This is a genomic window from Nostoc sp., from assembly GCF_036919675.1.
Classification (GTDB): domain Bacteria; phylum Cyanobacteriota; class Cyanobacteriia; order Cyanobacteriales; family Nostocaceae; genus Nostoc.
In genome coordinates, this window is sequence record NZ_JBALCP010000090.1 from 1 (window position 1) to 52596 (window position 52596).

At 41.8% G+C, this 52596-nt stretch carries 46 protein-coding genes and 3 pseudogenes; 25 read left to right on the forward strand and 24 right to left on the reverse strand.

All coding sequences use genetic code 11. From position 1 onward, the window contains the following. The first annotated feature begins 855 nt into the window (after positions 1-855). From V7K49_RS18925 to V7K49_RS18940, 4 genes are read left to right on the forward strand one after another with little or no spacing between them, the layout of a single operon-like run. Positions 856-1194, forward strand: a complete 339-nt coding sequence (locus tag V7K49_RS18925) for a hypothetical protein (protein WP_335206852.1) — start codon at positions 856-858, stop codon at positions 1192-1194. Positions 1195-1206: 12 nt separating this feature from the next. Then, entirely contained in the window at positions 1207-1680 is a 474-nt protein-coding gene (locus V7K49_RS18930) for a hypothetical protein (RefSeq protein WP_335206854.1), read from the forward strand. Continuing rightward, positions 1652-1963, forward strand: a complete 312-nt coding sequence (locus V7K49_RS18935; RefSeq protein WP_335206855.1) for a hypothetical protein — start codon at positions 1652-1654, stop codon at positions 1961-1963. Before V7K49_RS18930 ends, V7K49_RS18935 begins: the two co-directional genes overlap by 29 nt. Beyond that, positions 1914-3644: a tetratricopeptide repeat protein gene (locus V7K49_RS18940; protein WP_335206856.1), complete on the forward strand. Its 1731-nt coding sequence runs from the start codon at positions 1914-1916 to the stop codon at positions 3642-3644. The genes V7K49_RS18935 and V7K49_RS18940 overlap by 50 nt, the downstream gene beginning before the upstream one ends. On the opposite strand, the gene V7K49_RS18945 is transcribed toward V7K49_RS18940, so the two are convergent. Next, on the reverse strand, positions 3612-4124 hold the full coding sequence (locus tag V7K49_RS18945) for a type II toxin-antitoxin system HicB family antitoxin (RefSeq protein ID WP_335206899.1): 513 nt from the start codon (positions 4122-4124) through the stop codon (positions 3612-3614). The genes V7K49_RS18940 and V7K49_RS18945 overlap by 33 nt on opposite strands. A gap of 164 nt (positions 4125-4288) precedes the next feature. Here V7K49_RS18945 and V7K49_RS18950 point away from each other — a divergent pair, with 164 nt between their 5' ends. Together V7K49_RS18950 and V7K49_RS18955 are read left to right on the forward strand one after the other, a co-directional pair. Next, positions 4289-4648 carry a VOC family protein gene (locus tag V7K49_RS18950; RefSeq protein WP_334869453.1) on the forward strand — a complete coding sequence of 120 codons (360 nt, stop codon included), beginning with the start codon at positions 4289-4291 and terminating at the stop codon, positions 4646-4648. 51 nt (positions 4649-4699) lie between these two features. Further along, entirely contained in the window at positions 4700-6016 is a 1317-nt protein-coding gene (locus V7K49_RS18955; RefSeq protein ID WP_335206857.1) for a recombinase family protein, read from the forward strand. A gap of 615 nt (positions 6017-6631) precedes the next feature. Here the strand turns inward: V7K49_RS18955 and V7K49_RS18960 are convergent. Beyond that, positions 6632-7816: a hypothetical protein gene (locus V7K49_RS18960; RefSeq protein WP_335206858.1), complete on the reverse strand. Its 1185-nt coding sequence runs from the start codon at positions 7814-7816 to the stop codon at positions 6632-6634. Positions 7817-8505: 689 nt separating this feature from the next. On the opposite strand from V7K49_RS18960, the gene V7K49_RS18965 reads away from it, so the two are divergent. Further along, positions 8506-10125: an ArnT family glycosyltransferase gene (locus V7K49_RS18965; RefSeq protein ID WP_334869446.1), complete on the forward strand. Its 1620-nt coding sequence runs from the start codon at positions 8506-8508 to the stop codon at positions 10123-10125. A 324-nt stretch (positions 10126-10449) separates the two neighbouring features. Here V7K49_RS18965 and V7K49_RS18970 read toward each other — a convergent pair whose 3' ends face one another. The 4 genes from V7K49_RS18970 to V7K49_RS18985 form a co-directional block, all read right to left on the reverse strand. Further along, positions 10450-11316 (reverse strand): GNAT family N-acetyltransferase, encoded by an 867-nt coding sequence (locus V7K49_RS18970; protein ID WP_335206859.1) that lies wholly within the window; start codon positions 11314-11316, stop codon positions 10450-10452. Between the two features lie 204 nt (positions 11317-11520). Beyond that, on the reverse strand, positions 11521-12543 hold the full coding sequence (locus V7K49_RS18975; RefSeq protein WP_335206901.1) for a zinc-dependent alcohol dehydrogenase: 1023 nt from the start codon (positions 12541-12543) through the stop codon (positions 11521-11523). A 116-nt stretch (positions 12544-12659) separates the two neighbouring features. After that, positions 12660-12845 (reverse strand): hypothetical protein, encoded by a 186-nt coding sequence (locus tag V7K49_RS18980; protein ID WP_334869441.1) that lies wholly within the window; start codon positions 12843-12845, stop codon positions 12660-12662. 55 nt (positions 12846-12900) lie between these two features. Continuing rightward, entirely contained in the window at positions 12901-13971 is a 1071-nt protein-coding gene (locus V7K49_RS18985) for a glycosyltransferase family 4 protein (RefSeq protein ID WP_335068167.1), read from the reverse strand. Positions 13972-14430: 459 nt separating this feature from the next. Here V7K49_RS18985 and xth point away from each other — a divergent pair, with 459 nt between their 5' ends. Beyond that, positions 14431-15213: an exodeoxyribonuclease III gene (gene xth / locus V7K49_RS18990; protein ID WP_335206860.1), complete on the forward strand. Its 783-nt coding sequence runs from the start codon at positions 14431-14433 to the stop codon at positions 15211-15213. 180 nt (positions 15214-15393) lie between these two features. Here xth and V7K49_RS18995 read toward each other — a convergent pair whose 3' ends face one another. Next, the gene (locus tag V7K49_RS18995; RefSeq protein WP_335206862.1) at positions 15394-16482 is read right to left on the reverse strand and encodes a T3SS effector HopA1 family protein; all 1089 of its coding nucleotides are present in this window, start codon (positions 16480-16482) and stop codon (positions 15394-15396) included. 157 nt (positions 16483-16639) lie between these two features. After that, positions 16640-17899: a phosphotransferase gene (locus tag V7K49_RS19000; protein WP_335206863.1), complete on the reverse strand. Its 1260-nt coding sequence runs from the start codon at positions 17897-17899 to the stop codon at positions 16640-16642. A gap of 367 nt (positions 17900-18266) precedes the next feature. Between V7K49_RS19000 and V7K49_RS19005 the strand changes: the two genes are divergently transcribed. The 3 genes and pseudogenes from V7K49_RS19005 to cas5d form a co-directional block, all read left to right on the forward strand. Next, a complete protein-coding gene (locus tag V7K49_RS19005; protein ID WP_335206864.1) occupies positions 18267-18398 on the forward strand; it encodes a hypothetical protein in 132 nt (43 codons plus the stop codon). A gap of 497 nt (positions 18399-18895) precedes the next feature. Continuing rightward, a pseudogene (locus tag V7K49_RS19010) lies at positions 18896-19669 on the forward strand (COP23 domain-containing protein); the annotation flags it as partial. 139 nt (positions 19670-19808) lie between these two features. Next, positions 19809-20351, forward strand: a pseudogene (cas5d, locus tag V7K49_RS19015) (type I-D CRISPR-associated protein Cas5/Csc1); the annotation flags it as partial. A 39-nt stretch (positions 20352-20390) separates the two neighbouring features. Here cas5d and V7K49_RS19020 read toward each other — a convergent pair. Continuing rightward, positions 20391-20801: a hypothetical protein gene (locus V7K49_RS19020; RefSeq protein ID WP_335206865.1), complete on the reverse strand. Its 411-nt coding sequence runs from the start codon at positions 20799-20801 to the stop codon at positions 20391-20393. A 120-nt stretch (positions 20802-20921) separates the two neighbouring features. Here V7K49_RS19020 and V7K49_RS19025 point away from each other — a divergent pair, with 120 nt between their 5' ends. Both V7K49_RS19025 and V7K49_RS19030 read left to right on the forward strand, forming a co-directional pair. After that, positions 20922-21542: a 2OG-Fe(II) oxygenase gene (locus V7K49_RS19025; RefSeq protein WP_335206867.1), complete on the forward strand. Its 621-nt coding sequence runs from the start codon at positions 20922-20924 to the stop codon at positions 21540-21542. Next, positions 21532-21648: pseudogene (locus tag V7K49_RS19030) on the forward strand (CRISPR-associated endoribonuclease Cas6); the annotation flags it as partial. The gene V7K49_RS19025 and the pseudogene V7K49_RS19030, both read left to right, overlap by 11 nt. Here the strand turns inward: V7K49_RS19030 and V7K49_RS19035 are convergent. Both V7K49_RS19035 and V7K49_RS19040 read right to left on the reverse strand, forming a co-directional pair. Beyond that, entirely contained in the window at positions 21619-22182 is a 564-nt protein-coding gene (locus tag V7K49_RS19035; RefSeq protein WP_335206868.1) for a hypothetical protein, read from the reverse strand. The pseudogene V7K49_RS19030 and the gene V7K49_RS19035 sit on opposite strands and share 30 nt — an antisense overlap. After that, positions 22134-22655 (reverse strand): NB-ARC domain-containing protein, encoded by a 522-nt coding sequence (locus tag V7K49_RS19040; RefSeq protein WP_335206870.1) that lies wholly within the window; start codon positions 22653-22655, stop codon positions 22134-22136. The genes V7K49_RS19035 and V7K49_RS19040 overlap by 49 nt, the downstream gene beginning before the upstream one ends. Before the next feature lie 191 nt (positions 22656-22846). Between V7K49_RS19040 and V7K49_RS19045 the strand changes: the two genes are divergently transcribed. The 3 genes from V7K49_RS19045 (at position 22847) to V7K49_RS19055 (ending at position 24867) form a co-directional block, all read left to right on the forward strand. Next, positions 22847-23416, forward strand: a complete 570-nt coding sequence (locus tag V7K49_RS19045; protein WP_335206872.1) for a hypothetical protein — start codon at positions 22847-22849, stop codon at positions 23414-23416. A gap of 85 nt (positions 23417-23501) precedes the next feature. Next, entirely contained in the window at positions 23502-24428 is a 927-nt protein-coding gene (locus tag V7K49_RS19050) for a hypothetical protein (protein ID WP_335206874.1), read from the forward strand. 238 nt (positions 24429-24666) lie between these two features. Beyond that, positions 24667-24867, forward strand: coding sequence for a hypothetical protein (locus V7K49_RS19055; protein WP_335206876.1), 201 nt, complete (start codon positions 24667-24669; stop codon positions 24865-24867). 496 nt (positions 24868-25363) lie between these two features. Here V7K49_RS19055 and V7K49_RS19060 read toward each other — a convergent pair whose 3' ends face one another. Further along, positions 25364-26560: a site-2 protease family protein gene (locus V7K49_RS19060; RefSeq protein ID WP_335206878.1), complete on the reverse strand. Its 1197-nt coding sequence runs from the start codon at positions 26558-26560 to the stop codon at positions 25364-25366. A gap of 276 nt (positions 26561-26836) precedes the next feature. Further along, positions 26837-27091, reverse strand: coding sequence for a photosystem I reaction center subunit PsaK (gene psaK / locus V7K49_RS19065; protein ID WP_334869414.1), 255 nt, complete (start codon positions 27089-27091; stop codon positions 26837-26839). Between the two features lie 122 nt (positions 27092-27213). On the opposite strand from psaK, the gene V7K49_RS19070 reads away from it, so the two are divergent. Next, positions 27214-27846, forward strand: coding sequence for a phosphoribosylanthranilate isomerase (locus V7K49_RS19070; protein WP_335206879.1), 633 nt, complete (start codon positions 27214-27216; stop codon positions 27844-27846). 216 nt (positions 27847-28062) lie between these two features. Here V7K49_RS19070 and folE read toward each other — a convergent pair whose 3' ends face one another. From folE to V7K49_RS19095, 5 genes are all read right to left on the reverse strand, one after another. Further along, positions 28063-28770, reverse strand: coding sequence for a GTP cyclohydrolase I FolE (folE, locus tag V7K49_RS19075; RefSeq protein WP_334869410.1), 708 nt, complete (start codon positions 28768-28770; stop codon positions 28063-28065). A gap of 93 nt (positions 28771-28863) precedes the next feature. Next, positions 28864-29589: an SDR family oxidoreductase gene (locus V7K49_RS19080; RefSeq protein ID WP_335206902.1), complete on the reverse strand. Its 726-nt coding sequence runs from the start codon at positions 29587-29589 to the stop codon at positions 28864-28866. 354 nt (positions 29590-29943) lie between these two features. Further along, on the reverse strand, positions 29944-30924 hold the full coding sequence (locus tag V7K49_RS19085; protein ID WP_185586002.1) for an acetyl-CoA carboxylase carboxyltransferase subunit alpha: 981 nt from the start codon (positions 30922-30924) through the stop codon (positions 29944-29946). A gap of 162 nt (positions 30925-31086) precedes the next feature. Further along, positions 31087-32106 (reverse strand): long-chain acyl-[acyl-carrier-protein] reductase, encoded by a 1020-nt coding sequence (locus tag V7K49_RS19090; protein ID WP_334869405.1) that lies wholly within the window; start codon positions 32104-32106, stop codon positions 31087-31089. 232 nt (positions 32107-32338) lie between these two features. Then, the gene (locus V7K49_RS19095; protein WP_335206880.1) at positions 32339-33037 is read right to left on the reverse strand and encodes an aldehyde oxygenase (deformylating); all 699 of its coding nucleotides are present in this window, start codon (positions 33035-33037) and stop codon (positions 32339-32341) included. 184 nt (positions 33038-33221) lie between these two features. Between V7K49_RS19095 and V7K49_RS19100 the strand changes: the two genes are divergently transcribed. The 3 genes from V7K49_RS19100 (at position 33222) to V7K49_RS19110 (ending at position 37241) form a co-directional block, all read left to right on the forward strand. Beyond that, on the forward strand, positions 33222-34049 hold the full coding sequence (locus tag V7K49_RS19100; RefSeq protein WP_335206881.1) for a carbohydrate ABC transporter permease: 828 nt from the start codon (positions 33222-33224) through the stop codon (positions 34047-34049). A gap of 134 nt (positions 34050-34183) precedes the next feature. Continuing rightward, positions 34184-34492: a hypothetical protein gene (locus tag V7K49_RS19105; RefSeq protein WP_335206883.1), complete on the forward strand. Its 309-nt coding sequence runs from the start codon at positions 34184-34186 to the stop codon at positions 34490-34492. A 298-nt stretch (positions 34493-34790) separates the two neighbouring features. Next, positions 34791-37241 (forward strand): two-partner secretion domain-containing protein, encoded by a 2451-nt coding sequence (locus V7K49_RS19110; protein WP_335206884.1) that lies wholly within the window; start codon positions 34791-34793, stop codon positions 37239-37241. On the opposite strand, the gene V7K49_RS19115 is transcribed toward V7K49_RS19110, so the two are convergent. Beyond that, complete coding sequence (locus V7K49_RS19115; RefSeq protein WP_335206886.1) at positions 37238-37396, reverse strand: hypothetical protein; 159 nt, start codon at positions 37394-37396, stop codon at positions 37238-37240. The two genes, V7K49_RS19110 and V7K49_RS19115, sit on opposite strands and share 4 nt — an antisense overlap. 461 nt (positions 37397-37857) lie before the next feature. On the opposite strand from V7K49_RS19115, the gene V7K49_RS19120 reads away from it, so the two are divergent. The 3 genes from V7K49_RS19120 (at position 37858) to V7K49_RS19130 (ending at position 41227) form a co-directional block, all read left to right on the forward strand. After that, a complete protein-coding gene (locus V7K49_RS19120; RefSeq protein WP_335206888.1) occupies positions 37858-38151 on the forward strand; it encodes a hypothetical protein in 294 nt (97 codons plus the stop codon). Between the two features lie 392 nt (positions 38152-38543). After that, positions 38544-40880 (forward strand): filamentous hemagglutinin N-terminal domain-containing protein, encoded by a 2337-nt coding sequence (locus V7K49_RS19125; RefSeq protein ID WP_335206890.1) that lies wholly within the window; start codon positions 38544-38546, stop codon positions 40878-40880. A gap of 176 nt (positions 40881-41056) precedes the next feature. Next, positions 41057-41227, forward strand: a complete 171-nt coding sequence (locus V7K49_RS19130) for a hypothetical protein (protein WP_335206891.1) — start codon at positions 41057-41059, stop codon at positions 41225-41227. 168 nt (positions 41228-41395) lie between these two features. Here V7K49_RS19130 and V7K49_RS19135 read toward each other — a convergent pair whose 3' ends face one another. Both V7K49_RS19135 and V7K49_RS19140 read right to left on the reverse strand, forming a co-directional pair. Beyond that, on the reverse strand, positions 41396-42046 hold the full coding sequence (locus V7K49_RS19135) for a Uma2 family endonuclease (protein ID WP_335206893.1): 651 nt from the start codon (positions 42044-42046) through the stop codon (positions 41396-41398). Between the two features lie 244 nt (positions 42047-42290). After that, positions 42291-43322 (reverse strand): hypothetical protein, encoded by a 1032-nt coding sequence (locus V7K49_RS19140; protein ID WP_335206895.1) that lies wholly within the window; start codon positions 43320-43322, stop codon positions 42291-42293. A gap of 428 nt (positions 43323-43750) precedes the next feature. On the opposite strand from V7K49_RS19140, the gene moaA reads away from it, so the two are divergent. Continuing rightward, a complete protein-coding gene (gene moaA / locus V7K49_RS19145; protein WP_335206896.1) occupies positions 43751-44737 on the forward strand; it encodes a GTP 3',8-cyclase MoaA in 987 nt (328 codons plus the stop codon). Positions 44738-44866: 129 nt separating this feature from the next. Here moaA and rpsD read toward each other — a convergent pair whose 3' ends face one another. Further along, positions 44867-45475: a 30S ribosomal protein S4 gene (gene rpsD / locus V7K49_RS19150; protein WP_298911415.1), complete on the reverse strand. Its 609-nt coding sequence runs from the start codon at positions 45473-45475 to the stop codon at positions 44867-44869. Between the two features lie 455 nt (positions 45476-45930). Here rpsD and V7K49_RS19155 point away from each other — a divergent pair, with 455 nt between their 5' ends. Further along, positions 45931-46611 (forward strand): hypothetical protein, encoded by a 681-nt coding sequence (locus V7K49_RS19155; protein WP_442948678.1) that lies wholly within the window; start codon positions 45931-45933, stop codon positions 46609-46611. An 838-nt stretch (positions 46612-47449) separates the two neighbouring features. Here V7K49_RS19155 and hetR read toward each other — a convergent pair. Further along, positions 47450-48349, reverse strand: coding sequence for a heterocyst differentiation master regulator HetR (hetR, locus tag V7K49_RS19160; RefSeq protein ID WP_273765150.1), 900 nt, complete (start codon positions 48347-48349; stop codon positions 47450-47452). A 2706-nt stretch (positions 48350-51055) separates the two neighbouring features. Then, positions 51056-52596, reverse strand: a 1541-nt coding sequence (locus tag V7K49_RS19165; RefSeq protein WP_335206898.1) for a DMT family transporter, incomplete at its 5' end; no start/stop codon positions are given.

Consider the following 52596-nt stretch of genomic DNA (forward strand, 5'->3'; position numbering starts at 1 on the left):
TCAGGGTTCATAGTAGTTGTGCTTGCCGAGCGTGAAGGAGAGTGTAACTATTTTCTCCCAATTACACCTATATTTGCAAAAGTGAGATGCTCCCGTTCTGCAAACCGTTGTAATTGCTCAGATGTATCTATGATGCAGAAATTATCATCCAGTTTTAAGTGTTAAAATTTATGTAGAGAAGAAGGTTTGTTTAAAATAAATCAGTGTAGTTGAGCGAAAACGACAATGAGCAACCTTTTAATTTGGTTGATCAGAATTAAGTAAGCGTAAATAATATGTATTCTCTCTTTTGGAGGATTGACAATTGAATATAATTCTGAATTTTGTCAGCAGCTTATATTCAATAACGCGGTTCATAAACGATCACTAGTTTAACAAAACCACTCCCAATACAGTTTGGTTAACGTTTTAATATTTTGAACATCCTCCCAACCCCCCTTAAAAGCTTGTGATTACCAACATTAAAATAAATCTTGGGTTTGCTTGCCATCCCGCCTGGGAATGAATTCTGAGGCTAATAGCTTGCATTCTTCTTAAAAGGACTCAATACAAGTTTTTAAGCCATGTAGATGCCTATCTTCTGTAAAAAGAAAAATTTTAGTCCACTTGAGTGGACTTTAGCTATCAGCCCAGAACTTATGTTCTGGGCGGGATATCGGTTAGTACGACACTTTGACTGTTACAAATATTTGGGTAACAACAAGCCTTTTTTAGGGGATATTATCGCTTAATGTATAAAATATTACAAGTTTTTATGAATTCAAAAAGTAAATTTTTATCAGATGTAATGTTGCACAGCGATCGCCTAAAATTTAAGATTGAGAAAGTCATATTTATAAAGTTAGTCAAAACCTAATGAATCACCAGCGTGCTAATACTCTCAAAGCTGCATTTCAAGTTTGTAATGTTGAACCGCTAGAGGGTGCAGATATAGAGCGGTACTATGTTGATTTATCAGCAGTCCGCAAAACTTCAGCAATTGAAGAAGTTAGTAAAATTTTAGACTTTCAAGAACCCGCAGATTTCCGCACAATTTTGTTTACTGGACATCGCGGCTGTGGCAAAAGTACAGAGTTAAAACGCATTCAGAAGCAATGGGAAGAACAATATCACGTAATTTATTTAGAAGTTAATGAAGAAACAGATATTAATGATGCTCGTTATACAGATTTATATTTAATTGTTATCAAATAAGTATAATTTTAGTTGCGTAAATTAGGTTTAAAGTTTGATGATCAACTTATAGAAAACTTTGAATCTTGGTTTAAAGATATTACCAAAGAAACTGAAGAAAGCGTAGAAAAGTCTGTGAGTATTCAGGGAGAAGCGACTCTGAAACCAGAAGCTCCATTCATCGCTAAATTGATGGTCAAATTACTGGCACAAATTAAAGGTTCTGATAAGCAAAAAACTACTATTCGCCAAACTTTAGAAAAAGACCTATCACGTCTGAAAGCAGATATTAACCTTTTATTAGGAGATGCCTACGTTAAACTCCGAAAAAAATTCCCTCAATATAAGGGTTTATTAATTATTTTTGACAACATGGATCGTGTACCACCGATGGTTGCAGAACATTTATTTTTTGACTATGCGCCTCAGTTACAAGAACTAGATTGCACGATAATTTATACAGCGCCAATTAATGCAGATGATACAGACTGCTTGCCTAACTGCTAGTACTCGCAAACATCCCAAAGTTATTGCCGAAGATATTATCTATGCTGTAAAACAACAGCAATTTAATTTTGAAAGGTTTATTCCTGAAGAACATTATGCGTTTTTAGCCCAAGTGTGTATAACCAAAAATGTCAGTAAAGATGATATCGGTCAGTTAATGCTGTTTAACACTTCAGTTTTAGAATACAACGGCGATAAACGGTGGAATTACCCGAATCAAGTGGTGAAGCAAAATGAATTCTTTCAGAAAGCCCTCGAATCCGCACTTGCAGCGCAACCTTAGCTCAGAAATAGGGCCGTTTATCGCGCTTAATCAAGAGATATTTGCTGAATTACTCACCTTTATAGACTTTGCAGAAAAGTTTACCATTGGTTTTGTAGAAATGAATTTTCCCCCAGATGCAGAAATATTAGTTGAGGCGCTAAAGACAAATCCTGATTGTCAGGATATTCAGTTTGTGACTCTGAGTTTTTCTGATGCCAATTTGCGATTTCTCAGGGATGAAATTGTCCAAATATTACCAACTATTCAAATAGAATCTCACAAAAAATTAGTCTTGATTGTAGAAAGTTTAGAAAAGTCTATTGGCGTTTATGGAGACTATCCGCCAGTTTTACAAGACCTCAACTTTGTCCGAGATGCTTATAAAAGAACTGTTCCTCATCCGATTCTGTTTATTCTGCCAGATTATGCCCTGACTCGGTTAGCCAAATTTGCTCCTGATTTTTGGGCTTGGCAATCGGGAATGTTTCGGTTTCAAACTCCTCAAATTACTAAAGATCATGCGATTAATGAGGCTCAAAATCCTGAGAGGATCATAAACAGATTAGAACCTCCAGAAAAGCAAGAGCGGATCGATTTATTACACCGCCTGCTAATGGAATATAAACCTACTGGACATCAGGCGACAGGAGACAATATCCGCAGATGTAGTAATATTTTGCATCAGCTAGGAGTCGCGTATCTAAGTAAGAATGAACCTATCAAAGCTAGAGAATATTTAGAAGAAGCCGAAAAAATAGCTAATGATTTTTCAGATTCTACCTTCCATGCTGAAGTCCTCAACACATTAGGAGATTCTTATTCTCAGCAAAGACAATTTGATACAGCGATCGCTTATTATCAAAAATCTTTAAGTATTTCACAGCAACTTCAGAATCCTCGCGGCGAAATTTCTGCTTTGCTTAAACTGGGGAATGCTTATCGAGACTTGAGACAATTTACACAGGCGACAACTTTCTATCAACAGCGTTTAGAAATTGAACAACAAATAGGCGATCGCTATTCTTCTGCTAGCACCTACCACCACTTGGGATATGTTGCTCAAGAATTGCGGGAATTTGAGGAGGCGCGGCGCAATTACCAACAAGCTTTGGCTATCAAAATCGAATTTGGCGATCGCTATTCTCAAGCTAGTACTTACCACCATTTGGGAATGGTTGCCCAAAATTTGCGGGAATTTGACGAGGCGCGGCGCAACTACCAACAAGCTTTGACTATCAAAATCGAATTTGGCGCTCGTTATAACCAAGCTACCACCCACCACAATTTGGGATCTGTTGCCCAAGAATTGCGGGAATTTGAGGAGGCGCGGCGCAATTACCAACAAGCTTTGGCTATCAAAATCGAATTTGGCGATCGCTATTCTTCAGCCAGCACTTACCACCAGTTGGGAATGGTTGCCGAAGATTTGCGGGAATTTGAGGAAGCGCGGCGCAATTACCAACAAGCTTTGGCTATTGATATCGAATTTGGCGATCGCTATTCTTCAGCTAGCACCTACCACTGTTTAGGAACGCTTGCAGAAGCAGAAGAAAACTACGCAGAGGCGAGGGTTAATTTGCAGACAGCGTTGGAGATATATGTTGAGTATAAGGATGAATATTGGGGGGCGATCGCACGGGAGGCGTTAGAGAGATTAGCAGTACACCTAGACGGAAATAAGCAGAGAGATTCCGTCTAATTCCGGTAAATTATGCCTTAACTGTAGTCCTAAAACAATCCACTCTTCTAAAGACTGTTTTAACTCTTCTCTGCAATCTTCCAGTGTAGACGCATTCGCATATAACCCTTGGAATTCAGGTACTTCTGCATAAAAAGTACCATCTTCTAAAATTTCATAGTTTGCTCTGTGCAAAGCTGCTTGAATATACTCTGTCAGCAAGGGCGAACTCCCTGGATTCTTCGTGTAATCTTTAAGTTGACCGCGAAATCCATCATCGCCACAGAGTTCCTCACGGAATACCTTTAGTGTTACTTGCCAAAGTGATTTATTTTGCTGCATGAACGGTTGTCCATTTTTCTCATTCCACAAATCCTCAAAAGTGGTTTCAACTTTGCCATTATGTTTTTCCAAATGATTCAAAGCGTGTTGTGCAGGGTCGTAATCTTGTAAAATCTTCCGTGCAGCATTCATTTCCGTATGACTTAATTGAGCATCCATCATTTATCCTCATTTTTTAGTTTGTTATTGGATATTGGGCATGGGTTATTATTATTTTCCCCTGCTTCCCTGGTTACTGAGCGCAGTCGAAGTATGCTTCCCCACTCCCCGCAAGGGTTGAAACTACGTCAAAATTTAGATAAACGCGATCGCACTTACCGACAATGCAGATTATCCAAAGTCTCCATACAGCAATTCTTGTCACTGACTTAGAACGCTCCGAACACTTTTATGGCAAAGTATTGGGATTATCTAAAATAGATCGTTCCCTGAAATACGCTGGTGCATGGTATAAAGTCGGCGACTATCAAATTCACCTGATAGTCGCAAGCACTGTCCCCACCGAAAACCCAAACGAAAAATGGGGACGTAATCCCCACGTCGCCTTCTCAGTAACTGACTTAGACGCCGCCAAACAGCAATTCCTCAATCATAATTATCCCATTCAAGCCAGCGCTTCCGGTCGCGTTGCCCTATTCACTCAAGACCCTGATGGAAATATTATTGAGTTGAGTCAGCAGTGAGAGAAGCAGGGGAGCAGGAGAAGAATAATAATGCCCAATGATAAATGACAAATGAAAATCATTGCCTACTCTTATACTAATCCGCTATTAGAATCTGCTCCCGATCAAGCCGATTGGGGATGGGAGGTGGATCGGGTTTATGAAGATTTGGGTAAGGCAGAGTCCTTTGGACACGCTACACGAACGCAATTACAACAATTATTTACCGATTGCCAAACTGAAGCAGCAGATTATCTCTTGATTCGTCGGTTGGAAGAATTAGGGGATACTGTAGAGGAAATTAGCGATCACTTGAATCAACTCGAAGCAATGGGAGTAGCGATCATCGCCACTGAACAGCCCTACACTTCCGAAAATTACCCTCTGGGCGCTAACTTACTGAATTTGCTACACGCAATCCAACGTCAACAACGTAGTCGTCGCATCCGTGAAGGACACGCCCGTAATCGTCTCGATGTTGCACCGCCACCCGGCAAAGTTCCCTACGGTTATCGCAGAGGTAAGGGAAAATATACCATTGATCGCAGTACTTCACCAGTAGTCAAAGATTTTTTTGAACACTTTTTACTCTATGGTTCCTTGCGGGGTTCAGTTCGTTACTTGGCGAAAAAATACGCCAAAAAAATCTCTGTCACCACAGGAAGACGCTGGCTGACTAATCCAGTTTATCGCGGCAATACAGCTTACCAAAATGCTGAAATTATCTCTAATACCCATATTCCGATAATTTCTAAGGAAGAAGCAGCCCAAGTTGACCGACTTTTACGCCGTAACAGCCGTTTACCATCTCGAACTGCTAGTGCGCCGCGTTCTTTAGCTGGGTTGGTTGTCTGTGCTGAGTGTCAGTCACACATGACAGTTACTCGTGTCACCCAACGCAATCAAGATAAGGAGTATCTTTATTTACGTTCTACTAGCTGTCCTCAACGCCCCAAGTGTAAGGCTATTCTTTACCAAGAGGTTTTAGAACATACAATTGAAACGGTTTGCCGTGACTTACCTTTAGCTGTAGCGGGGATGAATTTTCCTCAATTGGATGTAATGAAGAATAGTTTAGGGCAAGCGATCGCTCGTCAGCAAGAAATACTTGCTCAGTTACCCGCTTTAATTGAAACTGGAATTTTAGATGTTGAAACAGCAAAATTAAGGGCTTACAAACTCCGCACAGAAATTTCTGCACTCGAAGCAAAGTTGGCGACTCTTCCCCCAGTTAACTTGCGTTCTGTTGCCCAAGCTGTTTCTATTCCACAATTTTGGTTAGATTTGTCGGAAACAGAGCGACGATTTTACTTTCGAGAATTCATCAAGCAAATTGAGATTACTCTTCAAAGTAAAGAATTAAAACTACAAGTTATTTTTATTTTTTAAGTTAAAGGGGCGGTTAGAAACCAATACACTTGGGTTAGTAGCCACAAAAAATATATTTCGTAGGTTAGGTTTTGTTCCTCAACCCAACCTAGACACGCATGATTTTCTCTTAGTCTGCAAAGGCGGACGAAAGTTTGTGTAGCCACGAATTTCATCAGACTGTTGGCGAATTGATCGGGGGTCTAACCCATCAGCCCCAATCCATCTGAAATTTCTAAAATTTTAATGCGTTTCAACGCATTTTAGCTATGAGCAATCAATTTATTGCAGGGCGGGAAAGCAACGCAAAACTAAAGTTTTAGGGATGGGAAGTTAAACCTTTTGTCAATTTACCAACAGTCTCATTCCATTGCCCTAGCTTAAGTTGACCGAGACAATTTTAGATTTACGATGTTTGGATTAAATTAAAATCGTTCGACTGAGCGACTTGTACCGAGCGTTCGCGTAGCGTCTCGTAGAGAAGTCGAGGTAAGCCGAAGTCTAGAATCTAAAAAAAGGTTTCAAGCCCCCGACTTCAGACGCGAGTGAAATTAAAAAATTTCATTATCCAAGCCCCTGTATTAATGCATGGGGTCAATTCCATTATCCAAAATCCAAACATCGTAAATCGAATGACTATTTCTGAGACGGTTGATCCTTAGTATACGCAGTAGGTTTTGGCCCTGCATTTCGCACATTGATAATTTTATTGAGGATATCAAACCAAAAAGGTGCACCCATAGCAATAGCTAAACCACTCAGTATCCAACCACAAATTAATTTAATACCCTCCCAAATTGTGATTAATGAAAAGTTACCATTCTTTGAGTCTTTATTATCTAATGACTCAAACTGTTGATTGATATTTTGCCATCCAATGGGTACAGAAGCATTTCCTAATAGTCTCTCGATTTCCTTTCTGGCTTCTGGGTCTGTGATATAATTGGTTTGTTCACTTGCACTTTGAGTAATGGTAGAGCGGATAACCGAATCCCGCGACAGTCTTTTTACAAGGTGAAACGTATCAGTATTGGTTAAGATCGCAACTGATATTCCAATTAAAATTGCAGTTCCTTTAGCATTGCGCTTATAAACACCACTGGCTCGATCCATAGAGCGATCAAACCATGTTTCGACTTCATTTTTAAACTGATTCGCTTCTTCTGTGAGGTCGTTAATCTTGATCCTGCTACGTTTAGCAATCACACTAAGACTCGTAATTAAATTATTAGGTACGTAATCAGGTAAATCATTATTAACAAAATCTATAAAATTTTGGTCAAAATCTCCATAAACTTGTTTAATTTTTTTGTAACTTTCACTACTGGGATCATTAATTCCTATTTTAAGTTCTTTGTAAGATGCTAATATCATGTGCAAGTTAGTTTGAGATTCGTCACTAGGATGTTTCACATAATTAATTAACTGGGGAATTTTTAAGGCATCTAATAAGCTAATTGCAAATGTTTCCGAAGGAAGATAGGAAGGACCACTTTGTTTTTCTCCTAGTGCTTTCTTTTTGCCAATATTTTTCCTACCTTCCCGTAACTGCTTTTCTACTTTATTTTTGGCTTCTTGATTCAATGTATTAATCAAAGGATCGCTATAAAGTTGCTGTACCAAGTTCTTTGCTTTTATAATATCTGAATCTTCACTTTCGCTACCACCTGCTAAAAGTAATTCAATTGAATTTTTTAAATGTTTAGCTCTCCATTGTAATAATGTGGCAATCAACTCCTGAATTTCAGAAGCTAGCAGGCTCAAAATCAAATAGATAAAAACTAAGCCAAGAGTAACATCCACAACGACAGGTAAATTCATTGATCGGCTCCAATAATTTTTTAGTGGCTTTTTTTTGGAAAAAATGCTACTAGCAAATTGTATAGCACACATATTTCAATGAAATCATCGCTTAATGAAATTTAAAATACTAAAACTTGCTAATTTGGAATAATTTTAATTAATAATCATCTCTATAAGAATCATAAATTGTTTTTGAAAGCTGAAAATCTTGTATTTAGTCCTCTTGAGAGGAATGCAAGCTATTAGCCTCAGAATTTATTCCCAGGCGAGATAGTAACGAAGCGGAAGATTTAAATATGTTATTAATTACTATCTAAGAAGATTACAACTAATTCCTTTAATTGTTCAGCACGCTATTGAAACCCTGTAGCAATTATTTCATATTTTTCTAAATTTAGCCAGAGAAAAACTAAGTAGATAAAAATTAAACTAAGCGTCACATTAAGAAGGAAATACAAGTTAATTTACGGACTACTTAAGAGGTAATAAATAATTTATTGGCTGTATTATTTTTATCATTTATCAGATGAAATGTTCTTTAAATAACCAAGATAAATTTTTCAAAAAATAGCGCTAATTAGAGAAAGTTGAGTTAATCTTGGAAACTAGCAATTGTTAATAACATACGTTGTTACTGGGTGCAACATTGGAGATTTGCTTTGGTCTCTATGTAATCAAACCAGCAAGTAAAATGATTAACATAGAATATGCAAGAAGGAAGCTTTATTTGGAGTCATCTAGAAAAACAGCATCGCACGGTTGGTAAATGGATTGATTGGGTATGGCTAATAGTATTGCTGTTGGCAGCAGTGTTACTGTTTAGCATCAATCTAGGAGGATTACCGCTGCGAGATTGGGATGAAGGGACTGTGGCACAGGTTGCTCGTGAAATTTGGCACGCTCCAGCAGGTTCAATGCGTTGGCTTTACCCAACGCTAGGAGGCGAACCATACTATAACAAGCCGCCTTTGATGCATTTGCTAATAGCTTGGGCTTATTCTCTAGGAGGCGAAAATGAGTTGACAACGCGCCTACCTGGAGCAATTTTAACAGCGACATCTGTACCTTTACTGTATTGCATTGCTCGAGAGATATTTCGCCAACGTTGGGCAGCAATTTATAGCGCCTTGATTTATCTAACAATGTTACCTGTGGTGCGTCATGGGCGGCTGGCAATGTTGGATGGGGCGATGGTAAGTTTTTTGATGGTGATGATGTTGTGCGTGTTGCGATCGCGCCGGGATTTACGTTATTGCCTTGGTGTTGGTATTAGTTTCGGGTTGATTTGCCTGACTCAAGGACTGCTAGGCATATTGCTAGGTGCGATCGCGATCGTATTTCTGTTTTGGGATACGCCACGACTGCTCACCTGTTACTATCTGTGGATAGCAATCTTAATTGGTATTCTGCCTGTAGCTGGTTGGTATAGTGCCCAACTAATTCACTATGGTTACACTTTTGCTCAAATTGGCCTTGCAAACCCATCACTAGACCGAATTAGCTCTGTTGTAGAGGGGGATTCTGAACCACCTTGGTACTATGTTATTGAACTTCTCAAGTACACATGGCCGTGGTTATTATTCTTACCGCAAACTGTCCGCTTAACCTGGGAAAATCGTAACCTTAGTTGGGCAAAACTAGTAATGGCGTGGAGTGGTGTTTATCTACTGGTAATTTCTTTCATGATTACCAAAGTTCCCTGGTATCTATTCCCGATTTACCCTAGTTTAGCCTTAGCTTTCGGTATCCAGTTATCAGAGACAGAAAATTCGCCTTTACTCTCATCGTATCCCCGTGCTTGGGTTGCTGGTTTGGCGATCCTTGCTGTAGTCGCTTCTGCTGGTAGCATTTATTTCAGTTGGGGTACAACCCCGAAAACAGACTTACAACTGATTTTTGCCGCAGTAGCTTTAACTATGACTTTAGCGGCTATTTTGGCAGAACGAGGCGACGGGCAATTTCTGAAGATTTTGTTTTGGGGAAGTTATATTTCCCTGCTGCTGTTAATGAAATCTAACTACTGGGTTTGGGAACTATCTGAAGCCTATCCAGTTAAACCAGTCGCCGCCATGATCGTGCGGGCAAATCCAGCTACGAGGAAGATTTACACATCTTTTCCCTACCATCGTCCCTCGTTGGATTATTATAGCGATCGCACCATCATTCCCGCTTCTGTTGGCGAACTGGAATATTATTGGCACTACAACGGCCAACCCTATTTCCTGCTTCATGCATCTGCTTTCAACAATCTCGAATTAGAGTCGATGAAGCTAATTGACCAAGCTGAAGGCTGGAAGTTAGTTACAAAAGATACAAATCGATTGTAAATGTCGGGCATGGGGCAGAAGAGGCAGAGGAGAAAGACTTACTACAATTTCTCCCCCGCCCCTCATCTTCCTCATCTTTCTCATCTCCCCCTGCCTCCCCTGCGTTTACGATTACCTACCCAAGCATGTATGGGAATATCAGTACAATTTCGCCATAATAGCTAGGTGCATTCTGTTGCTGATTGATTTCCGGCGTGAAATACTCCAAAAATCCCATAATAGGCAATTTCAGGACTTTACGCACGGGTCATGGAAGAATGAACCACAGAGACACAGAGTACACGGAGGAATGAGAGTTTGAGAGGTTTTTTGCGTAATACCAATTTAATAGATTATTGAAGGCAGAAATGCGCCTGCTGGCTCGTTGTACAGTCCCATACTCATCAATGTCATTGGTCGAACTACGTGCAATCCTTTCTCTAAGCACCAGCGCAATAACTCAGTATTGCGGGTTGGCAACAGAAATCCTGATTCGGAAATTGCTGTTGCAGCGCTCAGTAGGGCCTTGAGGTCTTGATTACTGTGTGCAACTGCGTGTCCATCAAAGCCAAGTACAGTTGTGTATCCTGTAATGTTACCGTTATGTTCAACTACTGTAAGCGTTTGTTGCTCAATCGCATCAAGTAATTCTAGGTGACGAACATGACCATGAACTTGAAAACAGAGTTTGTTGCAGATATCAATATCTGCTAAGGTTGCTGTACGAACCACATACCCTAAAACTTCAAGTTGAAGCGTCGTACCTTTTAGGACTGCAAGCGGTTCTCGCACATGAAATCCGAGCTTGGTATATAAGGATAATGAACTACTATTATAGGCAGCTTGCACTAATCTGACACCTGCAAACTCTTGCTGCCGTGCGTAATCTAAAACGTATTGCATGAGATGTTTACCGATTGAACGTCCTTGTGTCATCGGGCTAACTGAGAGTGGCCCAATTCCGGCAATTGCTCCATTACTCCAGAGGAAATTGCTGCCTACAATATGTCCATCTAGTTCAGCTACAACCGAGTAAATATTTTGACGCTTAAGTAGAGAGGAAAACCACTCAATTGTAGCTTCGACTGAACCCCAGTCTATAGTATAATTATGTTGGTCATTGAGTATCTTAAAGGCTTGGTAACAGATTGAACCGCAGTCATGGGCGTCTCCAATTCTTCCCTCTCGTAAAATGAAGTTTGTGCTTTTCATAATTGGTAGACTAGCCGTTTCAATTTTGTTGCTTACCAGATTTATCAAACTGCCCTTTCAGCTTATTTTGTCCCTTCCGATGAGTCGTTGTGGGCAATGTTTTCATCCCAAGTATTAGCAGACGGGAAATTATAGATCCTCTGGTATCCAGATTTTCTACATTGTTTGGCTAGACTTATAGGATTTGCTGTACCCCACAAAAAGCTAAGGGATCATCGCTACCTTAATAACCTGACGCGCCTTCATCTCACAAAACACCTGTTCTAAATCTTTTAATGGCCGCTGTTCACTAATAAGTAACTCAAAGGGAATTTTGCGACTAGCGATCAGTGCAAGCGCCTCCCGCACATACTTTGGTGTATTATGAAACACGCCTTTGATGGTCAGTTCGCTGTAGTGTAGCTGTTCTGTATTGACGGTAATGCTGGTATCCCGTGGACATCCACCGAATAAGTTGACTGTTGCACCAGGACGGGCGCAGGCGATCGCAGTTTCCCAAACACTTGGTACACCCGTTGCTTCAATCACCACATCTGCGCCCCATCCTTGGGTAAGTTCTTTCACCACACTGGGAATATCCGGGATTTGACGATAATTAAAGGTCTGGGTTGCACCCAATTTCTGACCAATTTCTAGCCTGTGGTTATTACCTCCCCACAGCAACACCTCAGCTTGACCACTCAACGCCGCCACAAACATCAGCCCGATCGCCCCATCTCCTAAGACGACTACTTGATCTTTGGCTTTGATGTTAGAACGGGCTACACCATGCAACACACAAGCTAGAGGTTCTGTCATTGCTGCCAATTCCCACGGCAACTCATCAGAAATCTGTAACAAATTATGCTGTACTATAGCTGCGGGAATTTTCATGTATTCGGCAAAAGTCCCATTATTCCAGGTCAGATTCGGACATAATGAATACTCTTGGCGTTGACAAAAAAAGCAACGGCAGCATGGGGCAGAATTATTAGCGACGATGCGATCGCTTACTTGCCAACCAGTGACACCTGCTCCCAAGGCAACAATTCGCCCAGCAGCTTCGTGACCAAACAGCGTCGGCGGTATCAGCATTTTGGCATGACCACCACGCCGCCAGACTTTCAAATCTGTACCACAAGTTGTTGCCGCCCCCACTTGAATCACAACTTCGCCAGTCGCCGGAGTGGGGTCAGCAACTTCCTCTAAGCGAAAATCTTCTTGACCATAAAGTAACGCTGCTAACAAAGCTTTAAACCTATCAACTAGCTCCACCTGATTTTACCAGTTGAAGCTAGTTGATCGGTTTAAACAAATCAGTCTTGATTTCTAGTAGGCTTTTATTAATCTAAAATGCCGTCAAACTAGGAATTCACCACTGGCTGAGGAACCACTCCGGTGTTCCGGGTTTCCACATTCGGCAAGCGAGTAACACTTAATAGCGGTACTTCTTGTCGGCACGACAGACAAAACCAATATAGTTCACCATGACGGGCATGACGCAGCAGGGAACCACCGCAGCATGGGCAGGTGTTGGCTCTCGTACTCATACTAATGTTCTCCTTAAAAAAAGTTATTGTTTAAACTGGATAAAAAAGCAATTGATTAAAACTGAATGTTAGCTGCATGAATGCGGCCATTCGATTCTATGCGGTCTTTAATAATTTGTCTGTAAACAGCTTCATATCCGTTAACCATTTGGCTAACAGTAAAGTTGTTTTCTACATATTCTCGACAGGTTTGACGATTGAGTTCCAAAGCTAATGGAATCATCGCCACTATTTCTGCATAGCTTTTGCAGACAAAACCTGTTTTCCCGTGAGCAATCACCTCAGGTACGGAGCCGAAATTCATGGCAATCACTGGTGTACCAGCTGCCATTGATTCAATCATTACTAACCCAAAAGGTTCTTGCCAGTTAATCGGGAAAAGAGTTATGGCTGCATTGCCCAGAAGTTCAGCCTTTTCGGCGTGGTTAATTTCGCCTAGATATTCGATTTGCTGACCATCTATATGGGGGACAATCTCTTGTTCAAAAAACTTAGAGTCTACTAGATCAACCTTTCCTGCCATCTTCAAGCGCCAACCACTCTGTTTAGCAATGGCGATCGCATGTTGTGGCCCTTTCTCTGGCGAAAAACGACCCAAAAATGCTAAATATGGAGGTTCTGACGGTTGGGCTACGAATGGGTAATCTGCTAGCTCAATTCCGTTATAAACCGTGCCAATATAATTGAGATCGATTTGACGCTGCGAGTTACTAATGCTGACGTATGGTTGCTTTTGGTGGTAGCTAAATGCGTGACGGTTGTCGTTTGTAAAATTACCGTGCAGGGTGTGCACTGTAGAAGTTGCTGTTATCAAACTCGCTAAAGGTAGTGCCGAAATCCCTACATGAGAATGGATAATATCGAATTGGGCAGCACTTTGGTAAACTTGGCTCAGTTCTAACATTTCGTACACTGCATACTCTTTGACACTTGGGTCTAAGCGCAATGCCTGCGGATAAACTGCTTGTAAATGAGCCAAAGTTTGAGAATCGCCAGAGGCAAATAAAGTTACCTCATGACCACGACGAACAAGTTCATCAGTCAAGCGACTCACTACCAGTTCGATTCCTCCATAATTTGGAGGTGGAACTCTTTCCCATAAGGGGGCAACTTGAGCGATTTTCATAAGTTTTTTTGGTTCAGTCTATGAAATTGTCCTCATCCAATAATGAGTTACATGATTATTGTATGAGGAAAGAGAATTTGTACTTACTCTTTTGACATTTAAATTAATCTAATAGGCTACCAAAAGCGCAATAACGGCTAACCATACCGCAAATTCTCTACCGACAAATCTAAGAACAATCGGCAAAAGTCAACTAAAATCTATAGTTCTAGACTATAGCAAATCAATTACTTGTTGCATCTGTCTTGGGTATCATAATGAGGTAGAATATTTGGTAGCATAACTGACAAAATTGAATATTTTGTAGCTGATAATACTAAAATCTTGAATGGGATCAAATTATTAAAGCTTCGTTTAAACGTAATTGGGGAATGGAACAGAAATTATAAATATTAAGTAATTGTACAAAAATTACATAATGTGTAATTAGTAATTTACAAAAATTTTGATAACTAACTAATGAAAATCGCTACTTGGAACGTCAACTCAATTCGCACTCGCCTCGAACAGGTTATCGATTGGTTAACTAACAATCCGGTTGATGTTCTCTGCTTGCAAGAAACCAAAGTTGTAGATGCCGAGTTTCCGCGATCGCCTTTTGAGCAGTTGGGCTATAACCTTTATATATCAGGACAAAAATCCTATAACGGCGTAGCCTTGATTAGCCACCAGCCACTTCTAGACGTAAGTAGCGGGTTTAGGGCGATTTTGACCGATTTACACCCTGAATGGGATGAGCAAAAGCGGGTAATTACAGGTGTAATTGATGGTGTTCAGATTGTTAACTTATATGTTCCCAATGGCGCAGCAGTCGGAACTGAAAAATATGAATACAAACTGCGCTGGTTGATTGCGCTACGCGAGTATTTGCGATTGTTGGTGCTGTCACAACCTGCGATTTGTGTGTGCGGTGACTTCAACATCGCATTGGAAGATAAGGATATTCACGAGCAAGTGAGTACAGAAAATCACATTATGGCAACAGAAACAGAGCGCCAAGCCTTACGGGATATTCTGGAACTGGGATTTGCCGATGCCTTTCGCAAATTCACCACAGAAGGTGGAAATTATAGCTGGTGGGATTATCGCGCCGCTGCCTTCCGTCAGAACTTAGGTTGGCGGATTGACCATCACTATCTCACACCTATGCTGTATGAGCGTGCTAAAAGTTGCATTATCGATGTTGCACCCAGAAAATTAACCCAACCCAGCGACCATACGCCAGTAATTGTGGAATTTTGAATGGGGGATTGGGGATTGGGCATGGTAAGAAGCAGGGGAGCAGGGTACAGAGGTGAGAATTTTCTCCCCTGCTCCCTTCCCCCTCCCCTTGTCTTGCTTGTCTCTAAACCTTTAATTATTTACGCCGACGTACTTACAGCTATTTACATGAAAACTGCTGTAATACCCAGCCCCTATCAATCAATCTAGCGGATGATATATATCCTCAGAACTGGGATTGAGATAAGGATGCTGTAAATCTATTAGATGTTGCGTAAAGTGTTGGTCAATCATCCTCATCCGCTCCTCCATCGCATTCTTACCTTTTTGCCAAGCTTCAAATAAAGCATTAGCGACAATTTGGCAACGGTTCATCCCAAAACTTTCCTGTGCTGCAAATTTTTGGGTTGGTTCTTCGGCTAAACCTAACCCTGGTGCTAAAAATTTTGTAAACAAGGGAATTTCGGGCTGGAAATGGGATTGATTTTCTGGATAAATAGCCTGAAGGATTGTGCGAATTGCTGGATAGTCGGGGAGTTCAAAGTAGAGTAGCCCCGAATCATAGCGTCCGTATGCACAGGGATTATGAAGAACCTGAAAGTTAAAAGGAATCGAGGCTGCATTCAATTGCAGTGTCAGGCTTTCCATGAGGGCGATCGCACCAGATGGCGTAAAGTTAAAGTAAATTCGCCCTGCTCCTAAATCAGCATCGGGGTTGCTCTGGCGTTGCTGTCCGACATTACTAACTGCCAAGTAAGAGCCATTTTGTAGTCGATTTTTGGGCATCCAGATTGCTACCATGTCACCCACTTTGGTAGATTTTTTACTGGATTCTAGATGGCAGTCTGGCTCAACATAAAGTGTTAAACCGCCTTTAGTCACTGCCATAGTACCATCAGGTTCTTTCCGCAATACCTGCCATCGAGGGTCAAAGTAACCGATACCGTGATTACTGGCGTGCAGATGTTCGTAAAAGTCCCAATCAATTTCCAAAATGGAATTATCTGCTAAATTATGCTTTGGCGGGTGATTATTACTATCAGTATTGATTGCCAAAGTACTTTGCAGGGAGCCATTGTAATAAATTCCATAAAGAAAGTTTCGCAGCAGGAGAGTGAGATATTTCTGTTGTAAATCTACAGAATTGTGCTGAAATCTGTCAGCTATTTTAGTTGGTAGAGCAAAGGGTTGATAATTGGGATGGTAAATACAAAAATTGGACTCAATCTGGATATTCTTAGCAATATCAAATAGAGAATTTAGCGGTTGATTGATAGAGTAATTTAGCATTAATCCATTCAGAACTCAAACTTTAAAATCAAAAATTATGAAACCACTCTGGGGCAAAATATTCTGAGATTTATGATAGGGAAAATAACACGCAGAACCATTCAAAATGTTTAATTTAATTTTAAACCTAGCTTTTAAATTGTTCTGCTCCCTGCCATTAACAACCGCGAAGCCGAGTCTTTTCGTAATAAATACGAAGTAGCTGTGGCTCCTTTACAGGCTGAGGAAGTTTATGGATTTTTGCCACAGAATTCAGGATTTCTGACTCTGATATCCCGAAAATAGTCAGTATAGCTTGCTGCGGCATAGTGAGTAAACTTTTAGCCACTTGCAGCATACAGATATCAGCATTATTAAAGGATTTGCGGCAGGTAATCATATCCTGAATTTGATGAATCAGTGCTAGCCCTGCAAACTGGATAACGCGCAAAATAAAGTCACTGCGGTATTCCAAAATCATCGGGAAAGCATTTATATAAGCTCTAATTAGGGCAACAATTGAAGGTTGTAAAATCTCTAAAGGCGTCAACGCCAGATGTAGAGATTCTTCTAACTCAATGGTAGGGTCTACTACGAGGCTGTTGAGCCAAATTCCTAAATAGCTTGCTAGTAAAGTTCCTAAATCAAAGGCTGGATCTCCCCAAGAACAAGCTTCCCAATCAATTAGTCGTACTAGGCAATTGTCTAGTTTCTCCCACCTGGAATGAACCAAAATGTTGTTCAATTTCAGGTCGTTGTGAGTCAAGCAGCAAGGATTCCAGTCATATGCCAAATCTGCGATCGCTGATTCCAAACTCTCCGACTGCTGGTAAAGTAGATAGAATTTCAGCGCATCCGTGGGAACAGTCCCAAAAATCTCTGGCCCAATTGACTCTACTCCTTGCGCCGGATTGTAAAAGCCATAGCGAAACTCTCCTTGGGGAGCAGTTGCCATAAAATCCCTATATTCTCGGCGGTTATAGGTTGCCCGATGGAGTCCCGCCAAAGTAGTGCCGATCGCAGAAGCAATTTGTTGTGGAAAAATATCATTGTTGTGGTAGAATATCGCAAGCTCCAGATATTCACTCAGGTAATTGCGGACGAGGATAGAATTTTCTTCGTCAAAATACACTACCAATGGTGCGTAGTTTACCGCCGTAGGCATCGCGGAAATATTGCCAAGAACTGGAAACTGCTGGAGCAGCTGGTGAAACAGCCACTCCTGAAACAAATCATGGGGCGCGGCGTCTTTGTTATTAACGTTACGTTCTTGTTTAATGAGCAGTTTGCGATTATCTGCTAGAGTCACTAGTAAATTGAAATTGTTCTTACTACTTCCTGGCAACTCAGATTTGTCTGATGCGCCATCTTCTGAGTTACACAGCCCCGCATCTTGCAGATACTGGATAACGTTATGAGAAGACAGTGATAATACCATGTATTATTTCCTACCTCATTAAATTACTTAAACTTATCTGTGTTGGTATTTGCTTGTACTTAGCAGTTCTCGGTAGATAGTAACTAGTACGCCACGGCGTAAATAGAGCAACCATTTAAAATCCCTAAAAAGCCCATTCCATAATACTTTTGACTTTTGACTTTTGAATGAATGACTTCCGCCTTGCGGTACTAGTGTGTGAATAACAATAAAGATTTGTACAATCTACTAATATCCCATCTTTGGGATAAAAACCTGCCAAAATGGCACCAAGTCCTTTACAATTGCTTTAAAATTTGCTCCCAGATAGCGTGACATCTTTACACTTTATCAGCATAGTTACTTAGATACATCTAGAGCAAGTTTTATGGTAGAGCCTTTTGATGTAGCTGCATCTCCAGGTTTGTGGCGCAGAAGCATCACCAGCAAAAAACTGATTGGCGGCAGATGTTGTTCGATGTTTAGTAGTCATCCTGAAAGCAGGAAAGAATTTCAGTAATCCTTCGCAGAAGGAAGCATGACATTCAACGCTATTATTTTTATTTATCATCACAAAGCCAAAAAAACCGGACTTTTTAGGCAATTAGTAATTATTTTTTTCTTTAATTTTCAAAATTTATGTCTGAAAACCTTGTAATCACGTCATTTGTGGCACCTACAAATTGTAGATGACTATAAGCGATCACAGATAACGGCTACATGAGTGCATTTTATGTAACTGTACTTTTGCAAGTATGTTAAGGGACTTGCAAATAAAAACCTCTAAGAAGGTTTTACTACAACTTTGGTAGTGGTAAATTCATTAACTTGTCAACTAACAAAACCTTTGATGTAGCTTTGCTTTAGAAAGGTTGATCTAACTTCTGAAGCAAGAATCGCCTGATATAGCGAAAACTTTAATAACAGCAAAGGAAAACGCCGCAATTTTATGTTGTAGCTTGCTTTATTGGTGTCAGGTTGAAAATAAAATGTTTTAGTTATTAGTACTTATATATTATGCAACTAAGGTTATCTGCTCAGATATTACTAGGGGCAGCAACAGCTTCTGTGATTTCAGTTTTAGCTTTGGCAATTGCCACTACCATTGATAACCAGCAAAGTTATGCTGGGGGAAACAAGTTCTTCTGTACACAGGAAGACAATACACCAGTCACGAAGGTACGCACCTCACGAGGCCCTGAGACATTCATTCGTTGGGTAGTTCAAGATTTTAAAAAGTTCCCACCCGCACAGCGCTGTAAGATTGTTTCAACTAGGTTTCAACGCTATTACGATAATGGTTCGCTTTTTATCACTACCAGAGATAACTTTAACAACTATCCAGTTTTGTGCATTGCCAGAACTTTAGCTAGTAGTAGCGAGGACAATACTATAAAAATCTGGAATGTCGCCACTGGGCAAGAAATTACTACACTTCAAGGACATTCTAATTGGGTTAAGTCAGTCACCTTTAGCGCAGATGGCAGAACTTTAGCTAGTGGTAGCGCGGACAAGACTATCAAAATCTGGAATGTCGCCACTGGGCAAGAAATTACCACACTTCAAGGACACTCTGGTGATATTTTGTCAGTCACCTTTAGCCCAGATGGCAAAACTTTAGCTAGTGGTAGCGAGGACAACACTATCAAAATCTGGAATGTCGCCACTGGGCAAGAAATTACTACACTTTGAGGACATTCTAGTTGGGTTCAGTCAGTCACCTTTAGCCCAGATGGCAAAACTTTAGCTAGTGGTAGCGAGGACAACACTATCAAAATCTGGCAGTTGTCTAAGTAGTTATTTTCTGGTGGAATATTAGACTAGTTCTCAAGGAACGACCTCAAACGGTTGATTGGCATTAATTCTATGTATTTGAAAATCTCTTATCAGGACTAAGAAATCGTCTTTTTCATGAATATGACGATATAGATTAGTTGATAGCCAAATATACTCTACTACCGTTGCTGAAGAACACTCATATCGCTACTTTTGTGCAGAACAAATGCAAAAACATGAGGAGCATTTAACGCCACTAAATCACCAGGAAATTTACGTAAATCCGGCGCGATAGCTCAATTATTCTTCCATCCTCAATACTTGAAAGTATGCTAACAATAACTACCACGTTGAAATGGAGAAGACACAGAAAAATATCCCTAGTTTTGGTAGAGCGAAGGAAATAGCAGCAGAAAGTAAATTTAAGTTTTTTGTCATCTCCCAAAAAGAACTCAAACTACCAAAGTGGATTCGCTTGGGTAAATGGATGAGTAAGGCTGAAGTAAGCGTTGAACAATTACGGAAACCTAAAATTGCAGAAGGAATATTCATGTGTACACATCCATTAAATCCTTTAGATGTGATGTTCTGTAATCAAGTGATTAGCTATGATGTTGTGAATATGCCTCCAGTTAGCTTAATTCAGAATATCCAAATGCGAGGTCAATACTATCAACTTGATGGCATTCAAAACTGAAAAATTCCCCTGACGATGGAATATCATTTTCGGAGTTAACTAATTCCCAAAACCTTTGCTACGCTTTTTGCTTTTCCGAGGCTCTATCGTCATTAACTCTGCTGTAAAACCTTTGGAATCTTGCAACATTAACTTACGAATGCGCTGGCGTTGGTAAGCCTGCACCTCAGCAGCTAGGGGATGAGTAGGGTCAATTTTTAGGTGAGTAATAGAAGAAACATATTTTTCTTTACTTTCGAGATTATTTGGCTCTTTTAGTCCGCACATAATCCCACCTTCATCTCCTGAATAGCCAACGAAATCAATTTCAAATTCTCTGTCTGGATCAGCGTTTTCTCCTTTTTGTTTTAATGTCTTCACAAACTCCTTTCCAGCCCGTGCTTTAATTGGTAAGCTCTCTTTTAATTTTTCAGTAAGTGCCTTTGCTGCATTGTAATCATCAATTCTCATCGCTCTAGCTCTTTATTTCAGTTTAAAAGGATTTTACTATAGTCTTTAACCTTTTCCCCAGTCACAAATTACGCTACAATCTTTAATCCCTGCTAGTTCTGTACGCTCTCCATATCCATCGTGAAACACTATCAACAACAATCCAACGCCTTGCCCAGCGATTACCTAAATAACTTGTGGGGAGAAATTCAAGCTTGTTCTTATTTTGCTATCAACAACCTCAACCGTGATTTTGTTGCCACCAAAGGATTTTCTGTAGTATTTCAGCGTTCTGGATTAGCAAAAGTAGAACAGCAGTTTCCCTACTTCAAGCCTTACCTAGATTTGGCTCTCCAGCCGAATTGTAATGCTTTTTACCTTAATCCTTTACAGCTAAAAGAAGGCTCTCGCGTCGATCCGCATATTGATCGCTCCTTGCGTTCCTACTCCAAAACCATTGAACCACCTGCGGTTGTGAGTGTCCTCTATGTGCGAGTACCTCCCGATATGGAAGGGGGAGAACTGGTATTGCGATCGCACAAACGCCAACTTGGGCAAATTAAGCCACAAATCAATACTTTACTTTACTTTCAAGGTGATTTAACCCATTCTGTTAATGCTGTGAAAACCCCAGGAAATCGCTTAAGTTTAGTTTGTGAACAGTATAGTTTGAGTGAAGCCGAACTCCAGGAAATTCCAGAGTTCACTGTAGAGTCAAGAAGCACTCAGTCTACAACCAAAAAGAGAAAGTATGCCTCATAGTTTAGTGTTGAATTTACTACCTCAATCGCCTATTTCACCACAGTTTATTACTGGTAGACATCTCCACGCCCTATTTTTAACTCTTGTTAGTTCTGTAGATACCACTGGTAAAAAAACGGGCGATGTTGCCTTCATGTAAGTCCCGAATGGAGGTGGCAGCAATTTTTAACGCTAGGGGATTACCACGGTAACACTCAACCAGTTGGCGGGTTTCGTGCTCAGAGCCTGATAGCCCTTTGAGTGTTAAGATTGTTTGTCCTGCTGTGACTTCTAATCCTGATAAAGCCATAGTCCGAACTGGCAAACCATCACCTTCTAAGGCAGCGATTTCGGCAGGTTTTTCCCGGCTAGTAAGCAGCACACAGCTTTGATGCTGTGTTTCTCCCAATCGCCACAAAAGTTCGCCGTAGGGTTCGTAGCCCTCACGGTAATAGCCTGTTTGCTCCCCATGCTGCAATAATGTGTCGAAATTATCCAAAATCAGCAAGCATCGAGATTTGCGAAGGTACTCGATTAAACAAGTAATTTGCTCATGAGGGTCAGCAGGCAATGTGGTAATTTGTTGATGAGAAAGGATTTTGATGCATTCCGTCACCTTGTCTTGCAAAAAAGGTGCGTGCCGTGCCGCAGCGATCGCCAAATAACATATTCAAATTCTTCTTGCAACTGTTCTGCTAACTTCACCGAAAGTGCGGTTTTGCCCATGCCACCCATACCTAGCAGTGTTATTACACGAGTGCGATCGCGCACAATCCATTGGCTCAGGGTTTCTAATTCAGTGGTACGTCCGTAGAATTGGGAAACGTCAATTGCTTCCCCCCAATTTGTGTAGTTCCTGGAGGAGGCGTTTGTATTCTTTTGTCGCTGTGCGGTTCGCTTCAGTACTCCGTGCAGGTTATTTTTAGTAACTTTTTCTCCTAAAGCTTGAGAGAGCGATCGCCATAGTTCGTAACCAACGTCTTTGATGTGACCATGATCGTAATCGGACTCTACAGCCATCTCTAAGTACGTCTGTCCTGCCCAAGATTGACGGAATACAATCTCTTGAACTTTTGTTAAGCGTCCCCGTTCTAATAATTGCTCGACTAGTGCGATCGCCTCTTCTACCGTCATTTAACGACTTAGCAATACTAAATTAACTACGATATTCGCACCATAAACCTTATTTCTTTAAAAAGCTTACGTAAATCTATCAAAAAGATCCGACTTTTCTCCGACCTTTTCCGACCATCAAACTTTATACCAGGCAGTAGAGTATTTGGATATGACGTAAAAGCAATCTATAAAGGAAAATTTAGGAGAGTATGCATCACCAAGAGTCATTATATACAGTTTCTCTAGGTGTTGAAGGTAATGAACCTAATTTTCCAGTTCACATCGGTGCTTATATTGCCCTTCTAGAAAACAATCTTATTCCCACAGTGGTTATTGGTGGTTCATCTGCTTCAGTAACAGGTTCATTACTAATGGGACTTTTAGAAAATCCATCACTTATAAATAAAAGTTTAAAATCAGAATATTGCCATCTTACTAAGGCCCAAAAAGCTGCATTAATCCTAGCTGCTTCTGTGTGTGTATTTGACAGCTTTGTGTTTTTTCCTAAATTTACAAATTTCTACAAAACTCTATTCAATTGGGTCAAAAACTTTTTGTCTCATAATTACAGAGATAGCTTAGTAGCTGATGCAAATGTAGAAATTATTCAAGTCGAAAACATGATTGGTCAAATAGTATTAGCTTTTGATTTTTTTCGTCATGCTGACTTTACTTTGGTGATTGAAGAACCAAATTATCCTAAACGAAGCCAGTTATTAAAACAACTCTGGATTGAATATAGTAATATTATCGAAACCAGTATTCTTGAACTGAATTAAGGCTTATTATAAAAATTCATCTTCTGAGTTTAATGAATTAAATTCAGATAAATTATACAGATTTTTACAGCTTGTGAATAAAGATATGACTATTAACCCTAGTCAGTCTTTGAATCAATTTAAAAACATACTAAAACGTCTAGATATTAAACTTATACTTCATCTCACTAAAAAGTTTTATTACCTGATTCAAAGCAAATCTAGCATTCCTGGGCGAAAAATATTCACAAAAATCCTCAACAAGAAAATTTGTTTATTCAATCCCCAATATGTTTGGTCAGCATCTCAAGGATTTTCTAAATCGGGAAAATTTCTAGCAATTCCTGAAGGTATGGTTATTCATTCTACATTTCGATGTGGTTGCCAAAGTCGTTTAGCTTTAAGAGAAAAACCAGGTTTAGACAACCTCTATCAATGCTATTTTCCTGCTAATAATTTAGTCAGTCATTTTGTCAAACATCGCGAACATTCACTCAACGGTAGGGTAGGATTTCTCAGTTTCATTCAGGATGATAAACATTGTTTTGTTATCCCTCCGGAAAGAATTATCATTTTATCTCAACAACTGCAAACAAAAACACGGGGTTACAATTACGCACTACAAGCGAGTATTTCAGAATCAGGCTACTTCAGACGTTATCCACTCCCAATTATACCTATAGATAACTCTTTAAATCCTCATCTTCCCAATTATTTGTTTTCATTTGGAGGATGGTTAGAAAAAATGCCAATTGCTGAGATCGCTCATCTCCCAATCTGCAAAAATACTGATTATTTTATTACTCTTTCTCGAAAAGATAATGTTCCCTGGTTCAGCCGCAAAGCTTGGCATACAGTATTAGGTAAACAAAATAAAAAATTAAACAAAAAAGTTTTTAGCCTTATGGATAATCATGTTAACTACGCAAAATCATTATCTGGACGCAAGGGAACAATTAATATCACTTTTGATAATGAATGGAACAATCCTGTTCTGAATGGCACTGAAAATTTCTTTTTAAGAGATTTTTGAACTGGTTTATTACCTAATTACAAAGCCCATATGTTGATTGGTTATTTGGAAACTTCACGTGTTTTGCACTCTCAATTTAGTTCCTTCAATCCTAATTTAAGTTCTATGTTATTGACGTGGGGAAAGCCAGTTCCAGCGCAACTATATGTAGTAGGTAAACATGCGGCTCAAAAGATTCATCAAATCTTTTGGAACTTTCTATATGAAATTGAACAGGATGTATAGAAAAAATACAAAATTGCTTCAACCTACCGGAATAAGTTTTATTCTGGTGACTCTATTTCTAGATGGATTAAGTATTGGAATAAGTAATCCTATTTTACCCAAGCTAATTGAAGAACAGGTAAGAAACCTCTCTACTGCATCTTATTACTTCGGCGCAATTTCAGCTATTCACGCTTTAATGCTATTTATCTTCTCTCCAATTCAGGGAAGTTAGCTCCTTTGCTAGTTGGTATTTTGTTATTTGCTGTTGCTCTATGGCTGAATGGTACTAAGATAAGCTGAAACGCTGATCCATTCAAGCAGTTTGTAATTGCCTATGTAACTCATGTCTGGGTTGCTTCCTGGTTGACTGACAAAACTCAAGTAACATAATAGTATGTTTGAGGGTCAACACTGTTTGTTAACTATGATATTCGGACTATCAGCTTTATTTCTTCAATAAATTACGTATATTTACGTAATTTATTGAAATCAGACGCTAATTGGCTATGGGAGACTTGTTGATAACAAAGCAGGAGTGCGTTTTTCACCCGAAAGCTTCATGTCTAATGTTTTGGGACATTTTCTGACGGCGAACTCAGGTCAAAAAATAAAAAAGGTAGGATTTCCTACCTTTTACCCAAAAAAAGCATTTTGTAACCAAATACCAATTTAAATATCACACACGCTTTTGACGTGTCTATTGCAAAACTATGACGAGCGTATGACACTTAATTTGTAATGGACTTCGCTATTCCTCCCAGTTGCAACCCAGGCGGATAGCTACCTTCCTCTTTGACCCGCTTGATTTCAGCATCCGTTATTCGCAAATTTAATTTCTGTGCCAACGATCGCACAATATCTCCCCGGTCAATTACACCAGCTACGGCACCAGCGGGAGAAAGCACGGTAATTCGAGGTAACTGCTCATTTTCTAGCTTGTTAATTACCTCAGCTATGGTTGTTGCTTCAGCAACAGTGGGTATTTCTGTCAGGGGACGCGCAATGCTGTTTACAGTTTGGGTTTCCCATTGACTCCTTTCAATTAAACGCAAATCGTCAATGGAAACTAGACCCCGGTAACGTCCATCAGAAGCAGCAAAATAAACCTGTGAGGGAGCGGTTTCCAAAAGGTATAAATCGGCAAAGGAACGCAATGTCTGGTCAGCATCAACAACGCGAAAGTCACGGGTCATCGCATCAGCCGCCACCACCTTGAGCAAGCTTTCTTGCAATGTAGTCACATTGTCATAGCTGTTAGCGTTGCGGACAGCAAACCAACCTAACATCGCAATCCACAAACCAACTACTAACTCTCTGGTCAAAAAATCTACAACAAATCCTAGAGCGATCGCACCATAACCCAAGATTTGCCCAGCCTTTGCAGCCCAGTGTACGGCTTGAAAACGATTACCTGTTATTTGCCATAGTGCTGCTTTTAACACTTGCCCTCCATCTAAAGGTAAGCCTGGAATCAGGTTAAATAGAGCCACCACCAAGTTAATTCTCGCCAAATCTCCAACCATAACACTGAGTGGACTAGTATCAGATATCACGGTGACTACCAGCCGGAGCAGGAAAAATAGTATGATACTCACCAAAGGGCCAGCGATCGCCACTTGAAAGGCTTTGAAAGGAGTTTTAGATTCTTCTTCAATAGCAGCAATCCCGCCAAACAGAAATAGGGTAATTGAATTAACTTTAATGCCTTGCGATCGGGCTACCAAGCTGTGACCCAACTCATGTAGCAACACTGAACCAAATAGCAACAGTGCCATAACTATTCCAGCACTCCAAGCTATGACATTCCCCCATTCCTGATAAGCTACCCCAAAATTGAGAGTTGCCAACCCTAAAATCACAAACCATAACGGGTCTAAAAACAGGGGAATTCCAAATAAAGACCCAATTTTCCAATTTGTTTGCATTACATTGTCCTAAAACTAGATATCGCCAGTAGTTTTTATACCGAGATACTACACATAGTTGGATACACATTTATATTGAGCATCAATTCGGTAGTGCCGAGTGACGAAATGCTCTTATTTCTAGAATAGACAATTAATGCCTGTGAGCAAAACTCTGAAGTGGGGCATTGGGCATGGGGCATAAGTTATTTCTTCCCTACTCCCCCTGCCCAAAATCGTTTTTAGGAGTTTTGTATTGATCGTGGCGTTACAAGTAACGCCGCTGTGATCGCAAAACTATAGACGACCAATGTTAGTCAGTCCTAAAACTATGCCAATACCGATAACATGACCCAAAGCCATTGCACCAACAAATGTTGGAATACTGATCGGCAGGATCGGGAACTTGGGGCCAACTAGGGGTTTTTCAATCCTAGTACTTAGTAAAAGCACTACTAAGCTGCTGATGCTGATGATGATCCCGACTGTAGGATTCCACGCAGGTGTTGCGGGAACAGATGCAGCGGCTGCTAGTAAAATAGATGAAATCAAGCTTTTGTCTCCTAAATGGAAAAGTTTATGTAGACCTACAAGATTATAAAATTACCAAGGCCCAAAAGTTTTTTAGATAGTTTAGACTTTTCAAATGATTATTTTAAATTTGTCAGATTTTCATGCGTGTTAAGATTTGCGGCATCACTCAACCACAGCAGTCTATAGCGATCGCCTCTCTGGGTGCAACGGCACTAGGATTTATTTGTGTGCCAACCTCACCTCGCTACGTTACGGTATCCCAAATTCGGGCAGCAGTGGCAGAACTTCCGGCAAATATTGACACAATTGGTGTTTTTGCCAATGCTAGTATCCTCGAAATCAGTCAGATAGTTGTTGATTCTGGGTTGACTGGTGTCCAGTTACACGGAGATGAATCACCACATTTCTGCTACCAGTTACATCAATCTTTATCCAATATCGAAATCATTAAAGCGCTCAGAATTGCTAGTCTTGAGCATCTTGACACAGCAAATAATTACATAAAATACGTAGATACTTTACTACTGGACGCCTACCATCCGCAACAACTGGGTGGTACAGGCAAAACCTTAGATTGGACGATGCTAGAACAATTTAGCCCTAGTTGCCCTTGGTTTTTAGCTGGAGGACTAACAGCAGATAATATTGTGGAAGCCCTGAGTCAGGTTAATCCTAGCGGCGTTGATTTATCTAGTGGTGTGGAACGTTCACCTGGAAATAAAGATTTAGATAAAGTAGCCAAGTTGTTTGAGAAATTGGGGAGTAGGGAGTAAAGGGAGTAGGGGGAGTAGGGAAGAAGAGGCAGGGGAGCAGGGAGCAGGGAGTAGAGGGGAAAGAGGTAATTTTAATTCTCCCCCTTGCCCCCAGCAAGAACTGCTCCTCTGCCTCTTGTGCCCAATACAACTCTTCGAGAGGCTGCGCCAACGGCTTCTCTACGAGACGCTCTTGCGTTCGCTCAGTACAAGTGCTCCATGCCCACTCCCCATTGCTTAAAAGAACGCTGCTTGGTGGCGAATCAAGTTAAAAAATTCTTCGCGGGTTTTCTGCTCGTCTTGAAACACACCAACCATTGCGCTAGTGACAGTCCAAGAACCTGGTTTCTGGACACCCCGCATTACCATACACATATGGCTAGCTTCCATCACAACGGCGACGCCTTGAGGTTCTAGAATGGTTTGGATTGCTTCGGCAATTTGGCGGGTTAGCCTTTCCTGTACTTGCAAGCGGCGAGAATACATCTCAACAATGCGCGCCAGTTTACTCAGTCCCACAACTTTTTGGTTGGGGATATAAGCAACGTGTGCTCTACCCATAAATGGCAGCATATGATGTTCGCACAGACTAAAGAAATTAATATCTCTAATTAGTACCATCTCGTTATGCCCCTCATCAAAGATGGCATCGTTAACGAGTTCTTCAAGGGATTGGTTGTAGCCACTGGTAAGAAACCGCATTGCCTCGGCCACTCGCTTGGGTGTTTTGAGGAGTCCTTCGCGTTCGGGGTCTTCGCCAACTCCCAATATTAGTGTCCGCACGGCATCCTTCATTTCCTCCATCTGTTCCTCTTTGGGCGGGAATACATCTGCTTGTCGCCCGTTATTAGTATTGCGATCGGGTCTAGGAGTTATGGCTTCTGCCAAATCGGGAATCAGAGGTGATTGAGAGCAATTGGAACCGTTGGAACTAGCAATAGTCATGATTGAGTCTTGGTTATGGTTTGAATTTAGTTAGGAGTTATGAGTTATGAGTTAAAAATTCTAATTCCTAACTCCTAACTCCTAACTTCGCAATTAGAGTGCGCCAGCGCTGGGCATTAGGGTCAATTCATCAATAACTGCCTGTTGTGGCAATAGAACTGTGTAAAGAATTGACTGAGCCACAATTTCCGGGGTTAACATCTTGGAACGGTCTAAGTTGGCATGGACTGTTTCTGTGTCCCAAAGTTCGGTATTGACTGCCCCAGGACAAATAACCGTGACACGAATGCCGTTGGTGCGTTCTTCTTGTGCCAGGGTTTGAGAGAGAGCAATCAAACCAGCCTTGCTGACGCTATATGCTCCCCAACCGGGAAACGGTTGCTTGGCGGCAATTGAGGCAATGTTGATAATTGTGCCTGTACCCCGATCGCGCATTAAAGGCAAAATCCCCATAATGCACTGAAACACGCTGGTAAGATTCAAGTTAATTACCTGCTGCCAGTCCTCTAGGGGGGTTTCGCTCAAAGTAGCTGTATATGCTATGCCAGAACCGTTTACCAGAATGTCTATATCACCAAAGTCAAGGGCGATCGCTTGGATCTTTTCTTTGACTTCAAACAGCTGCGCTAAATCTACAGCGTAAGCTTTTGCTTCCACCCCAGTGTGCTGTACAGCTTCTCTTACTGCCTCCAACTTATCCAAAGAACGGCTGACTAGAGCCACATCTATTTCCGCCTTTGCAAAGGCTAAAGCCGTTGCTTTCCCAATTCCACTACTGGCCCCAGTAATCAGGGCGCGTCGTTTTTGCTCAACACTCATGGTGTCTCCCAATTTTTTGGCAGTTCCCAAAGCCTATTACCACCCCATTATTCACACTTCTCGGTTTGGATAGATTAAAGGAATCTAAAAATCTGATGATTTTCATTCAGCAACTGCTATAATGCAGTGCAATAGTCGGTATATTATGGGTTTTTCCAGTAAAGACAACAAATCATCGCCCGTAAAATCACGCCGTCCACTCAAATTAGATTACTTAATAATACAAAGGCTATCCAATCAACTTGAGTATATTTGCCAAACATGCAAATGCCTATGGCTAGATTGTTAAAAATCTTTAAGCACATAGGCAATTATAACATTGCTGCTTGGTTAATCAATGATTATGTAGTGCTGTTAGTGGGCAACTTCTGTAAAAACACCAATTTTGCGGAATTTTTCATACCGCAGTTGGCGGCGTTCTGGAGCGGTTAAACGATTGAGTTCGTCCAAATTTTCCAGCAGCACTTGCTTGAGAGTGGTAGCGGCTTTTAAAGGGTCAGAATGAGCGCCACCAGTGGGTTCAGGTAATATTTGGTCGATAATTCCCAACTTTTTCAGGTCGTGGGAAATAATTTTCAGAGCAACAGCGGCTTGGGGAGCCTTACCGGCATCTTTCCACAAAATGGCAGCACAGGCTTCGGGAGTGGCAACGGTATAAACGGAGTGTTCAAACATCAGGAGGCGATCGCCTACACCAATACCGAGTGCGCCGCCAGAACCGCCCTCACCGATGACTGTGCAGATAATTGGCACATCTAAGCAGAACATTTCCCGCAAGTTGTAGGCGATCGCCTCTCCTTGACCTTGATGTTCTGCTTCTACCCCAGACCAAGCTCCTGGCGTGTCGATAAAGGTTAGTATTGGCATACTAAACTTATTCGCGTGTTCCATCAACCGCATCGCCTTGCGGTAGCCGCCAGGGTAAGGCATTCCAAAGTTACGGGCAATATTGTCTTTGGTATCGCGACCTTTTTGATGACCCAACATCACCACAGGTTGCCCACTCAGACGACCGACACCACCAACTAAAGCCGGATCGTCACCACCACAGCGATCGCCATGCAATTCCATCCATTCATCACTAATAGCCTGAATGTAATCGAGAGTACTGGGGCGACGCGGATGACGAGCGACTTGCAATCGCTGGGACGGGGATAGACTAGTGAAAATTTCCTCACGCAGTTGCATGGCGCGTGCTTCTAGTTGACGAATTTGACCAGAAACATCGACGCCATTTTCTTCTGCAAGTTGCCGAATTTGATCAATTCGGGTTGCGAGTTCTGCTAGGGGTTTTTCAAAATCTAACAGTAGCGGTTTACGCTCGGTAGTTGCCATCGTAGGGGTTATGAATTACGAGTTATAAGTTTTTCAGAGTGAGGATTGAGCAGTGAGAAGTGAGGAGCCAGGAGTGAGGTTTTAGAAGGTGTGGACTTATGAAAGTTATTAACTCTTAACTCCTAACCGGAGGCGGAGCGTCTCCGGCTTTGCTCCTAACTCTTAAACCAGCAGTGGTCTAAATCCATGTTTTACTGATACCCGACCAATCTGCTCCATTTTGTCTACGGTAATCTGATTTCGTCCCCACGAAAAGTTCGTGTATAACTTCTCAAATTCCAGCAGCATTGATTCGGCAAAACAAGCAAACAACTGGCGGGCTGGCACGTCCATATTGACTATTTTCATAATTTTCCAGTCAATATCCAGGGAATGCTCTACAATTCCACCATTTAACACGTGTACACCAGGATACTGAATTTTCGTCGCTAAGTTTTTAGGATAGCCACCATCAATCAACAAACAGGGTTGTTTCAAAGTGGTAGCGTCAATTTCCACGCCTTTGGGCATACTGGCAACCCAAACTACAACATCAGCTAGGGGCAGTGCTTCTGTCAAACCGATGATTTTTCCCCGCCCCAGTTCGCCTTGCAACTCTTTGAGACGTTCTTGATCACGGGCGATTAGCAGCAGTTCTTTGACATCTGTTCTCGCATCTAGCCAGCGGGTAACTGCACTACCAATGTCACCAGTTGCTCCACATATAGCAACTGTCGCGTTTGATAGATCAATTCCCAGTTGTTTTGACGCTTCTTCCACCTGCTTACAAAGAATGTAGGCAGTGTGCGTGTTTCCTGTGGTGAACCGTTCAAACTCTAGTTTGATGTTACGGACTTGGCTAAACTGCTCTAACTTAAAATTTTCAAAAATAATCGAGGAAAATCCGCCTAAAGCTGTGATGTTAATACCATGCTTTTGTGCATGGGCCATAGCGTTGAGGATTTTGCGCGTTGCAGCTTTGATGCGGCGACTAGCTAGCATCTCCGGCAGAAAGCAAGATTCTACATACCGTCCTTCAATTTGTTGCCCAGTTACACTGGTGACAATAATGCTATCAACAATTTGCGGCGGAGCGCTGCACCAAAAGTCTAGCCCTTGATCGGCATATTCTGGGTATCCCAATTCTTGAGCTACCGCTTGAGCGTGTTCTAAACTAGCGAGATGTCCAATTAGACCAAACATGTAGTGATTATTAAGCTTATGCTGTCTTGAGCGCGTGGAATATTTAAGTGGTTGAGCAGTCCTGAGTCCTAAGTCCTGAGTTCTGATGTTCTGAATTTAAAGTTGAACTACTCAGCAACGCCAGTTGCTTCAAGTCGGCAGAGCCGACGCCAGTCTCTTATGGGGGAAACCCCCAAGACCGCGCTGGCTCCCCTAAGCACTGGCTCCTCAGCACTCGTTACTCAGCACTTTTTTAAGCGGCTATGAGTCCATAGGCTGACAACCGCATAATATCGCGAGTTGTGAAACCGATATTACTTAATGCTTCACCGTACTGAATCATAAAGGCTTCTACCAAAGCATCTTTTTCCATTGCCATTGTGTGGGCATCCCTCTCTACTTGGTTGAGCATTCTCCAAACGATGGGTAGGTTTTGGCGGTTTGCTTCTTCTAGTTCAGCTTTGGATTCTGTAAAATGTTCTTTCAACCAAACTTCTCCAAAGTTGAGGTGGCTATATTCTTCTTTTACTACTCCCTCAGTGATTTTGCGGGCGAAATCATCGGCGACGTTGATATAATTTTCGTATGCTGCGATCGCAAAACATTCAATAATCAAAGACTGAATCAACAGACAAGTAACGACATTACCGGATGCCGCCGCTGTTTGGAAATTTTGGTGTAGTCCAGAGAAAAACTCCTTGGCAAATTGCAAATCTGGGGTTACTTGCAAATTGCGCCCACAAGCTTCAAATCCTTTTTTATGGCGGCTTTCCATTTTAGATAGGCGAATCAATTCATCATGAGATTCCGGCAGCAGTTGGGCTAGTGTGATGTAATTCTCATGGGCTTCTTGTTCCCCTTCAATCACGATCGCATTAATCCGGCTATAAGCATCTTTGTATGTTTCGCTCTTGAAATCTAATTCTTTAAATTGGTCTGTAAGCTGCTGCATGGTATGTTTACTCCTGTAAATTTGAATTATTTGATACCAGGATTCAATTTACCCTATGAACTGAGGGTAACAATCACTGTGGTTTAATTTAACTTAACTTAACAAGTAGACTATGTTTATAGATTAATTGTTGCTGGGGGTGATGCTCTAGTACTAGCGGAACAAATGCTTTGCAGCTCAAGTAATGTCCAAACCAAACCCGAATCTGAAATCTGGCGATTTTTTGAGCCTAGTAGTCTTACTGCTAGGGGCATTTGTCGTTCTACTCCCTCTGTTTGTAGTCTTTCTCACCTCCTTTGCACCGCCGATTGCCAGCCCGGAAAATTTGTCCAAAAATAACTGGTCTTTAGCTAATTACCGCGTTGCATGGCAACAGGGAAAATTTTTGCTGGCGTTTGCTAATTCTACCTTGGTAGCGATCGCTGTGACGGCGTTTCAGATTGTCACTTCTGCTTTGGCTGGTTACGCCTTAGCACGGCTGAAGTTTCGGGGACGCCAAGCATTGCTATTGGTGGTTTTAGCAACATTGGTGATTCCCTTTCAGTTATTGGTGATTCCCATCTTTTTGGTTTTGAAGTGGGGACACCTGATAAATACCTATGGGGCGCTGATTTTACCCACTGCTGTCAACGGCTTTGGGATTTTCTTGTTACGTCAGTATTTCCAGACAATTCCGGTGGAGTTAGAGGAAGCCGCAGCCATAGATGGGGCGAACCGACTGCAAATTTTGTGGCGAGTGATGTTACCTTTAGCCCGTCCGGCCTTGGTAACGCTGTTTTTGTTCACCTTCATCGGCGAATGGAATGATTTGTTTAAGCCTCTGGTATTTACGACACGACCAGAATTAAGGACGGTGCAGCTGGCGTTGGCAGAGTTTCAAGAGCAATTTACGAATAATTGGCCTTTGATGATGGCAGCAGTGACGATCGCGACAGTTCCAGTGATGGTACTATTTCTCATCGGTCAGCGTCAGTTTATTCAGGGTATTGCCACCACAGGGATTAAGAATTAGTTGGGAGGCTGGCGGTGAGTCAAAGCCAGCCTGAGATTTCAATCTCAGCATTGAATTTTGTGAAACTATGCGAAATTCTTCCTAGCCAAGCTGAATCCATAATTGTACACATTCTGTAGGAAATGGAAACAGTTATGAACCCTGAAACATTACAACAGTTACAAGACGAGATTCAACAGAAACTGCTTGAAAGCGTTAATAATGCTGACTTATACACAGTGCTTGAGAAGTACGGAGTATTAGAAGATCGAGCTCTGATAGTTCAGTGGCAGTGCAATCTTGACCTAAATAAAATCAAATCTGGTGATGCAGTTAATGAACAGCAACCGAATGAATTATTGCCCGCAATCCCAAAAAACACAGAAGAGAGAATTGTGCTAATGCAAAGATCATGGTGTGTCCCTTGCCCTTCAAATCACAACCCTCTTGGCTGTAACTGCTAAATAATTTAGTCTTCGGACTGTAAGAAACCATTTATAAAGTAAATCTAAGGAAACCAACTTGGGTGCGCTGGTTCACCAGTTGCTACAACTCTTTTGACTACAGCAATGCATTGGCTCCCCAAGAGTAATTTTATTTTTACTTTATAAATGACCTCTAAAGAGTTTATTCTAGTGAGGATAAAAATGCTGAACTTTGCATTTACTAGTTAGGCTACAGAGATAATCTCAAGTATGACTCTACCTAATTAGCAAGGAGCAGTATTTAAATATACTCTTATTTTTTGGGTGCAAGTTTGTGATGTTTCGATACCGAAGCAGTTGGTGCTGGGAGTTAGGGATAGTCAGTACTTTAGCAATTGCTGGAGTGCTGACTTTCTTTGAGAGTTTTGCCTTAGCCCAAATACAAAAGGATGGCACACTTGGATCTGAAAGTTCAATCATTACACCAAAACTAATCGATGGTCAGCCTACAGACCAGATTGATGGTGGGGCAGTTCGTGGTACAAACTTATTCCACAGCTTTGAACAGTTTTCTGTCTCTGCGGGAAGGACAGCCTACTTTAACAATGCAAGAGATATTCAAAACATCATCAGTCGGGTAACAAGCAATTCTATTTCCAATATAGATGGCATTTTGAAAGCTAACGGCACAGCCAACCTGTTTCTGATTAATCCTAACGGCATTGTTTTTGGGTCAAATGCTTCTTTAAATATCGGCGGTTCATTTGTGGCCAGTACGGCGAGTAGCTTGAACTTTGCTGATGGGATAAAATTTAGTGCTACATCTCCTCAAACTACACCCCTGCTGACAGTAAGTGTTCCCATTGGTTTACAATTCGGAACAACTGCGGCTCCCATCCGCAATCAATCCCAAGCAGAACCAGATGGGGCAGTTAATATCTTTGGACAAGGCGTTGGTCTACAGGTGCAGCAAGGCAAAACCTTGGCACTCATCGGCGGTGATATCACGCTAGATGGGGGAAATATCACAGCAAACGACGGAAGCGTTGAGTTAGGAAGCGTCGCTGGTAATAGTCTGGTCAGTTTAAGTCCAACGAACCAAGCTTGGGCATTTGGATATGAAGGTGTTCCAAATTTCCAGAACATCGAATTAATCAAATCGAACCAAATTTCATCCACCATCGATACTCATGGAGAAAGTGGTGGCAATATCGAGATGCAAGGGAAGCTTGTGCGGATAGCTGGCAGTTTCGTCATTCTAGTTTATCCCTCGCAAGATCAGTCAGGGGGGAATGTGACACTGAACGCCTCAGACTCTGTAGTAGTTGAGCAAGATGCCCAACTGTTTACTCAGAGTTTCTCCACCGAAAACTCTGGAAGCATAAATGTCACTACTAAAAAGTTGGTCGTTAGAGATGGAGGACAATTGCAGGGGCAATTGACCATAAACGCCTCAGATTCCGTGGAACTAATCGGCGGCACCTCCATTCCTCTCTTCGCAGATGGTAGTGATTTAATATCCAGTGGATTATTTAGTGCAACTTATGGCGATAAAAACGCTGGCAACATCACAATTAACACTGGAAAGTTGCGTATCCAAGGAGGAGCAAAAATATCAACAACCTCTGAAAGTATATATAGTTATCTTTCTAACCGACTTACACCAGCTACAGGAAAAGCAGGAAATTTGACGGTGAACGCCTCTGAGTCCGTAGAACTAATAGGAACCTCACCAAATGGTTCTAGGCTCAGTGGCTTGTTTTCTGGAACTGAAGGGCCTGGAGATGGTGGAAACTTGACGCTAACGACAGGGCGATTGATTATCAAGAATGGGGCTGCAATCTCTGTGAGCAGCCAAGCTCGAAAAAATGTAATCTATGACGCAGATCCAAATAACTTAGGGAAAGCAGGCGATTTAAATATAACCGCTCGCTCCATACTTCTGGACAACAAAGGAAAACTTACATCTGAAACCGAATCAGGTCGAGGCGGGAATATTACGCTACAGGTGCGGGACTTATTACTGATGCGCCGCGAAAGTAAAATAACCACTAACGCAGGTACGACAGGGCTTGGTGGAGATGGCGGTAATATCACCATCAAAGCACCTAATGGCTTCCTCGTCGCTGCTCCCTTGGGAAATAGCGATATCACTGCCAATGCCTTCTCTGGCTCAGGTGGTAAAATCACAATCACCGCTAAGAACATCTTTGGGTTTGTGCCGCGCACAGGTGCAGACGTAGAGAAGCTTGATCCAACAGGCAAAAAAAACCCGAATAACCTGCCAACAAATGATATTACGGCGTTTTCTCAGCAAAACCCTTCATTAAATGGCACAGTCCAAATCAACTCACCAGATGCTGACCCCAGTAAAGGATTAGTGGAACTACCCGTAAATCTGGTTGATGCTTCAAAGCAAATTGTTGCTGATTGTAATTCTGGTGCAAAAATAGCCAGGAGTTCATTTATTAGGACTGGGCGTGGAGGACTAATAGCCGATCCCACGCAGCCATTGATAGCTGATGATGCGGTGCTAGCAGATTGGATCACACTCTCTCCAGAAAGTCAGAATCGTGCTGGCGGTATTCACAAAAGAGCGGTTGTTCAGGCGCAGCGAAACACAGAAGAAAAATCACAGAAAGTTAATTCTGTCAATGAACCTACTCAAATTGTGGAAGCCCAAGGGTGGGTTATAGATGCCAATGGGAACGTGGTTCTGGTTGCTCAAGTACCCACGGCGACGCCCCATAACTCTTGGCTCAACACTGCATCTTGCGCTGCTAATTAAAAATTGAGATTCTCGTAATTTTTGTTAGTGCGATCGCACCTTCTATTAAACTCAGCTATGGGTGCGTTGGCGTAGCCCGTCGTAGACATCGCTGATTCGCTATCACCTTCATACAAGCGATCGCCCTTTGTAATAAATTTAAGCTGTGGGTGCATTGGCGTAGTCCACCAAAGGTATCGCAGATTCCATCATCCTCAACACCTACACAAAAAACATATTTGATTTTGTGGCGGGATGAGAAAGATCAAACCGATAATGCTAAGGCTTTAGCTTGTGGGCTTATCCAAACGGTAAGCAGAGTGTGAGAGTTGAGGAGGTATCAATTACTCAATCCTTTTGAGTGATCAACGGTCAGTAGCCAAATTTATCAATGCTTTAAGGAAATCCAACAGAAATATATGAAGTTTTGTAACACAAGGCGTAATTATTACTAGCCAAGCTGAAGTCATAATTATGAGAGTTCGCAAGAGCTTAGAAACCTAATGCTTTCGTGCCACTCTAGACTCTGTATCTTTGATTTCTTCATCGCCAAACTGTACTAATGCGAAGTCACATTAATTTAGTACATCACAAGCTCAGTTTACACATTTACCAATCTGCAAGGAAAGTAAAATTTATGGAATCTCAAACAGTACAACCAACAGTTATAGATGCTCAAACATTATATCTGTTAAAAGACGAGATTAAACAAGAAATTAGTGAGAGACTGAAGAACTCTAACTTAAGCAAGGTACTTGAAAAGTACGGTATATCAGGAGATGATGTTTTACAAGTTAAGTGTAATATTGACCTAACTAAAATTCAAGTTAGAGATACGAATAGTTCACTATTAATTCCAGGTAAGCATGTCGAATTATGGGCTTGCTTATGTAAAGGTGAGATTACTGATTGCCCTTGCCCAAAGCCATAAAGAAAGTGTCAACTTAATAGTAATCATCTTAAATTAAGTAAGTCGGTGCATATATATCGTATTTTTATCGCCGACTTACTTATATGGTATGAGCGTAGCGATAGCAAAGTGGGAAAGATTGCAGATCCTTCACTAAACTCTGTATCTAGATCAGAGGATGTTTTAAAAGGGTCTTTTGCTCTCATAGTTAGTACAGCAAAGCATCTCAGTATATGGTGCAACCTTGATTTTGCGTTGTATTTAACCCAGTGCAGAACTGCAAAATTATACCTTTCGGGACTTTTAAAACATCCTCTCAGAATGACATAGCCCTCGTTGCATAAGTTTTAATTTTTGATAGAGTCAGTATTGTTCAGTAACTGGTACTACTTTTGAGGGGTGCAATATCAGACATGGTTAATTTTTGGGGCTGGTGTCAAGGACTAGGAGTTACAATATATAGTGCAATAGCTTTCTTTAGCAACTCTGCTATTGCTCAAATTATCCAAGACAGTACTCTACCTGATAATTCTCAAATTACAAAAACAGGTAATACTATAACTATTAATGGTGGAACCCTGATTGAAGATAAATTCCGAAATATAAGCAATCTGTTTCACAGCTTTGAACAATTTTCTGTCCCCACTGGAAGCACAGCCTACTTCAACAACGCAGCAAATGTTCAGAACATTATTAGCCGGATAACGGGTAGGTCTGTTTCTAATATTGAAGGCATTATTAAAGCTAATGGACAAGCCAACCTGTTTTTGATTAATCCTAACGGGATTATCTTTGGCCCCAATGCTTCTTTAAACATCGGTGGTTCATTTGTTGCTAGTACGGCGAATAGTCTGAACTTTGCTGATGGTACTAAGTTTAGTGCCGTAGATCCCCAAACCTCACCCTTATTGAAAGTAAGTATTCCCATTGGTTTACAATTCGGAGCAACCGCAAAACCCATATACAATCAATCCCAAGCTTCTAGTCCAAATGGTACAATAACTAATATTAATATCTTTGAGCAACCTGTTGGTTTGCAAGTGAAGCCGCTTAAAACCTTGGCACTTATAGGTGGTGATATAACCCTAGATGGGGGAAATTTAACAGCAGCATCGGGACGAATTGAGCTAGGAAGTGTCGCTAGTAATAGTCTAGTCAGTCTCAGTCTCGAACCAATAAACCAAAGTTGGAGTTTGGGATATGAAGGTGTCCAGAATTTCCAGAACATTAAATTAATCGAGCGAATTACTAATGGTGAAGTGTTTCCATCTCAAGTAGATGCTAGTGGTGAGGGTGGCGGTAGTATTCAGGTACAGGGAAAGTCTGTAGAACTAAGTGGTCGTCATGTGCGCCTAATAAGTCAAACTACAGGTGACCGAGATGGTAAAGAAATAAGCATTAATGCCAAAAAATTAATTGTTCAGGATGGGGCACAAGTAGCTACTTCTACTAAAGGTATGGGAGCGGGAGGAAGTTTGACGGTCAACGCTTCCGAGTCTGTGGAGTTGATTCGTAGTAGAACTTTATCAATTCCTCTGAGCGGACTGTTTAGTACGACTTTTGGTGATGGAAATGCAGGTAACCTTACAATTAAAACTGGTAGGTTACGTATCCAAGATGGGGCAGAGGTATCAGCAGAGTCCACTATGAACGACGCTCAATTAGCTAGAGGAAACGGAGGAGATTTAACTGTTGAAGCCTCAGAGGCTATAGAACTAATAGGAGTCTCAGCAACAGGAATTGCCAGCAACTTGGCGGCTGGGACTCTAAGCTTTGGAGACGCTGGAAAAGTAACAATTGATACAGATAAATTGATTATCCGGGACGGGGCTGAAATAGTTGTAAGCAGTATGGGGAATGTAAGTAATACAGGCAAAGCAGGTGATCTCAATATAACTGCTGGCTCTATCTGGCTCGACAACAAAGGAAAACTCACATCTAATAGTAATCCAGGTCAGGGCGGTAATATTACACTCAACGTGCGGGACTTATTACTGATGCAGCGCAACAGTCAAATAACCACTAATACAGGGGGTAATGGAGATGGTGGTAATATCATCATTAATGCACCTAATGGCTTTGTTGTTGCCACTCCCTTAGGAAATAGCGATATCACCGCCAACGCCTTCTCTGGCTCAGGTGGTAAAATCAAAATCACTACTAAGAATATCTTTGGATTTGTTGCGCGCACAGGTGCAGATGTAGAGAAGCTTGATCCAACAGGCGAAAAAAACCCGAATAACCTGCTAACAAATGACATCACGGCATTTTCTCAGCAAAACCCTTCATTAAATGGCACAGTCCAAATCAACTCACCAGATGCTGACCCCAGTAGGGGATTAGTGGAACTACCCGTAAATCTAGTTGATGCTTCAAAGCAAATTGTTGCTGATTGTAATTCTGGTGCAAAAATAGCCAGGAGTTCATTTATTAGGACTGGGCGTGGAGGACTAATAGCCGATCCCACGCAGCCATTGATAGCTGATGATGCGGTGCTGGCAGATTGGATCACACTCTCTCCAGAAAGTCAGAATCGTGCTGACGGTATTCCCAAAAGAGCGGTTGTTCAGGCGCAGCGAAACATAGAAAAAAAATCACAGAAAGTTAATTCTGTCAATGAACCTACTCAAATTGTGGAAGCCCAAGGGTGGGTTATAGATGCCAATGGGAACGTGGTTTTGGTTGCTCAAGTACCCACGGCGACGCCACATAACTCTTGGCTCAACACTGCATCTTGCGCTGCTAAGTAGACATGAGTTTGATAAACCTCTTTTTACCTTAAACTAAAGTTCAAGCCTGTCCCTCTTTGAGTTGGAGAGGGACAGGTTTTGGTAGTAAAACCTCTTAGAGGTCTTTGTCTGAAGTTGTTTTAGCATAGAACGCAATCAGCAATTGCGTAGGCGTAGCCAGCACTTCGACAAGCTCAGTGACCACTGTAGGGATCGCCCAAATCGCAAATGTAGTCGCCGAAATCGCAAATGCGATCGCCGAAATAACAAATGCGATCGCCGAAATAACAAATGCGATCGCCGAAATAACAAATGCGATCGCCGAAATAACAAATGTAGTCGCCCAAATCGCAAATGTAGTCGCTTAAATCGCAAATGCGATCCCCGAAATAGCAAATGCGATCACCGAAATCGCAAATCAAGCCACAGGGTAGGGGATTGTGGTTCAAAAAGAGCAAAAAGGCTATAAATTAAACTGTCTCTGGATCAATGTTTAATTCTCGTAACTTCGCAGCCATGCGCGATCGCAATTGCTGCTATTGTTGTAATCGTTCTACTCCCCACAGCAGCAATTGCCCGGTTTCATCCCACCAGCGCAACCAATAGCCAGTACGATTTACTTTCACACCCTGCCAAATTCCTAAAAACAGCCCAATACTCGCAATCCAATACCGTCTATCCCCATTCGGTTGCTGGAGTTCGTATTGCCCTGAAGCACTTAGTTGATAGACTTCCACCCACCCCGCCTCTGGTTCAAAAATTACATAAGTGGGGACTTGGAGAATGCGCTCATAGTAGTACCACTTACCAGGTGGGTACTTAGCTTTAATTGAGTATTCACCACCTTCTGTCTCTGACAAAAATTCTATGACGATTGCCGGAACTTCTCCTTCTAAGTTCGGGGTATAACTATGACGGTTTTGGTTTGGTGGAACTGTCGGTAACACAGAAGGGACATAGAACCAATCCGGCGCTTTTATCACCAACTTGCCATTTACAGTTGCACAAATCCCAAAATTTGTACCGATGAGTATCTGAAGCGAAATTAACCCTGCCAGTTCCAAGCTTTCAGTGAGGGCAAATGCGAGCGCTGGCTGACTAATGTTGTCCACAGGCTCATCTGGTAAAGGAAAGTCATCAGGTAACTTTTCCCAAGTGACAATGGGTTCACTGATGGTGGTTGACATAGAAACCTGGAGTCAGGTGGCTATTGCTATTATGTCGCACAACTTTACTCAAAGATAAAATGCGATACCGAATAGCCCGCACTTCTCTACTAGACGCTCTTGCTAGCAAGATCCCCTACGGAGTACAAGTCGGGAAACCGCAAGGGCACAGTGGCTCCCCAACCTACTTCTAGATTTATCAAAACTAATGACAACAAAGGTTTCTGATTTTTCTCTGGTGAGAGTTATAGAAGAGCGCTATTCTCTAACTTGTCTCCTGAATTTGCAAACGAATAGTGTGTTCAGTCGCACCACTAAGTTGCAATTCCATGATTTCACCACCCAGAGGTTCCAAGCAATTGAGGAGCGATCGCAAGTTGGGTGTACTTGCGCCAGTATCTACATATAATCGATCTGCTAAATTACTGATCCGTTTCCAAGTCATGTAGAGTTTAGCGATCGTTTGTTCAATTTGGGATGCTTGATTGACTAGATCAGCAGCAATGCTCAAACAGCCGACTCTTTGCGCTTCTTCTAAGGCTGTTTCAATGTCAACATCTTCTTTCGTCAGCGCCTGAACTTGAGCCGCCCCTTTGAGATATTTTGCCAAGTTACGCGCTTCGGTGGTTACCTGTTTCAGAGTATCTACATCTGGGTTAGCAGCAATTTCCTTTTGAATAAATTTTTGGTGCGATTCTGGCAGTTTTTCCATTTCCTTCACCAGTGGGGCGATGTAGCGTGGGGGAAGGGTGTTATCTGCTGCTTTTTCCTTAACTGCTTCCGGTAGCAAATCTGAGGACATGGCTGTCCATTCATCGCTGAGTTGACGTACTTCCCGCCTGGTGATGCGATCGCCTTTTTGTGCAGCTTCACTCACCATCTGTTGCACTTGGGGCGATGCTTTGGAGGTTTCAACAAATGCCCGTTTACTGAAGTTGTTCACAGATGCGGGGTCAAGTTTACCGTCTTCGATCAGAGTATCGGCACTATTCGCCAATTGAATCCAGGCATAAGCTTGACTTTTGCTGATTTCCCGCTCTTTTAGCCATCGCAGAAAGCCAGTACCACGCCCGTCACCACCGACTTTCTCTCTGTCGCGGATAGCCCGTAAAATTCGCCCCCGCCAGATTTCAGTTTGCAAATCAAAGCGATCGCATACCTGCCAAGCTATTTCGAGCTGCTCTTGAAAATCTGACTCTAGAATCTGTTCATCTTTTGGATCGGGCAGTTCAAAGGTAATATCTGCTGGCTGCTGTAAAGCAGCAGCAAGGTCGTTGATGGAGTCGGTGTCTTGCACGATTGATGACTAACTAGTGGATGCGATCGGCTTATTATGCCACAATCTGTGAACTCTTACTTAAGGGGGAGTACGGTATTTTGAGTTACAACAACTATAGTAGAAAGGGGTAAACCACCTCTGGAACTCAATTTTGGATTTTGGGTCGCACCTTTGGTGCGCTGACAGCGCAACTTGGATTTTGGATTGAGCCACGTCGCATGAATGCAGGGGCTATCGAGCAAGAATTTTAGATTTGTTCTCGCATTTTAATTCGCTTGCTTTCAGACTTTTTTAAATTTTGGACTTTCCTGCGGAACGCTACGCGAACGGCGTAAGCGCTTAGTCGAACGCTTTTGAATTATTCAATTCCATTATCTAAAATTTAAAATCTAAAATCTAAAATTCGGTGAAGTCTTTAATTAATCAGAGACAATAAAAATAAAACGATGAACCAGGTAGACTACCTCCGCATTAGCTTAATCGATCGCTGCAATTTTCGTTGTCAATACTGTATGCCAGAGGGAGTAGAACTGGACTATATTCTCAAGCAACAGCTATTGACTGATGAGGAGCTGCTCACCTTAATTCAAGAGGTATTTATTCCAGTCGGCTTTAATCAGTTTCGTTTGACTGGGGGTGAACCCTTATTGCGTCCCGGTGTAGTGAATTTGGTTAGGGCGATCGCAACTCTTCCCCAAACTCAAGACCTCTCAATGACCACCAACGGGTTTTTGCTGGCTCCGATGGCACAAAACCTTTACAATGCAGGTCTGCGACGAATTAATATTAGTCTTGACTCTCTTGATCCCGACATTTTTGACCAAATTATCGGTAATCAGGGTCGTTCTCGTTGGCAACAAGTTTGGCATGGGATTCAAGCTGCCCATCACGTCGGATTCGACCCACTGAAGCTGAATGTAGTGGTAATTCCTGGCGTTAACGATCACGAAGTTCTAGATTTAGCCGCCCTGACAATTGACAAACAGTGGCACGTCCGATTTATTGAATTTATGCCTATTGGTAATATGCATTTGTTTGGCGATCGCGGTTGGGTATCTTCAGCCGATTTACGACAAAAAATCCGCGAGCATTGGGGCTTGACAGAATCTCAAGTTCGTGGTGCAGGCCCTGCTGATGTCTTTAAAATTCCCGGTGCGAAGGGGACACTGGGATTTATTAGTCAAATGTCAGAATGTTTTTGCGATCGTTGCAACCGGATGCGCCTGAGTGCCGATGGCTGGCTGCGTCCTTGTTTATTGAATGAAACTGGTCAAATAGATTTAAAAACTGCTCTGCGTTCTGGGATCAGCACCGCTCAATTACAAGAGCAGGTGAGGCATTTACTCGGAATCAAGCCAGAAATTAATTTTAAAGAGCGCGATTCTGGCATTGTAGGTACATATACCCGAACTATGTCGCAAATTGGCGGATAAAAATAGTTAGGAGTTAGAAGTGAGGAGTTAGGAATTATCGTCTTTCAACTCATAACTCATAACTCCTGTACAGACGCGATTAATCGCCTTTCCTGTACAGACGCGATTAATCGCGTCTCTCCTAACTGCTTACGCTTGTCGTGAGTAGTATTCCACCACAAGTAGTTCATTAACTTGTAATGCCACCCATTCCCTTTCAATAACACTGTTGACTTTACCAACCAACTTATTTTTGTCAAACTCCAAATGACTGGGGAGGTTGGCCAAACCGGGATATTGCAAGTTAGCTTCCACCAACTTCCGTGATTGTGCCCGATCCCTGACTGCAATTACTTCGCCAGGACGGCATTGGTAGCTGGCAATATTAACCACACGACCGTTAACAGTTACGTGACTGTGATTCACCAGTTGACGAGCTGCGGGGATAGTTGGGGCTATACCCAAGCGGAAAACCGTATTATCCAAGCGCATTTCTAGCAATTGCAGCAGCACTTGTCCGGTAGAACCAGTAACACGTCTGGCTTTCCGCACATAGCGCAGCAATTGCTTTTCAGTCAAACCGTAGTTGAAGCGGAGCTTTTGCTTTTCCTCTAGACGGATAGCATACTCAGAGCGCTTCTTGCGGTTCTGACCATGCTGACCTGGTGGGTAAGCGCGTCTGGCGCTTTTACGAGTCAATCCTGGTAAATCGCCCAAGCGGCGTACAATTCTGAGGCGTGGCCCTCTATATCGGGACATGAGTTTCCTTAATCTAATCCTGTTTAAACTTTACCCAGACGTTCCATTCTGACATTCCCCTGATTTATCATCAAGGGATTCTTGGTTTTTTGAAGCTGCTTGCCTTGGTATGACGTATCCTACCAAAGTAGAGGCATCAACTTTTACGCCAGTTGCTTTAAGTCGGTAAATCCGACATACTGGCTTCCAAGCCTGAATTCCGACGTGCCCCGCCGGACTCCTGCCAATAAGTTTTTTGTGTTTATTTAGTTTCGTAGGCTACTCAATCATCAGATTGGTTCACGCAGTATTCTTACTCTGAAATACTTTTTACGTTGCCTACTTATCTTTCAAACAGTTATATTAACACAATTTTCCGCATAATTAATTATGTCTATACCTTGCTGCCGTTGAAATTCTTTGATTACAGAGATTTTTAAAATATTTGAGTTAGCATAACCTTGGGTGTTTGGAGAATGGCAATGTCACACAGCAAAAAAGTGGTTAATAGAGGTAAGAACAAACAAGCCAGTTCCACCTCCAGGATTTTAACAGTATCAGTTTTGGCTATAGCTGGATGGTTGACAACCAGCTTACCTCAGATGGCTGTTGCTGCCTCCTACAGCAATGATTATAGTCTCTGTGCGGGTCGCCTCCTCAAAGTGGGCGTCACGGCAGAAACTGCATCACAAGGTTGTGCAGAGGCACTGCGTCCAAGGGATTTGGCTTCTTGCGTGGTTAAAATTAATAAGCAAACCCAAATTGCTGCGACAGATGCGCTTTCTTATTGTGGGAAGGCCCGGCGTCCAGAGGAGTTAGCTACCTGTGTAGTTGGCGTCAGCTCAAGTACTAAGGAAGCAGCTAATCCGGCAGTTTTAGATTACTGTGGACGTAGTTTGTTGCCCGTGCGCTTTGGCCAGTGTGTGGTTGGCTTGAGTAGTCAAATCGACCTTCCCCCTGCTCAGGTGTTAGATACTTGTATCAGTGCTAGTGATAGTGTTGTTGGTGCTTCATCTTCGTCTACACCGCAGACTATAATACCTACGGGTTCAAGCCCAAGTCTCGAAACTACCCCAGTTCCAACGCAACCGATTGTTCCAACACAACCGCTTGTTCCAACACAACCGCTTGTTCCAACACAACCTGGCACTAATTAAATTACAGTGTTTTGTAATTGTTAGGACTTACGCATCAAGTACGAAATGTAGGGGCAATTCATTAATTGCCCCTACAGTAAATCAAGGCTTTCACTGCATTTTTGCGTAAATCCTGATTGTAATTGACTGAAAATACAGGTTAATTAGTAGGGTGGGCATAACCATGCCTACCCTACTATGACTTGAACAACAATATTTTATTTTTGTATATAAAACCTGCCATAATTGCCTTTGCTTGCAAATTATGCAAACTAAATACTTACAATACAAAAGTCACAAGCAGTTTTGTGACTTTTGTACTACTAGAACACCAATTCAGTAATCCTTCCTGGAAGAACCTCTCCCTCAACCCCTCGACCTTGGCGTCAGCCTGCCGTTAGGTATAGCACAGAGGAGAGTTTGGCTTGCTCAAGGGAGGTGGGGGGTTAGGTTTTTGATTAGTGAATCGATGCTCTAGTACAGTATTACAGTGTAAATAGACCAACCATGCCCCTACTTTTAAGCTTTATCATTACCAACATTTTTTAAATCTTCTGCTTCGTTACCATTCCGCCTCGGAATTTATTCCGAGGCTAATAAGCTTGCATTCCTCTCAAGATGACTAAATACAAAATTTTCAGCCATCTACATGGCTATCCAATGTAAAAGGGAAAATTTTAGTCCACTTGAGTAGACTTTAGCTATCAGCTAAGAACTTAACTTCTTGGCGGGATTCGGTCAGTGCAACAGTTTGACTGTTACAAAAATGTGGGTAATCACAAGACTTTTAAGCAAGGGACAAAACCAGTGAAAAGCTTACTTTCTAAGCTTTTCAAATTTTGAATTTTGCGTACCGTTACTAGTCTTCTCTTTCGCCAAAAGCCGTCTGTAAAATCACTGGAATACCTCCGTCTTGGTGATATTTATCTCCCCAGGCACGGATAACTTCATCCAATTCTTCCATAGCCTGCTGCATTTTTTCTGGGAGGATATCAAGTTCTTCCAGCAAGCGCATGGCATTTCGTCGCCGTTCTGCCCAATCTTTCATCATTCGGAAATACCGAGCGGTATCTTCCACCATGATGTAAGTGCGTTCTTGATCGTCTGCTGGGGCATAAAAAGGACGGGTAAGAGCGTAGAAGGGCATTCCCCAAGGAGAATCAATGCGTGTTACCGTTCCTGAGTAGAGCAGACGGCGCTTGATATGCTCACCCAAGGCTTCACTCAAAGGCATTTGGTGTTCGGGTGGCAAGTCTTCTTGCGATCGCTTGTGCAAAAACTCAATCAAATCTAGAAACTCAAAGGAGCTAACTAACTGGGCATCAGGTAGATTACTTGGCAGTTTCTGCTCAATTTGTCTTTTTTCTTCACTTGTCAGACTGCTACCAGGAACGCGCGATCGCCCCGGTTGCCAAGGATATTTTTCTAGCCAGACATAAGGCAATTGAATCAAATAGCGAGGTTCTTGAGAACCCAACATTTTTAACAGTTTGCCTTCTGTTAGTGCCTGTCTGACTTCTTCTACAATAATTTTTACCCGTTTTGGCTCCAAGTGGTGCAAATGCCCTGTCATCCGCAGGTTTTGTCCCTGCTCTAGATAGGTCATGTAAATTGCACACTTTGCTGCCGTTGCGGCTGCGTCTAAAAATGCCCCATGCCTGTGCCCACTCGTCCGCATGGCACTAAAAGCCAGATAAAGCATGATCTGATCCATCGCACTGGGGTCAAGACGTTTGATCAGATCTATGTCGTTACTCATATTACAGACAATTGAATAGCACGTTTATACAGTTTTTAATCGAATGAAAATAGGTAGTATACACTTGGCTGAAGGCAATGTCTTTACTTCAAACTATATTAGTATGCGATAACTATGAAATCGGTGGTAGCGCAAACTACCATTTTCGCATATTCTCTGGTACAAAGGCAGATTCAGTGGTTGTTACTATAACTGTCCCTGCATCTGACCGGAAAATTATAGACATCACAAAGTTCAGTTTGACGGCGGTTTACTTCCCAAAAGTCAACTGTGTTGTAAGTAATCTACAAAGCCTTTAAGTTTTCTGGGGTTTTTCTCATCTTTCAAGAGCAACAATGTCAAGCCGCTTACATCTAAACTATGGCACTGTGCCGACTCGGAGTAAGAATTAGTTTGTGCGGTTCATTTGGGATATCTGTTACTCGAAAAAGATGGTTTTTATTCAGCTTTGGAGAATTATTTATAGTACACAGGTGGCTAGAAATAATTGGGATTGGTCTAAAAAGAAATCGCTTATCAGGTGTAGCCACATTTAGAGGTTGAGCCACACGGATCGTTCTTAACTATCATCCCTTTCACAACCTCAAGTCATATCTCGGCAGTATAGGCCATAGCCTTGAGGGAAGATAGTAGACTTCAAGTAGAGCAAATAATTCCAATTTCAAAATACCTGTTGTTTTTTCAAATCTCGTTCTTGATCATATCATTGTTTTTCTCTTTTGCATAAGTTTATGTTTTTTTGATTTGAGAAATGAACCGTACTTAAGTAAGTTACATTCGCCTAAATCAAAGTTTGATGATATTTCTAAATATCCTATTAAGTCGCAGTTTCATTTATCCTTTTCTGTTGATGGGCTGACACAGAAAGCCGCGATTTAGTCCGATTTAATCGCATAGCCATCAGGTTTTCTTAATAATGCTAATCGGCTAAAAATTTACTTATTAGCCAGATATATAATAAAACAGATTGGATTCCACTTGATGATTATTTAGATAATTTTTCTCAAGGGATTTATATTTTTTTCATGAAAGAATATTATCCTTTGATCATTTAACTAATTCCTTGGCTACTTTCAAGTATATTTTTACCCCGCTGTTTTATATGTTTGAAGGACTTGAATGGCGTGGACAGTTTGTTGCCATAAAAGCAGGAGAATCCGTAGCAAGCTCCGATATAAGCATTCATTTTCCGGGCATCTGGGCAATCGCAGACCAGATTGACTCCTAGAAAACGGCAGAAATAACTAGAAAGGCACAAATAAACGTAACTATGTGAATAAAAATGAATGGGGCTAAAACCCTCTTCCCTTCTGGCTTCTGCTTCCTACCTTCTGCCTCGTCTCAACTACAAATTTACGCCGACCTACTTAAAGATACCATCTCACTAAGCTCAAGAGCATAGAAATGAGGCATTTTAAATTTTGCGTTGATCGCAGAGGTTACCGGAGAATAATTTTATTAGCCTTTTCACGGGCGATCGCTCCATATATTCATGTAGCTACAACAATCTCTCACGCTTAAAAAACGGGTTAGTCTAGTTCGCGGTGCTACTTTTTCATCTCCAAGTTCAAAAACGTGTTGCAATCGCTTTAACTCCTTGTAAATCTTTCCTCTGAGCAAATACTCATGCTCAATTGCTTGAGTTAGTACTACTCATACTGCTTATATATACGTGTTTTCCCTACCTGTATCAGGCTAAATTCATAAAAATATATTACAAGTCAAGTTATTCTGATTACTGCTTATATATAGGTGTTTTCCTCACCTTTATCAGGCTAAGTTCATAAAATATATTATTAATAATCAATAGACCTCTTGCAAAAGTCCCTAACACCCCACCCCCAACCCCAACCCCTAAGAGCTTGCTCTTAGGGGAGGCATAGCGTAGCTTTGGCGGGGTAGGGTTCTTATTTTTTGATTTATGCAAGAGGTCTAATATTAATTGCTTATAGCGCTTCTCGTACCCTGCCGGAAAGCCGCTACGCATCGATGAATCAAGTACAAGGTAGGAGCGCACAGATCAGCTCTCATGCGTTGGCTACACAAACAGGGGCTAAGAGAAACAAGGGGCAAAATCCCTTGTTTAACCCGCCGATTTAACGTTAAGTTGACACCAATGCACATCTGTGAAGCCCTACGAATTGCTGTACTTCACACAATTAAAAACTGCTATACAGTAAAGACGTTGCATTGCAACATCTCTACACGCATCAAATCTCCACTCAATCTGATTACTACTCCGATTTATTTATAGATAGGACTTACACAGAACAGATCCCCCAATCCCCTTAAAAAGTTGGCTCTTTAAAATCCCCCCTTTTTAAGGCTACGATCTACACACAAGTCCTAAAATCCTTGCCTGGTGAGATACAAGCCGTATATTGGCAAGATTTTGAGTTGATCAAACTTATTATCAATAGTGTCAGCTTATTGATAGAGTAATAACAGAAAATCAAGGGTTTTAAAAATAATTTTCCGTTCTTTTCCGTCCATTTGATTGCCAACTCGACTTGTGTGTACATGGTAGCTTTTTAAGGGGGGATCAAGGTTTCAGGTTTTCAATGCGTAAGTCCTGATAGATATAGAAATTTAGGATCTAAAATATATAGAAGACCTGCGATCGCATTAGTTTAGAGATGTTAGTCAAGTTGGAACCCCCCGGATTTATCCGTGGGGTAGTTCAGCTAAACTGATTGAACTCGCCATTTAATTCGTGGGACTAGAGGATTTAACCTGATTTCGCATTGTTTCAAAGCTGAAAGCAGCCGCGCCAAAGGTTACTAACAACACTCCCAGAATTTGCACAAAATCCAAATTTTCTTGAATGATTAACCCAGCGAAAATCACTGTTAAAACTGGGATGGTACCACCGATGAGCGCCGCTCGTGAGCCACCTAGTTTACTAATACCAACATTGTTGAGCAAATAGCCTGCAAGAGTCAGTACACCCAAAATAAATGCGCTTAAAACCAGTTCCAGCATCTTAGAGGGGTCAACTACCAAGTTCCAAAAAGGTAGCATCAAGCAGATAAAGCTCAACAACAACATGGTAGCGAAGTTAATTAAAGTAAAAGTCACGGGATGCAGTTTGCTAGCACAAACCCGCGTCAGAATTATATAGGCAGCAAAAGCCACACCTGAAAGAATAGCGGTGCTGCTTCCCATTGAAGTATTACTCGTACCGATCGTGGGAGAAGCCCCTAAAACCAACAATTCACCGCAGCAAATCGCGGCGATCGCACCGATGCGGAATATGGTAGGGCGATCACGAAACAGAAACCACGACAATAAACCACTAACCATCGGATAGACAAAGAACAGTGCGATCGCCATTCCAGTCGTGACTTGAGCGATCGCAATGTATATGAGTACCTGAGACAAAAACAAAAAGCACCCACTCACAATCGAGAACAGCAAAATCTGCTTGGTAGCTGCATTGGCAGATGTGGGATTTCCTCGGACTGAATTAGCCAAGCTTTCCAAGTCTTGCCACAGTCTGGGATGCAATATAGGAGACAACAGCACCATCAGTGGTACTACTACCATAAACCGTAGCGTCAAAATTAACAAAATATTGCCTAAAGTCGGCGGTAGCAACCGCTCTACCTCTAATACTCCAAAAATCTGGGAACCTTCGTGGAAAATTACCTTAATGGCTATATTGTAAAGCGACGATACCACTGCCGATAAGACAATCAGCAAGAAACCGATTTTTTGGATGGGTGATAAGCCCGAGGAATTAGGCGATCGCGGTTGTGGGGGTTTTGATCCCGGCGGTGGCTCTAGTGTAGTAGAAGGTGAAGATTTAGCTTTGCTCTGTGACCCGTTCCTGCGGAGGACAGAAATTGGTTCAGCAGCGTTTCTCTTTTGTGAAGGTTGTATTGCTCTCGGATGTAGCACGGATGCAATCGGAGCCTCTGATGTAGTTTCGCTTTCCGGTAAGTCCTTATTCAGGATAGAAATTGGTTCGGTGGCATTGTCCTTTGGTGGCGGAACGACAGCAGCAGGAGGCTCTGATTTAGTTTCCCTTTGGGACAAGTCCTTGCTAGGGAAAGAATTTGGGTTCGTAGTGTTTTCTCTAACAATCGTCGGCTCTGATTTAGTTTCCTTTTGAAACAAGTCCTTGCTGGGGACAGAAATTGGGTTCGCGGCGTTTTCTCTAACAATCGTCGGCTCTGATTTAGTTTCCTTTTGAAACAAGTCCTTGCTGGGGACAGAAATTGGGTTCGCGGCGTTTTCTCTAACAA

Coding starts and splice junctions, on each gene's coding strand:
- V7K49_RS18945 (WP_335206899.1), bottom strand. CDS start 4,124: ATGGATGCTCAATTAAGTCATACGGAAATGAATGCTGCACGGAAGATT.
- xth (WP_335206860.1), top strand. CDS start 14,431: ATGAAAATCGCTACTTGGAACGTCAACTCAATTCGCACTCGCCTCGAA.
- V7K49_RS18925 (WP_335206852.1), top strand. CDS start 856: ATGAATCACCAGCGTGCTAATACTCTCAAAGCTGCATTTCAAGTTTGT.
- V7K49_RS19095 (WP_335206880.1), bottom strand. CDS start 33,037: ATGCAGCAGCTTACAGACCAATTTAAAGAATTAGATTTCAAGAGCGAA.
- V7K49_RS18995 (WP_335206862.1), bottom strand. CDS start 16,482: ATGCTAAATTACTCTATCAATCAACCGCTAAATTCTCTATTTGATATT.
- V7K49_RS18935 (WP_335206855.1), top strand. CDS start 1,652: ATGATACAGACTGCTTGCCTAACTGCTAGTACTCGCAAACATCCCAAA.
- V7K49_RS18950 (WP_334869453.1), top strand. CDS start 4,289: ATGCAGATTATCCAAAGTCTCCATACAGCAATTCTTGTCACTGACTTA.
- V7K49_RS19060 (WP_335206878.1), bottom strand. CDS start 26,560: ATGCAAACAAATTGGAAAATTGGGTCTTTATTTGGAATTCCCCTGTTT.
- V7K49_RS19045 (WP_335206872.1), top strand. CDS start 22,847: ATGCATCACCAAGAGTCATTATATACAGTTTCTCTAGGTGTTGAAGGT.
- V7K49_RS19085 (WP_185586002.1), bottom strand. CDS start 30,924: ATGGCAACTACCGAGCGTAAACCGCTACTGTTAGATTTTGAAAAACCC.
- V7K49_RS19120 (WP_335206888.1), top strand. CDS start 37,858: ATGGAATCTCAAACAGTACAACCAACAGTTATAGATGCTCAAACATTA.
- V7K49_RS19155 (WP_442948678.1), top strand. CDS start 45,931: ATGGCAATGTCACACAGCAAAAAAGTGGTTAATAGAGGTAAGAACAAA.
- hetR (WP_273765150.1), bottom strand. CDS start 48,349: ATGAGTAACGACATAGATCTGATCAAACGTCTTGACCCCAGTGCGATG.
- V7K49_RS19105 (WP_335206883.1), top strand. CDS start 34,184: ATGAACCCTGAAACATTACAACAGTTACAAGACGAGATTCAACAGAAA.
- V7K49_RS18985 (WP_335068167.1), bottom strand. CDS start 13,971: ATGAAAATCGCTCAAGTTGCCCCCTTATGGGAAAGAGTTCCACCTCCA.
- V7K49_RS19000 (WP_335206863.1), bottom strand. CDS start 17,899: ATGGTATTATCACTGTCTTCTCATAACGTTATCCAGTATCTGCAAGAT.
- V7K49_RS19005 (WP_335206864.1), top strand. CDS start 18,267: ATGGTAGAGCCTTTTGATGTAGCTGCATCTCCAGGTTTGTGGCGCAGA.
- moaA (WP_335206896.1), top strand. CDS start 43,751: ATGAACCAGGTAGACTACCTCCGCATTAGCTTAATCGATCGCTGCAAT.
- V7K49_RS19100 (WP_335206881.1), top strand. CDS start 33,222: ATGTCCAAACCAAACCCGAATCTGAAATCTGGCGATTTTTTGAGCCTA.
- V7K49_RS19080 (WP_335206902.1), bottom strand. CDS start 29,589: ATGAGTGTTGAGCAAAAACGACGCGCCCTGATTACTGGGGCCAGTAGT.
- V7K49_RS19135 (WP_335206893.1), bottom strand. CDS start 42,046: ATGTCAACCACCATCAGTGAACCCATTGTCACTTGGGAAAAGTTACCT.
- rpsD (WP_298911415.1), bottom strand. CDS start 45,475: ATGTCCCGATATAGAGGGCCACGCCTCAGAATTGTACGCCGCTTGGGC.
- V7K49_RS19090 (WP_334869405.1), bottom strand. CDS start 32,106: ATGTTTGGTCTAATTGGACATCTCGCTAGTTTAGAACACGCTCAAGCG.
- V7K49_RS19050 (WP_335206874.1), top strand. CDS start 23,502: ATGACTATTAACCCTAGTCAGTCTTTGAATCAATTTAAAAACATACTA.
- V7K49_RS18940 (WP_335206856.1), top strand. CDS start 1,914: ATGAATTCTTTCAGAAAGCCCTCGAATCCGCACTTGCAGCGCAACCTT.
- V7K49_RS19110 (WP_335206884.1), top strand. CDS start 34,791: ATGTTTCGATACCGAAGCAGTTGGTGCTGGGAGTTAGGGATAGTCAGT.
- V7K49_RS19070 (WP_335206879.1), top strand. CDS start 27,214: ATGCGTGTTAAGATTTGCGGCATCACTCAACCACAGCAGTCTATAGCG.
- V7K49_RS19115 (WP_335206886.1), bottom strand. CDS start 37,396: ATGCACCCACAGCTTAAATTTATTACAAAGGGCGATCGCTTGTATGAA.
- V7K49_RS19040 (WP_335206870.1), bottom strand. CDS start 22,655: ATGACGGTAGAAGAGGCGATCGCACTAGTCGAGCAATTATTAGAACGG.
- V7K49_RS18980 (WP_334869441.1), bottom strand. CDS start 12,845: ATGAGTACGAGAGCCAACACCTGCCCATGCTGCGGTGGTTCCCTGCTG.
- V7K49_RS18955 (WP_335206857.1), top strand. CDS start 4,700: ATGAAAATCATTGCCTACTCTTATACTAATCCGCTATTAGAATCTGCT.
- folE (WP_334869410.1), bottom strand. CDS start 28,770: ATGACTATTGCTAGTTCCAACGGTTCCAATTGCTCTCAATCACCTCTG.
- V7K49_RS18970 (WP_335206859.1), bottom strand. CDS start 11,316: ATGAAAAGCACAAACTTCATTTTACGAGAGGGAAGAATTGGAGACGCC.
- V7K49_RS18965 (WP_334869446.1), top strand. CDS start 8,506: ATGCAAGAAGGAAGCTTTATTTGGAGTCATCTAGAAAAACAGCATCGC.
- V7K49_RS19020 (WP_335206865.1), bottom strand. CDS start 20,801: ATGAGAATTGATGATTACAATGCAGCAAAGGCACTTACTGAAAAATTA.
- V7K49_RS18960 (WP_335206858.1), bottom strand. CDS start 7,816: ATGAATTTACCTGTCGTTGTGGATGTTACTCTTGGCTTAGTTTTTATC.
- V7K49_RS19125 (WP_335206890.1), top strand. CDS start 38,544: ATGGTTAATTTTTGGGGCTGGTGTCAAGGACTAGGAGTTACAATATAT.